This window comes from Polynucleobacter sp. MWH-Braz-FAM2G (assembly GCF_018687635.1).
Lineage (GTDB): Bacteria > Pseudomonadota > Gammaproteobacteria > Burkholderiales > Burkholderiaceae > Polynucleobacter.
Window position 1 is genome coordinate 1,196,402 of record NZ_CP061300.1, and the last position, 57,671, is coordinate 1,254,072.

The 57,671-nt window shown below is 42.9% G+C and carries 53 protein-coding genes and 1 tRNA gene (2 of these 54 running past the window's edge); 9 read left to right on the forward strand and 45 right to left on the reverse strand.

Annotated features, from left to right (window positions below):
* Nucleotides 1-532, reverse strand: the 5' portion of a protein-coding gene (locus tag FD973_RS06265) for an enoyl-CoA hydratase/isomerase family protein (protein ID WP_215322480.1). The gene continues 266 nt to the left of window position 1, outside the view; 532 of the gene's 798 nt are visible here — the first part of the coding sequence; the start codon lies at nucleotides 530-532; its stop codon lies beyond the left edge, outside the window.
* 6 nt (nucleotides 533-538) lie between these two features.
* Nucleotides 539-1,528 carry a tripartite tricarboxylate transporter substrate binding protein gene (locus FD973_RS06270; protein ID WP_215322481.1) on the reverse strand — a complete coding sequence of 330 codons (990 nt, stop codon included), beginning with the start codon at nucleotides 1,526-1,528 and terminating at the stop codon, nucleotides 539-541.
* Nucleotides 1,529-1,603: 75 nt separating this feature from the next.
* Here FD973_RS06270 and FD973_RS06275 point away from each other — a divergent pair, with 75 nt between their 5' ends.
* On the forward strand, nucleotides 1,604-2,854 hold the full coding sequence (locus tag FD973_RS06275; protein ID WP_215322482.1) for a CaiB/BaiF CoA-transferase family protein: 1,251 nt from the start codon (nucleotides 1,604-1,606) through the stop codon (nucleotides 2,852-2,854).
* 84 nt (nucleotides 2,855-2,938) lie between these two features.
* On the opposite strand, the gene FD973_RS06280 is transcribed toward FD973_RS06275, so the two are convergent.
* From FD973_RS06280 to FD973_RS06290, 3 genes are all read right to left on the reverse strand, one after another.
* Nucleotides 2,939-5,047, reverse strand: a complete 2,109-nt coding sequence (locus FD973_RS06280; protein WP_215322483.1) for an alkyl/aryl-sulfatase — start codon at nucleotides 5,045-5,047, stop codon at nucleotides 2,939-2,941.
* A 170-nt stretch (nucleotides 5,048-5,217) separates the two neighbouring features.
* Nucleotides 5,218-6,297, reverse strand: a complete 1,080-nt coding sequence (locus tag FD973_RS06285) for a rhodanese-like domain-containing protein (protein ID WP_215322484.1) — start codon at nucleotides 6,295-6,297, stop codon at nucleotides 5,218-5,220.
* Between the two features lie 60 nt (nucleotides 6,298-6,357).
* Nucleotides 6,358-6,903 carry a YqhA family protein gene (locus FD973_RS06290; protein ID WP_215322485.1) on the reverse strand — a complete coding sequence of 182 codons (546 nt, stop codon included), beginning with the start codon at nucleotides 6,901-6,903 and terminating at the stop codon, nucleotides 6,358-6,360.
* A 160-nt stretch (nucleotides 6,904-7,063) separates the two neighbouring features.
* Here FD973_RS06290 and FD973_RS06295 point away from each other — a divergent pair, with 160 nt between their 5' ends.
* Nucleotides 7,064-7,528 (forward strand): lysozyme inhibitor LprI family protein, encoded by a 465-nt coding sequence (locus FD973_RS06295; RefSeq protein WP_215322486.1) that lies wholly within the window; start codon nucleotides 7,064-7,066, stop codon nucleotides 7,526-7,528.
* An 86-nt stretch (nucleotides 7,529-7,614) separates the two neighbouring features.
* On the opposite strand, the gene FD973_RS06300 is transcribed toward FD973_RS06295, so the two are convergent.
* The 4 genes from FD973_RS06300 to FD973_RS06315 all read right to left on the reverse strand — a co-directional run bounded on the left by FD973_RS06300 (nucleotide 7,615) and on the right by FD973_RS06315 (nucleotide 10,802).
* On the reverse strand, nucleotides 7,615-8,907 hold the full coding sequence (locus FD973_RS06300; RefSeq protein WP_215322487.1) for a lipase family protein: 1,293 nt from the start codon (nucleotides 8,905-8,907) through the stop codon (nucleotides 7,615-7,617).
* Nucleotides 8,908-9,047: 140 nt separating this feature from the next.
* Nucleotides 9,048-9,458, reverse strand: coding sequence for a surface-adhesin E family protein (locus FD973_RS06305; protein ID WP_215322488.1), 411 nt, complete (start codon nucleotides 9,456-9,458; stop codon nucleotides 9,048-9,050).
* 82 nt (nucleotides 9,459-9,540) lie between these two features.
* A tRNA-Ser gene (locus FD973_RS06310) sits at nucleotides 9,541-9,630 on the reverse strand.
* Between the two features lie 35 nt (nucleotides 9,631-9,665).
* Entirely contained in the window at nucleotides 9,666-10,802 is a 1,137-nt protein-coding gene (locus tag FD973_RS06315; RefSeq protein WP_215322489.1) for an NAD(P)/FAD-dependent oxidoreductase, read from the reverse strand.
* 99 nt (nucleotides 10,803-10,901) lie between these two features.
* Here FD973_RS06315 and pgi point away from each other — a divergent pair, with 99 nt between their 5' ends.
* Genes pgi through FD973_RS06330 form a run of 3 tightly spaced genes read left to right on the forward strand, consistent with a single transcriptional unit; the run spans nucleotide 10,902 to nucleotide 15,564 of the window.
* Entirely contained in the window at nucleotides 10,902-12,395 is a 1,494-nt protein-coding gene (gene pgi, locus FD973_RS06320) for a glucose-6-phosphate isomerase (RefSeq protein WP_215322490.1), read from the forward strand.
* A 45-nt stretch (nucleotides 12,396-12,440) separates the two neighbouring features.
* Nucleotides 12,441-13,826, forward strand: coding sequence for a phosphomannomutase/phosphoglucomutase (locus FD973_RS06325; protein WP_215322491.1), 1,386 nt, complete (start codon nucleotides 12,441-12,443; stop codon nucleotides 13,824-13,826).
* Nucleotide 13,827: 1 nt separating this feature from the next.
* Nucleotides 13,828-15,564, forward strand: a complete 1,737-nt coding sequence (locus tag FD973_RS06330; protein ID WP_215322492.1) for an ABC transporter substrate-binding protein — start codon at nucleotides 13,828-13,830, stop codon at nucleotides 15,562-15,564.
* A gap of 20 nt (nucleotides 15,565-15,584) precedes the next feature.
* Here FD973_RS06330 and FD973_RS06335 read toward each other — a convergent pair whose 3' ends face one another.
* The 18 genes from FD973_RS06335 to FD973_RS06420 form a co-directional block, all read right to left on the reverse strand.
* On the reverse strand, nucleotides 15,585-16,997 hold the full coding sequence (locus tag FD973_RS06335; RefSeq protein WP_215322493.1) for a cyclic nucleotide-binding domain-containing protein: 1,413 nt from the start codon (nucleotides 16,995-16,997) through the stop codon (nucleotides 15,585-15,587).
* Nucleotides 16,998-17,023: 26 nt separating this feature from the next.
* Nucleotides 17,024-17,647 carry a lytic transglycosylase domain-containing protein gene (locus FD973_RS06340; protein ID WP_215322494.1) on the reverse strand — a complete coding sequence of 208 codons (624 nt, stop codon included), beginning with the start codon at nucleotides 17,645-17,647 and terminating at the stop codon, nucleotides 17,024-17,026.
* A gap of 4 nt (nucleotides 17,648-17,651) precedes the next feature.
* Nucleotides 17,652-18,899 (reverse strand): type II secretion system F family protein, encoded by a 1,248-nt coding sequence (locus FD973_RS06345; protein ID WP_215322495.1) that lies wholly within the window; start codon nucleotides 18,897-18,899, stop codon nucleotides 17,652-17,654.
* 12 nt (nucleotides 18,900-18,911) lie between these two features.
* Nucleotides 18,912-20,732 carry a GspE/PulE family protein gene (locus tag FD973_RS06350; RefSeq protein WP_215322496.1) on the reverse strand — a complete coding sequence of 607 codons (1,821 nt, stop codon included), beginning with the start codon at nucleotides 20,730-20,732 and terminating at the stop codon, nucleotides 18,912-18,914.
* 2 nt (nucleotides 20,733-20,734) lie between these two features.
* Nucleotides 20,735-22,303 carry a type IV pilus secretin PilQ gene (gene pilQ / locus FD973_RS06355; protein ID WP_215322497.1) on the reverse strand — a complete coding sequence of 523 codons (1,569 nt, stop codon included), beginning with the start codon at nucleotides 22,301-22,303 and terminating at the stop codon, nucleotides 20,735-20,737.
* Nucleotides 22,300-23,535 (reverse strand): hypothetical protein, encoded by a 1,236-nt coding sequence (locus FD973_RS06360; protein ID WP_215322498.1) that lies wholly within the window; start codon nucleotides 23,533-23,535, stop codon nucleotides 22,300-22,302. The genes pilQ and FD973_RS06360 overlap by 4 nt, the downstream gene beginning before the upstream one ends.
* Nucleotide 23,536: 1 nt before the next feature.
* Entirely contained in the window at nucleotides 23,537-25,237 is a 1,701-nt protein-coding gene (gene pilM / locus FD973_RS06365) for a pilus assembly protein PilM (protein WP_215322499.1), read from the reverse strand.
* Between the two features lie 56 nt (nucleotides 25,238-25,293).
* Nucleotides 25,294-28,596, reverse strand: a complete 3,303-nt coding sequence (locus FD973_RS06370) for a pilus assembly protein (RefSeq protein ID WP_215322500.1) — start codon at nucleotides 28,594-28,596, stop codon at nucleotides 25,294-25,296.
* A gap of 3 nt (nucleotides 28,597-28,599) precedes the next feature.
* Nucleotides 28,600-29,208, reverse strand: coding sequence for a PilX N-terminal domain-containing pilus assembly protein (locus FD973_RS06375; RefSeq protein ID WP_215322501.1), 609 nt, complete (start codon nucleotides 29,206-29,208; stop codon nucleotides 28,600-28,602).
* A gap of 1 nt (nucleotide 29,209) precedes the next feature.
* Nucleotides 29,210-29,890: a PilW family protein gene (locus FD973_RS06380; RefSeq protein WP_215322502.1), complete on the reverse strand. Its 681-nt coding sequence runs from the start codon at nucleotides 29,888-29,890 to the stop codon at nucleotides 29,210-29,212.
* The gene (locus FD973_RS06385) at nucleotides 29,887-30,393 is read right to left on the reverse strand and encodes a prepilin-type N-terminal cleavage/methylation domain-containing protein (protein ID WP_215322503.1); all 507 of its coding nucleotides are present in this window, start codon (nucleotides 30,391-30,393) and stop codon (nucleotides 29,887-29,889) included. Before FD973_RS06385 ends, FD973_RS06380 begins: the two co-directional genes overlap by 4 nt.
* Nucleotides 30,354-30,914, reverse strand: coding sequence for a Tfp pilus assembly protein FimT/FimU (locus FD973_RS06390; RefSeq protein ID WP_215322504.1), 561 nt, complete (start codon nucleotides 30,912-30,914; stop codon nucleotides 30,354-30,356). The genes FD973_RS06385 and FD973_RS06390 overlap by 40 nt, the downstream gene beginning before the upstream one ends.
* Nucleotides 30,911-31,912: a type IV pilus twitching motility protein PilT gene (locus FD973_RS06395; RefSeq protein ID WP_251368732.1), complete on the reverse strand. Its 1,002-nt coding sequence runs from the start codon at nucleotides 31,910-31,912 to the stop codon at nucleotides 30,911-30,913. The genes FD973_RS06390 and FD973_RS06395 overlap by 4 nt, the downstream gene beginning before the upstream one ends.
* A 61-nt stretch (nucleotides 31,913-31,973) precedes the next feature.
* The gene (locus FD973_RS06400; protein WP_215322505.1) at nucleotides 31,974-32,849 is read right to left on the reverse strand and encodes an A24 family peptidase; all 876 of its coding nucleotides are present in this window, start codon (nucleotides 32,847-32,849) and stop codon (nucleotides 31,974-31,976) included.
* Nucleotides 32,850-32,870: 21 nt separating this feature from the next.
* Nucleotides 32,871-33,383 carry a prepilin-type N-terminal cleavage/methylation domain-containing protein gene (locus FD973_RS06405; protein WP_215322506.1) on the reverse strand — a complete coding sequence of 171 codons (513 nt, stop codon included), beginning with the start codon at nucleotides 33,381-33,383 and terminating at the stop codon, nucleotides 32,871-32,873.
* 53 nt (nucleotides 33,384-33,436) lie between these two features.
* Complete coding sequence (locus tag FD973_RS06410; RefSeq protein ID WP_215322507.1) at nucleotides 33,437-33,943, reverse strand: prepilin-type N-terminal cleavage/methylation domain-containing protein; 507 nt, start codon at nucleotides 33,941-33,943, stop codon at nucleotides 33,437-33,439.
* Between the two features lie 205 nt (nucleotides 33,944-34,148).
* A complete protein-coding gene (locus FD973_RS06415; protein ID WP_215322508.1) occupies nucleotides 34,149-34,556 on the reverse strand; it encodes a hypothetical protein in 408 nt (135 codons plus the stop codon).
* 97 nt (nucleotides 34,557-34,653) lie between these two features.
* Nucleotides 34,654-34,965, reverse strand: coding sequence for a PilZ domain-containing protein (locus FD973_RS06420; protein ID WP_215322509.1), 312 nt, complete (start codon nucleotides 34,963-34,965; stop codon nucleotides 34,654-34,656).
* 198 nt (nucleotides 34,966-35,163) lie between these two features.
* Between FD973_RS06420 and FD973_RS06425 the strand changes: the two genes are divergently transcribed.
* Together FD973_RS06425 and FD973_RS06430 are read left to right on the forward strand one after the other, a co-directional pair.
* Nucleotides 35,164-35,877, forward strand: a complete 714-nt coding sequence (locus FD973_RS06425) for a response regulator transcription factor (RefSeq protein WP_215322510.1) — start codon at nucleotides 35,164-35,166, stop codon at nucleotides 35,875-35,877.
* A gap of 17 nt (nucleotides 35,878-35,894) precedes the next feature.
* Nucleotides 35,895-36,212, forward strand: coding sequence for a PilZ domain-containing protein (locus FD973_RS06430; RefSeq protein ID WP_215322511.1), 318 nt, complete (start codon nucleotides 35,895-35,897; stop codon nucleotides 36,210-36,212).
* Nucleotides 36,213-36,226: 14 nt separating this feature from the next.
* Here the strand turns inward: FD973_RS06430 and FD973_RS06435 are convergent, their stop codons facing one another.
* The 11 genes from FD973_RS06435 to FD973_RS06485 form a co-directional block, all read right to left on the reverse strand.
* Nucleotides 36,227-36,820: a TadE/TadG family type IV pilus assembly protein gene (locus FD973_RS06435; RefSeq protein WP_215322512.1), complete on the reverse strand. Its 594-nt coding sequence runs from the start codon at nucleotides 36,818-36,820 to the stop codon at nucleotides 36,227-36,229.
* Nucleotides 36,820-37,746 (reverse strand): type II secretion system F family protein, encoded by a 927-nt coding sequence (locus FD973_RS06440; RefSeq protein WP_215322513.1) that lies wholly within the window; start codon nucleotides 37,744-37,746, stop codon nucleotides 36,820-36,822. Before FD973_RS06440 ends, FD973_RS06435 begins: the two co-directional genes overlap by 1 nt.
* An 11-nt stretch (nucleotides 37,747-37,757) precedes the next feature.
* Nucleotides 37,758-38,735 carry a type II secretion system F family protein gene (locus tag FD973_RS06445; protein WP_215322514.1) on the reverse strand — a complete coding sequence of 326 codons (978 nt, stop codon included), beginning with the start codon at nucleotides 38,733-38,735 and terminating at the stop codon, nucleotides 37,758-37,760.
* Nucleotides 38,736-38,744: 9 nt separating this feature from the next.
* Nucleotides 38,745-40,082, reverse strand: a complete 1,338-nt coding sequence (locus FD973_RS06450; RefSeq protein WP_215322515.1) for a CpaF family protein — start codon at nucleotides 40,080-40,082, stop codon at nucleotides 38,745-38,747.
* A 13-nt stretch (nucleotides 40,083-40,095) separates the two neighbouring features.
* The gene (locus FD973_RS06455) at nucleotides 40,096-41,271 is read right to left on the reverse strand and encodes an AAA family ATPase (RefSeq protein WP_215322516.1); all 1,176 of its coding nucleotides are present in this window, start codon (nucleotides 41,269-41,271) and stop codon (nucleotides 40,096-40,098) included.
* A 43-nt stretch (nucleotides 41,272-41,314) separates the two neighbouring features.
* Nucleotides 41,315-41,629 carry a hypothetical protein gene (locus tag FD973_RS06460; protein ID WP_215322517.1) on the reverse strand — a complete coding sequence of 105 codons (315 nt, stop codon included), beginning with the start codon at nucleotides 41,627-41,629 and terminating at the stop codon, nucleotides 41,315-41,317.
* Nucleotides 41,619-43,046: a type II and III secretion system protein family protein gene (locus FD973_RS06465; protein WP_215322518.1), complete on the reverse strand. Its 1,428-nt coding sequence runs from the start codon at nucleotides 43,044-43,046 to the stop codon at nucleotides 41,619-41,621. Before FD973_RS06465 ends, FD973_RS06460 begins: the two co-directional genes overlap by 11 nt.
* 7 nt (nucleotides 43,047-43,053) lie before the next feature.
* Nucleotides 43,054-43,872, reverse strand: a complete 819-nt coding sequence (cpaB, locus tag FD973_RS06470) for a Flp pilus assembly protein CpaB (RefSeq protein WP_215322519.1) — start codon at nucleotides 43,870-43,872, stop codon at nucleotides 43,054-43,056.
* Between the two features lies 1 nt (nucleotide 43,873).
* Entirely contained in the window at nucleotides 43,874-44,347 is a 474-nt protein-coding gene (locus tag FD973_RS06475) for a prepilin peptidase (protein WP_251368733.1), read from the reverse strand.
* Between the two features lie 6 nt (nucleotides 44,348-44,353).
* A complete protein-coding gene (locus FD973_RS06480) occupies nucleotides 44,354-44,536 on the reverse strand; it encodes a Flp family type IVb pilin (RefSeq protein WP_215322521.1) in 183 nt (60 codons plus the stop codon).
* A gap of 389 nt (nucleotides 44,537-44,925) precedes the next feature.
* A complete protein-coding gene (locus FD973_RS06485) occupies nucleotides 44,926-46,404 on the reverse strand; it encodes a hypothetical protein (RefSeq protein ID WP_215322522.1) in 1,479 nt (492 codons plus the stop codon).
* A gap of 108 nt (nucleotides 46,405-46,512) precedes the next feature.
* Between FD973_RS06485 and FD973_RS06490 the strand changes: the two genes are divergently transcribed.
* The gene (locus FD973_RS06490) at nucleotides 46,513-48,696 is read left to right on the forward strand and encodes a hypothetical protein (RefSeq protein WP_215322523.1); all 2,184 of its coding nucleotides are present in this window, start codon (nucleotides 46,513-46,515) and stop codon (nucleotides 48,694-48,696) included.
* Between the two features lie 3 nt (nucleotides 48,697-48,699).
* On the opposite strand, the gene FD973_RS06495 is transcribed toward FD973_RS06490, so the two are convergent.
* The 7 genes from FD973_RS06495 to FD973_RS06525 all read right to left on the reverse strand — a co-directional run bounded on the left by FD973_RS06495 (nucleotide 48,700) and on the right by FD973_RS06525 (nucleotide 57,107).
* On the reverse strand, nucleotides 48,700-49,992 hold the full coding sequence (locus FD973_RS06495; protein WP_215322524.1) for a hypothetical protein: 1,293 nt from the start codon (nucleotides 49,990-49,992) through the stop codon (nucleotides 48,700-48,702).
* 12 nt (nucleotides 49,993-50,004) lie between these two features.
* Nucleotides 50,005-50,463, reverse strand: coding sequence for a hypothetical protein (locus FD973_RS06500; protein WP_215322525.1), 459 nt, complete (start codon nucleotides 50,461-50,463; stop codon nucleotides 50,005-50,007).
* Between the two features lie 42 nt (nucleotides 50,464-50,505).
* Nucleotides 50,506-51,852: a TadG family pilus assembly protein gene (locus FD973_RS06505; protein ID WP_215322526.1), complete on the reverse strand. Its 1,347-nt coding sequence runs from the start codon at nucleotides 51,850-51,852 to the stop codon at nucleotides 50,506-50,508.
* Complete coding sequence (locus FD973_RS06510) at nucleotides 51,852-52,199, reverse strand: PilZ domain-containing protein (RefSeq protein ID WP_215322527.1); 348 nt, start codon at nucleotides 52,197-52,199, stop codon at nucleotides 51,852-51,854. The genes FD973_RS06505 and FD973_RS06510 overlap by 1 nt, the downstream gene beginning before the upstream one ends.
* 565 nt (nucleotides 52,200-52,764) lie before the next feature.
* Nucleotides 52,765-53,961 carry a GGDEF domain-containing protein gene (locus tag FD973_RS06515; RefSeq protein ID WP_215322528.1) on the reverse strand — a complete coding sequence of 399 codons (1,197 nt, stop codon included), beginning with the start codon at nucleotides 53,959-53,961 and terminating at the stop codon, nucleotides 52,765-52,767.
* Complete coding sequence (locus FD973_RS06520; RefSeq protein WP_215322529.1) at nucleotides 53,951-54,766, reverse strand: phosphate/phosphite/phosphonate ABC transporter substrate-binding protein; 816 nt, start codon at nucleotides 54,764-54,766, stop codon at nucleotides 53,951-53,953. Before FD973_RS06520 ends, FD973_RS06515 begins: the two co-directional genes overlap by 11 nt.
* Before the next feature lie 154 nt (nucleotides 54,767-54,920).
* Nucleotides 54,921-57,107, reverse strand: a complete 2,187-nt coding sequence (locus FD973_RS06525; protein WP_215322530.1) for an MBL fold metallo-hydrolase — start codon at nucleotides 57,105-57,107, stop codon at nucleotides 54,921-54,923.
* A 177-nt stretch (nucleotides 57,108-57,284) separates the two neighbouring features.
* Here FD973_RS06525 and FD973_RS06530 point away from each other — a divergent pair, with 177 nt between their 5' ends.
* Nucleotides 57,285-57,671 carry the 5' end (the start) of a CHASE2 domain-containing protein gene (locus tag FD973_RS06530; protein WP_215322531.1) on the forward strand. 1,872 nt of this gene lie beyond the right edge of the window, so 387 of the gene's 2,259 nt are visible here — the first part of the coding sequence; the start codon lies at nucleotides 57,285-57,287; the stop codon falls past the right edge of the window.

Consider the following 57,671-nt stretch of genomic DNA (forward strand, 5'->3'; position numbering starts at 1 on the left):
AAATCATTTCCGCTAGCAGTAACATTCGTTTAACTATATTGATGCCTAGGTGCGCCACCAACCAAGCGACGTTGCTAGCGGATAAACAATTTCCCAAGGTTTTCGCGATCGGCACACCAAATTTTGCCCCTGGTGTGGCCAAGCGAAAATCACAGCAACTGGCAATGGCTAATCCACCACCTACCGCCATACCATCAATGACTGCAATAGTCGGAATGGGCAATGTAGCTAGTGGAGTGAGGTAGCTATCAATTCCCTCTTCATATTTAACCCCATCATTTCCGTCCTGAAAGTTTGCAAATTGAGCAATGTCACTGCCCGATACAAAAGATTTACCTCCTGCACCACGCAAAATAACTACTCGCACCTTTGGGTTGTTGGCTAAACCCCCGCAGATCGACTTTAAGCTCTGATACATGCCAACAGTCATCGCATTGCGTGCAGCCACATGATCAAAGGTGATGCAGGCAACGTTGCCACATATCTCCAAGGAGACTTGAGCAACATGACCTTCTTTGATGTGATCAACCATGAAGGTTTATTCAGCTTTGATATTGAGGCTCTTCACTAAACGCTGGTATTTTGCTAGTTCACCAGCCAAAAATAAACTAAACGCTGCAGGAGTTGCAGGACCCTCAGGTTGCAATCCTTGTGAATCCAAGGTTTTCTTAATTTGTGGATCAGCCATGGCAGCTTTTACTGCTTGGTCGATCTTATTTACCACTGTTGGGTCCATGCCTTTAGGGCCCATCACAGAATACCAATTGGTTACATCAAACCCATTAATACCGACTTCATTAAAAGTTGGGACTGTTGGCAAAATAGATAAGCGTTTAGGGGTTGAGATTGCCAAAGCTTTGAGACTGCCATCCTTGATCTGCTGTAAGTTTGGCGGCAATGTATCAAAGTTCATCGTAATCTGACCACCAAGTAAATCAATAATGGCCTGACCACTTCCCTTATAGGGAACATGGTTTAACTGAATGCCAGCAATCTTGGCAAACAGTGCGCCTGCTAAGTGCTGAGTACTGCCTATACCAGAGGATCCGTATGTCATCTGACCGGGGTTGGCTTTAGCCAATGAGATTAATTGAGCAACCGAGTTCACAGGCAGTGAAGCCTTCACTACCAATACGTTCGGAACGTATCCCAAGTAAGTAATTGGTGTGAAATCCGTTGCGGGATTGTAAGGAACATTTGTTAATACAAACGGTGCAATCGCGTTGGAGTTTGAATGACCAACTAGTAAGGTATATCCGTCTGGATTAGCTTTTGCTATTTGGTCGGCAGCAATTGTTCCAGCAGCACCAGATTTATTTTCGACAATCACACTTTGACCAAGAATCTCACCCATCTTAGGCGCGATTGCGCGAGCGACAATATCAGTACCTCCACCAGGCGCAAAACCCACAACTAAACGAATGGGTTTTGTAGGGAAAGCTTGTTGAGCATTGACCAAAAATGAACTGGTTGCCAAGGCGATTGCAAGCAGGCTACGCTTAACCCACTGGGGTGATTTAACCAACATAATGTCTCCGATATTGTTTTTTTGTGTTTGATACTATTACAGGGTAATTCTAAACATATAAAAATATTCGAGACAATGACGAAAACACCCATAAACAAGCCTTTAGATGGCAGCTCTACTCAACCATCTAGGCCCCTTCCACTTTCTGGAGTCCGCGTTCTTGACGTAAGTCAAGTAATGGCAGGGCCCTACTGCTGCATGCTCTTAGCCGACTTGGGTGCGGATGTCATCAAAATCGAGCCGCCAGGATCTGGCGATCAAACTCGTGGCGCCATGGGGTTCAAGATGAAAGGTTCAGACAGCATGGGCTTTCTGAATATGAACCGAAATAAACGTAGCCTTACCTTAAATCTCAAAACCGAGGCAGGCAAAAAAGTATTTTTTGAGCTTGTGAAGACCGCAGACATCTTAGTGGAAAACTACCGCCCCGGTGTCATGAAAAAATTAGGTATCGATTACGCGTCATTGCAGGCAATTAATCCGGGTTTAGTCTATGCCAGCATCTCAGGGTTTGGCCAAACCGGCCCCTGGGCTGACCGTCCTGGATTTGATCTTATGGCCCAAGCCATGTCAGGAGTCATGAGCGTTACCGGCTATCCCGATGGCCCACCAGTTAAGGCTGGAGTTCCAGTAGCTGATATTGGTTGCGCCTTATTTGCTGCTTATGGCATCTTATCGGCTTATATCGGCAAAACTAAAACTGGCGAAGGTCAATTTATTGATGCCTCTCTTTTTGACTCAGCTCTAGCATTCTCCATCTGGGATACAGCCCAGTACTGGGGTACGGGCGTAGAACCCTATAAGCTCGGTACCGCAAATCATATGAGCGCCCCCTATCAGGCCATGAAGGCCTCAGATGGATATTTTGTAATGGGTGCCACCAATCAAAAACTTTGGAAATTGCTCTGCGACAAGATTGATCGCCCAGAATTATGTGACGATGCCCGCTTTAAAACAAATCCATTGCGCCTCGCCAATAGATTGGAGTTAGCAGAAGAGCTGGAGAAAACCTTTGTTACCAAAACGAGTGATGAATGGGTCAACATATTACTGAATTCAGGCATTCCTGCAGGCCCGATCAATACCTATCCAGAAGCATTTGACAGTGATCATGGACGCCATCGCAAGATGCGCATGGAAATAGATCATCCGATTGAAGGAAAGGTGCCGAATATTGGGTTTGCAGTCAAAATGAATGGCACCCCCCAACAGGTCTATCGCCATCCCCCGCTTTTAGGTGAGCATACCAATGAACTCCTCGCTGAACTTGGCATTGCTGGCGAAGAACTGAAGACTCTAGAAGCTGGGGGCGCTTTTGCGCCTTAACCTGTTCATCAGCAATATTTTGCGGAAACATTCGTATCAAATAAAAGGGGTCATAATGACCCCTTTTCCATAACGCTTATCGCATTACTCCCCTGCAGTAATAGCCATCTCCTGTGCCGCAAATGGATCCTTGGAAGTGTTTGACGTCGACTTTGGAGTGGCCTTTTGTTTGGTTCCTGGCATAAGCTCAAAATCAGGCGTGAAGATTGTAAGTGTGCTGCGGAGTTGATCAAATACTTTGCGATCACCCTCAAACTTAACCTTACCTTCAGCAAGCAACTTATCAAAAGTCGTTTGCGCACCCATCACTTGCTCAAGATCACTCCGGTTAAGGGTGACTGTAAGGTTTGGATTTTTAGCCTGCTGCCCTTTGATATTCGTTAATGCAGAGTTGCTCATTTCGATGACAAACTTCTCCCCGTTGTCAGGCGTCGAGAGATTAATAACGAAGTTCATGCCTGCTGCTTTTTTGCTATCCATACTGATCGCAAGTGCATTTAGCCATAATTCAGTAGTCATGCCTTTGATCATGTCAGGGCCATTTGACTTAGGAGAAGCGCCAGATGGCATACCGTGACGGAGTTCATAGGCTGCACCCAAGAAACTATTGCGCATACTAGGACTCTCTTTTTGATAGCCGATCTGCTCAAAAATATCAGCCAGCAAATCTTTGGCAGCAGTGTTATTTGGCTGCGCATAAACCAGCTTATTCACGATTTCCATAGCCTCACGATATTTGCCCTGCTTGTATAACTCCTTGCCCTTTGCCAATATCTTGGCTGAGCCGCCCATCATCTCTACATACAGTGGTGCCGAGTCTTTTGGAGACAATGGTGCAAGGGTTGCAGGGTTCGCATCCCAATAGCCTAAGTAGCGGTTAATCACAGCACGGCTATTGTGCTCTTCAGATCCATGGTAGCTATGAGCTGCCCACTGCTTTTTCAGACTTTCAGGCTGCTTGTAGACGTTCTGAATTTCATTAATCGTGACACCGTTATTGGCTAAATGAAGGACTTCGTTGTGCAGATGCGCGTAGCTATCGCGCTGTGTTCGCATCACCTCTTGAATGCGTTCATTCCCCCAGCGCGGCCAAGTATGCGAAGCAAACATCACTTCGCTCTCAGCACCGTAGCGATACAAAGCGTTATTAATGTTTTTAGACCAAGCTAAAGAGTCACGCACCAGAGCGCCACGTAGGGTGTAAATGTTATGGATCGTGCCAGTAATATTTTCTGCTGCCCAAAATGCCTTAAATTGCGGAAAATAAGTATTCATCTCAGCCGGCGCTTCGGTTCCTGGAGTATTTTGGAACTCCATCTCAACACCATCTACAGTCATTTTTTCAAAGGGCTGATTGATATAAACATTTGGTTCAATTAAACCCAAATTACCAGCAGCAGTATTTTTGCCAATCGATTGATCCACGTGACCAAATGGGCTACGTGGCAATAAAACGCCGTACTGGAAATACATCCTTCTAGTCATAGCATTACCTGCATAGACGTTTTCGGCAATTGCATGGTCCATAAAACCAGCGGGTGCAATAATTTTCACCTTGCCACTTTTTACATCCGCCTCATCCACAACACCACGCACACCGCCAAAATGGTCACCATGGGAGTGCGAGTAAACCACAGCAACTACAGGACGTTTACCTAATTTCTCATTAACTAATTCAAGGGCTGCGCGGGCAGTTTCTTTGGCGGTTAATGGATCAAACACAATCCAACCAGTGTCCGTCTTTACAAAACTGATATTGGCTAAATCAAAACCCCTGACTTGATAAATTTTTCCTGGTACAACTTCGTACAATCCATAGCCCATATTTAATATGGCCTGACGCTGCAATGATGGATGCACACTATCAAAATTTTTACCTTGCAATAAAAACTCATAGCTGCCCATATCCCAGGCTACATTTCCAGCATCCGCCATGATTGTTTTGTAAGGTGGTGCAGCGATCAAGCCCCTTTTGGATTCTTCGAAGTCCCGCTTATCCTCAAAAGGAAGCGTTTTACGCAACCCATTTTGCAGCTCAACCGTATAACTGGAAGGCATCTTACCTTTGGAGTCAAAATGCTTTCCTTGCATGGCGCCTGGGTCAGCCACTACTCCCCCTGCACCTGCAGCCAACACAGCCTCACTCATCAAGATCAACGCTGCAATCGACAATTTCATTAAATGACTACTCATTTTGAATATCCCAAAAAAAAATGACGCTAATAGTGATTAGTGATTACGGACTAGCTATGACTGGATGGGCTCACATCATGCTAAACATGCGGCTGTTAATACTAAATACAGCTGTAGCTGAAGCAATTATGGATTGCTTAGAGCCCTCTCATCCACCTACCTGAGTATGGTTATCCATTAGCTTGAGCAGATTCAATTGGCAAATTTTCCGCATTCCAGCGCAACATACCACCAGCTAAATTGGCCACCTTCTTAAAGCCAGCTTTATCTAGTTTCATCGCAGCTTGTGCAGAACGTGCACCCGATCGACATACGGTAATAATTGGGGTTGAACTGTCTAGATCTTTGGTTTTTTCAATGAGCTCTCCAAGTGGCACCAAGATAGACCCTTGAATATGTCCTAACACCCCAACATACTCATCAGACTCACGCACATCTACGATTTGAACATCTGCTAGATGCTCCTCCAACCAACGCGGCTGCACCTCATAAAAACCTGCATAAGTAAGCGTTAGCGGTGCCCATTCATGATTTTTAAATTCTTGTAACCCGCCAGGAATCTCACCGCACTTTAAATTTGCTGGAACCGCTATATCAATTTTGTTGGGATGCGCTAAACCGAGGTTATTCATATAGACAGCGAAGTCATTCACGTTCACATCTTTACCAAGCCGAGGATTAAATTCTTTCTCTTCATGCACTGTTGTTACAGTTGCACCCTTGTAGTCATGACCCGGATATAGCAAACAATCTTCAGGAAGAGTAAATATTTTTTCGTGAACAGATTCGAACATTTTTGCAGAACTGCCTTGCTGAAAATCGGTACGCCCACACCCTCGAATTAACAAACAATCTCCTGTAAACGCCATAGATAAATCGTCTAGGACAAAAGTAGAACATCCATTTGTATGACCTGGTGTGGAGAGGATCTTTAAATAGCGATCGCCAAATTTCAGGGTGTCACCATCATCAAATAGAACATCCCCGCCTAGTGCGCCAGATCGTTTTGAGACTGCGATTTTGCACTGAAGGATTTGGCGCAATAATGATGCGCCAGTCACATGATCAGCGTGTACATGTGTATCTATTACCCAGCGTAAATGAAGATCGAGCTCTTTTATTAAAGCAACATCTCTTGAAACTTGTTCAAAAACTGGATCAATTAATATTGCCTCTCGGCTGATTGAGTCGCCCAGCAAATAGGTATAAGTTGAAGATTGAGAGTCAAATAACTGACGAAAAATTAACATGATGCCTTTGTCTATAAGATTGACCTGGCATCCTCACTCATCAGAAATGAATAATTCAGATCAATCTTTGTGATGAACCATTACCCGTTCAGATAGTGCAAATAATACGCCCGTAATCACAAAAACTAAATGGATTCCAATCATCCAACCTAAGTCTTCTTTATTGGTCGTAGTAATCTCTAAAAATGCTGCGAGAAGATTAATGCCCGAAAGCGCAACTATAGAACCGATTAGCTTGAGCTTCAAACCAGCAAAATCAACCTCACCCATCCAACTTGGTCTATCAGCGCTATCCTTGGCGGCACCTATCACCGATACAAAGTTTTCATAACCAGAAAAAATAATCAGTATGAGTAAGTTGGCCAAAAGCGTTTTATCTACAAGACCCAACACACTAGTCACAAACTCTGCTTCGGAGGCATTCCAGAAACTTGCTCCAAAATGCACAAATTCTTGCAGAAACTTAATTGCCAAAATCACAAGCGAGAGCACTAAAAATACATAAAAAATAGCCAAAATCCATCGGCTATTAAATATCAACTTTTCTAAACCTTTTTCTATGGATCCAGAGTGATCAGGTCGATTTGTATTTGGCGCTTGACTCATTGACTATGTCCTTTTATGTGCACGCTTAAATATATCAGTATTTTAGGGTTAATTTTAAAGATGTTCTATTTAGGGGTATCCTAGGATCTGACGGGCTTAAGGTCTTTTGCATTCAATAAATCCAGATAGGCTACACACCCTTTATATTGGCAAATCGACGATGATCACGATCAAAAAAGCAGTTTTTTCCAGCGCCCTGCTCTTGATGTCTTCCTGGGGAGCAGCCCAACCACCTGTTTCTAAGAATGTCCTATCTGAAGATGTATGCCATCAAAATGACTCCACTGTAGAAATTCAGAAGTGTGACACCCAAAGATATCAAGATGCCGATAAGCAACTCAATGCAATCTATTCCGCAGCCATCAAAAACCTTGATCAAAACAAGAAACTAACACTTCAAGAATCGCAAAGAGCGTGGATTAAATATCGTGACACTACATTTTCTCTAGTGCTGTCTTTAAACAATGACGTAGGCACTTACGGTGGAGTTGTGTATGGAAATTTCAAGGCCAGTTTTGTAAGCAATAGAGTCAAAGAGCTTGTCAATATCTTCGTAGAGCCATCTGGTGATATGCCTGAATGGTGGCCCTCTTCAGCACCTACATGGCGAGACCTAAAAAATTAAGCCGTTTTTAACTTTGATAAAAATTCTCCCAGTCATCAATAAAAAACCACCTTCGGGTGGTTTTTTATTAGATCTAATTTACTTGTTTAGCTCTGAGGGCATGCATTAGGCAACGGCTTACCGGCAAAGCGATCTTTAATCCAAGGTAAGAAGAACTGCTGCGAAACAGGAGGCTCATTAAAGTGACCTGTTTTCTCACCAGGCAACTGCAACCTGCCTACGTTTGCACCGCGCTTACACATCTGATCCTGAAAGAATTTCCCCATTGCAGGATTGTTCACGTTATCAGCAACGCCATAATAAATTTGCACTGGTGCTATGAGTTTTTCATAAGCAGGGCTTGTCTTCAGCAAAGCTTGAGCCCATGCCATCGTATTGGTGAACTGTGGTTTTAAAAGGGAGTTATAGCTTGAACCAATGTTGTAGTTCATCGTATCACTCGCTACATGCATACACTTGTTCGCATAGATTTCAGAGAGAACCTTAACGCCTTCGTCAGTAAAGACATCTGTTAACTTGAGATCTGGAAATGCAGCGGGCAAGGAATAAAAAAACATACTTGCATGTGCGAAATCAAAGATATTGTGAACATAAGACTTTAGTGAGTCGGTAATGTATTTATCAGCAGCTGCTTGATCAAGCTTACCGCTAGATGTGCCAAAGTAAGCAGGACCCATAGCGATAAAGCCAAGCATGTCCAAGTTATCAAATGCAGTTCCAGTTTGCTGCATATAGTCTGCTAGACCTGCGCCAGCAAAAGCGGCCAAGCCACCTTGAGACCAACCGATAAACACTGTCTTTTTGTTAGCAGCAGTTTGCTTTATGGAACCCGCTGCACGTGCAGCGTTAATGGTATCCATTGCATTGCTAACGCCATTGGCATATTGATGAATTCCGCCGCCGCCAAGACCTTGATAATCCGTAGCTGCTACTACATAACCTTCATTAATGAACTCTTGAAGCGCAGGCACACCATAATCTGTCCAAGAATTTCCACCAATTAAAAAGTATTCATTAATTGGTACAACAGGATCAATCACTTGTGATGGACCACAATTCTGAGCGGTACCAGTTGTACCATGAGCCCAAGTCACTATGGGACGACCACCTGCTGGAGCAGAACCAGTTGGAGCAACAATCAGTCCAGTTGAAATAGTTTTACGACCAGATACATCCGATGAAATATAAGCAACTCTCCAAGCCTGAGCCCCTTTTACCGAAGTGGCAACCTTTTCTTGCTTAATAATCTGACCCAATTTACCTTCGGGCTTCATCTTCATGACTGATTGGTACCAAGGCTGCATTGGTGGATCAGCAAAAACTGCTGTAGATACCATGCAAAATGCCCATAAAAGTACCACGCGTGAAAACCGCTTCATATCCCACTCCTCTACTGATTCAAGATGATTAATTATTCTGAAAGCCAAAAATAAAACAATAGCTCTTAAGTACCAAAATAAAAGTCATCACAAGCGAATAGATTAGTAAAAACCCTTGACTAACGATGAAACAAAGATTTTTAGTAACGACGTGGAAGGCACCCGAGATTTACAAGGTTAGCTCCCCAGCTTCCACCTACTGGCAAATTTCCAGACGTATCATTTAGTGGATACTTGCCAAGCATTTTTCCTTGAAGATTTTGCTCAGAATAATAAGTTGTTGCCAAAGCAAAAATTAGCTTTGAGGTGCAATCAATTTTGACTGAAGTTGCCTTAGATAAATATGTGGTAGAGCCATAGCTTTGTGGCTGATCAAAGCTGACGACGTAGTTCAAATTGACTGTAGGCGGCGCTCTGACAATCGTATCGGTGTCAATATAGAGACTGGCACCATCTGGATATCCAGAAACGGGTAATAAATAAGCCCAGGCGGATTGAATTTGCCCTAATTGCAATAGCATCAACAGAGCAATTGCCAAAAACTTTTTCATATATCTCTTCATAGAAAAAAATACGTTCTTATTGATTAACGACTTTAACCGTTGTTTGGCAATAAGGATAGAGGGGTGTATTTGGCGGAAGAGGTGAGATTCGAACTCACGGAGGACTTTCATCCTCGCCAGTTTTCAAGACTGGTGCATTCAACCGCTCTGCCACTCTTCCTTATATTTACATTGCGGATGTAACTAGGAGTCAGATTATAAAGAACTTTTGATTTGCCTCTCTAAATGCACGGCAATAGCAAGGCTAGAGGTCAATCCAGGGGATTCAAAACCATAAAGATTGTAGAGGCCATGCAATCCATGGGTTTCAGGTCCACTAAAACAAAAGTCTCCTGCTGGAGCTGTAGATGGAACAATCTTAGCCCTCACGCCAGAGTAATCTGGCTGAAGCGCTCCATCCTTCAATCCTGGCCAATAGCGTCTAACAGCTTCATAAAAGCCTTCCCCTCGCTTGGGATTGACGGTGTAATCAATCTGCCCTTCCCGTTCGATATCCAACCACTCCACATCAGGGCCAAACTTAGCTTGACCCCCCATATCTAGGGTCAAGTGCACACCCAAACCTCCAGGCTCTGGGATTGGGTAAATAAGGTGTGAAAAAGGTGATTTGCCTGCCAGAGAAAAGTAATTACCTTTAGCAAAGTAAGCCCTGGGAATCATTTTTTTAGAAAGTCCCTCGATCTGATTGGCCACAGCTGGCGCACTCATTCCAGCGCAATTAATGAGTAACTTTGTTTCGATTCTCATGGCGTCAGCACCACCAATCTCTAACTCGAAACCCTGTTGAGCATTTGCACCAATTGGCTTTGCGCTAATCAAAGGTGATTGGTATGCCACCATACCTCCAGCGTCTTCAAAACCCCCAAGAAGAGAGAGCATGAAACCGTGGCTATCCACCACTCCTGTGGTAGCTGACAAAATAGCGGCTACACATTTCAACTGTGGTTCCAGTTTCGTAGCCTCATCACCTGACAGTAACTTGATTGCAGGAACGCCATTATTTTGCGCCTTAAACAGGATGGCATTTAGATCTTGAATTTGAGTTTCATCAGCTGCAACGATCAACTTTCCATATGCCTGAGTTGCAACTTGATGGCTTCGACAATATTCATAGAGGAGACGATTGCCCTCAACGCATAGCTTGGCTTTAAGAGAATCCTTGGGGTAATAAATACCAGCGTGTATGACTTCGCTATTGCGCGCACTACTAACTGTGCCAAACGCGTTTTCACGTTCTAACAATATAGTGTCTCGCCCCTGGAGCGCCATTTCTCTGGCAACCGCTAGGCCAATGACGCCAGCACCAACGACCACACAATCAACCCGCTCCATTTATTCGTCCCAAGGCATTATTTATATTCAATTGTCATCAAATCGTAACATTTTCAATGATTTAGTGGGTTTAGAGACAGTTCTTGATAAAATTGATAAATGTCTTCAAAACCCCCTACAGAGAAACTACCTTCCATATTTAGCACTCAGGATATCGTCCTTGATACCGCTTATCAGGGCATCGATAACAAGAACTGGAAATCCCTCTTTCGCCAAGCTAGAGAGGCAAATGTAGAGCAATTTATTGAAGACCTCTTTACTGGTAAGCCAGTCAATAATTCTGAAAACCGTCCCGCCCTACATTCAGCACTTAGAAACTTAGATAAAAAGCCGGTATTGGTTAACGGCAAGGATGTCATGCCAGATGTAGTTGAAGTCTGGCGGCGTATTGAAGGTTTATGTAATAAATGGATAGGCGTCACTGATGTGATTCACATTGGTATTGGAGGGTCAGATTTTGGTCCGCGCCTTGCTATTGAAGCGCTTGCTCATGTGCCCGATATTGATAGTCGTGGCATGCGCATGCACTTTCTTGCAAATATCGATACTGCTGAATTAAATCGGATTTTGCAGCGCGCTCATCCCAATAGCACTCGTGTCATTATCGTTTCAAAATCGTTTACTACCCTTGAAACCACGATGAACGCTAGAGCGGTCGTGAAATGGCTAAAAGATAACAAACGAAATGACGTGCAAATCTCTCAAGCATTGTTTGCAGTAACTGCCAATGTACCTGCCGCTCAAGAATTTGGTGTCGCTAAAGACAACATTTATCCTTTCTGGGATTGGGTGGGAGGACGCTACTCCGTATGGTCAGCCGTCGGACTACCTATTGCCCTGCAATATGGTTTTGATACCTTTAAGGAATTTTTGGCTGGCGCCCAAGCCATAGATCAGCACTTTAAAACCGCACCCTTGGAAGAGAATTTGCCAGTGATCATGGCGCTTTGTCTACTCTACCAACAAAAGAAGCATCAGATAAAGTCCTACGCAGTTATCCCTTATGCGGATGCCTTGGATTGGTTTCCCAAGTGGTTGCAACAATTAGATATGGAGAGCAACGGCAAGAGCGTTGGGCGAGACGGCATGCCTATGAAGTACTCTTGCCCCGTAGTTTTTGGCAGCTCAGGTAGCAATGCTCAACACTCTTATTTTCAGCTTCTACATCAGGGCTTGGAAATTATTCCCATTGATTTCATTGCAATACGTGAACCAATGAGTCATCTTTCTGAAGCTAAAGCGCATCATCGCATTTTGCTTTCAAATTGCTTAGCCCAAGCCCAAGCATTAGCGAATGGCAAGAAAACAGATAACCCTAACAATACCTACCCTGGTAAGCGGCCAAGCAATTTATTGATTCTTCCAAAGCTCAATGCCTTTTATCTTGGCGCTTTACTTGCCTTATATGAAAATCGTACCGCTACTTTAGGCGCGCTGTGGAATATCAATAGCTTTGACCAGCCAGGCGTAGAGTTAGGAAAAGTTCTGGCCAAGCCAATTGAAGCTGCTCTGAATAAAGGCGAAGCTGTGGAAGCCAACGAGAGTATCGATGCCATCACTGCTCAGCGCATTAACCTTTTTATTAATCCATAACTAAGATAGCTAACATTAATTAAGAAGTTAGCCCAAGGAATTCTTATGCAACTGTCTCCCTCAATTTTTAAAGCGTACGATATTCGAGGGATCATTGATGAGACCTTAGATCCATCAATTGCTAAATTGATTGGCCAAGCATTTGGTACAGAAATGCGTGAATTGGGTGAGACCGATATTGTCATTGGACGCGACGGGCGACTCTCTGGTCCAAGCTTAATTGAAGCCTTAACAGAAGGCTTGCTCAGCACTGGCATCAACGTCATTGACTTGGGCATGGTTGCAACACCCATGGTCTACTTTGCTGCAAGCCAAGAACTTGATGGCAAGAAACCTAAGTCCGGCATCATGATTACGGGCAGCCATAACCCCCCTAATTACAATGGGTTCAAGATGGTTCTAGGTGGCGCCGCAATTTACGGCGATCAGATTCAGGCACTACACAAACGTATTGAAGCCAAAAAATTTGCTACGGGTCAAGGCTCTAGAAGCACCTTCGATATCTTCCCAAAGTACTTAGAGCGTATCGTGGGTGATATCAAATTAGCTCGTCCAATCAAGATTGCCGTTGATTGCGGTAATGGTGTGGGTGGAGCATTTGCTGGCAAGTTATTTAGAGCGTTGGGCTGCGAAGTCGAAGAACTCTTTTGTGAGGTGGATGGTAAGTTTCCAAATCACCATCCCGATCCTGCGCATTTAGAAAACCTGCAAGATCTAATCCAGAACCTGCAAACCACCAATAATGAATTAGGTCTTGCTTTTGATGGAGATGCAGACCGTTTAGGCGTAGTAACAAAAGATGGTCAGGTTATTTTTCCAGACCGTCAAATGATGCTGTTTGCTAAAGATGTTCTTGCGCGCAATCCAGGCGGCCAAATTATCTATGACGTGAAATGCACACGCAATTTAGCCACTTGGGTGAAGCAACATGGTGGTGAACCCCTGATGTGGAAGACGGGTCACTCTCTAGTCAAAGCCAAATTAAAGGAAACTGGTGCACCATTGGCCGGAGAGATGAGCGGACACATCTTCTTCAAAGACCGTTGGTTTGGATTTGATGATGGCCTATACACAGGCGCACGTTTATTAGAAATTCTCTCTAGAGAGAAAGATCCCAATCACACTCTCAATCACTTGCCAAACGCTATTTGCACGCCTGAGCTTCAACTTCCATGCGCTGAAGGCGAACCGTTTGCACTGCTTGAAACTATTAAGAAAAACGCAAGCTTCCCTAGCGCTGAGTCTATCAACACGATTGATGGCATCCGCGTGGAATATGAGGATGGCTTTGGTCTTGCACGACCATCGAACACTACTCCAGTGGTAGTCATGCGCTTTGAAGCAGATAGTGAAACTGCTATACAGCGTATTCAGTCAGAATTTAAAACAGCTCTTTTAAACGCAAAGCCAGACGCCAAATTACCTTTTTAATATGAAGATTCCCGCAAAAATTGCCAAGGTCTTTTTATGGCCACTATTGATATTACTGGCATTGTTTCCGCCACTATCTTCTGGCACCCCCGAATCCGCATCCGAACCGCTACGCGTACAACTGGCCTGGGTTCATCAAAGCCAGTTTGCTGGTTTTTACGTAGCTCAAATACGAAAGCACTTTGAAGAAGAAGGTTTACGCGTTACCCTGATTGAGGGCGGCCCCAACATCAATCCTATTATCGAGCTACAAGAAGGTAGAGCGGATATTGCAGTGGCTTGGCTTGGTAATGCATGGAATCTATCAACAAGCGGGAAAAATGTTACCAATGTGGCTCAAATTTTTTCAGGCTCATCATTAGCCGTAGTCTGCAGAATCAGTGCTGGAGTTTTTACTCCTAAAGACATTACTGGCAAGAAGATCGGAGTATGGAACTTGGGTGATCAAACCGTTGTCAAAGAAATGATGGATTTATTAGATATTCCACAGAGTTCTGTACAGATCATCCAACAGGCGCCTAATGGACAAGATTTGATTGATGGGAAAGTTGCCTGCGCAACGGCAATGACCTATAACGAATATTGGCAAATATTAGCCAGTGGCGTCCCCTCCTCGGATTTGATCGTCATTAACCCCGAATTATTTGGCATTCCTCACATTGAGGATGGTCTCTATGTCATGACCGATCGTCTGACTTCGCCTGCGTTCCGAGAGCAATTGGTTAAATTCACACGCGCGTTGCGAACTGGCTGGAAGGAAGCTCGCATTGCCCCTACTCTAGCCGTGGAAACTGTTCAGAGAATTTCGCCGAAATTGAATAAAGAGCATCAGCAACATATGCTTGAATCAGTCTTGGGCGTGATTCCTGCAAATACTGATCAATTCGGCTTATTTGATCTTGGACGATACAAAGCTGAAGTTAACCGCTTGCTGTCGCCTGAAAAAATCACCCCATCACCAGAACGAATCTGGACATACGACATTTGGAACGAGCTTAAAAAGCTAGATAAAAATACCACCCCCCTCACCCAAGCCACAAAATTTTATGTATCAAGTACCACCGGTATGCTGGCATTTAAGATCTTGGTTTACTTTGGCGTATTCACATATGCACTATCAGGCGTATTAGAAGCTATTGATCGTGGGTACGATTTATGGGGTCGACTGATTCTTGCTTTTTTATCTGGAGTTGGCGGGGGAACGCTCAGAGATCTTTTAATCGGTGGAGATAGACTGCCTTTTTACTATGTAAAGGATTTAACCTATCCCCTTGGAATTCTCGTCGTTGTTTTAATAACCTCTTCAATTGTCGCCGTATATCAAGAAGCCCATCACAGCGCTATCTTCAAGAAGACGAAGAAGTATGCAGATATCCTAGGATTTACCGCCTTGGCTATTACAGGCGCCGCTATTTCGATTTCTTCTAACCTACAATGGTTTTGGGCGCCAATCTGTGCAGCATTAACTTGTGCTGGCGGAGGCATGCTCAGAGATATCGTTGTGAACCAAGAACCAAGCACCTTTAAAGGCGTGATTTATGAAGAAGTAGCGCTTGTAGGAGCGTTTTGTTTAGTGATCGGACTCATGATTGCTAATCATTTTGAATACACACCTATACCCGTCTATCTCAGCCTGATATTTAGCATCATTCTTATCATCTGCCTGCGACTGGCAATCTATAAATACCATTGGCGTTACCCTAAATTCCTCGGTGGCACGAATTCAGATCATCACTAAGCGGATGACCAAGAAAATGATTAAACCTTACCGAAGAATTTTAGTATCTTAGAAACCAAAGAAGTCTTCACATGTTCCACTGCGGTTTCTTGTTCTGACTGGGTCAGCGTGTTTTGCTTATGCGCCAATCTTGCGGCAATCAAATTCGAAATACGCTCTACTAATAATGGATTTTTCGAGAGGATTGGAGCCAAATCCTCTTTAGTTATCTCTATTAAATGTGTATTTAAGGTTGCGAAAACATTAGCCGATCTAGGCTCACCTGTCAGCAAAGACATCTCACCAACACAATCGCCAGGCCAGAGATGGGCCAAAGTAATCTTTTCGCCCTTCTCGTTTAGTGCAGTCACCTCTAGGCTGCCCTCCGCAATGATAAACATGCTATCAGCGGTATCACCTTGTTGAATTACTTGCTGGCCAGGATTGAAAAGCAAAGACTTGGTTTTTTTCGCTAAATCCATTACCTCTAATTCATCTAAGACCCGCAATATTCCGAAGGGATAAACGTTTAAGAGCGGTGTGAAGTGGCTGGTATGGAGTGAGTCCACATTTTGCACAACCATTGAAGAATCAAAAGAAATTCCTGAGCTTTGCAGAAAACGTAATGCATTTTTCAAAATGATATGCTTAGGCTCATCTAAATGACTATCAGCGTTACATTCAAAACGAATTTTGTAAGTTACGCTACCAATCTGCACCTGAGAGACGTAGCACCGATGCCAACCATTAAATTGCGGGTGTGCCTTACCAACAAATTGCATGGCAGAATTTAGTACATCCAGCACGCGATCTGAGTTATATTGCGAATCCACAGGTATAGTGACCTCGCGAACTGGCTGGCGCTCTTGTTGGGATAGATTAATAAAATTAATCCCTAAAAAACGATTGTTGGTTATTCTAAATTTGGCACCATCGAGATTTTGCAGGGTCACATAACGCCGATCCATCTCTATAACTCGAGCACATATAACAGTACCATTATCAGAGTATTCAATCATGTCGCCAATGGCTACTAAATGGTCAGTCTGCAATGTAATGCTAGCGACTACGTCAGCAATGATGTCTCTGAGGGCATAGCCCACAGCCAAACCTAGAGCCCCAGATGCTGCTACTAATGTATTGATCGATTGATCAAATAACAAAATAAATGCAAGTAAACCTGACAAGGCATAAATGACAATCGATCCAGCTTCAACTACGATTGCTGGAATTTGTCCTTGCTTCTTACGACTATTAAAACCCTTAATAGACAATCTAAATATCTGATCAAGGGTAAAGCCAAACAATAGGAATTGGCTCGCAGCCAATAAATCCACCGTCTCCGGAAGTTTTTCCATGGATAAGTGCGTCGGAATCCAACCCCAAGGAGTACCTAGGACCTTGTTCACAAATATTGCCAAAGCAATATTTAGAAGCACTAAGACCCAGACCATCGTTTTAGATTTTGATGAAAAAGTTTTCAATGATGTTCCTCGGAATAACGATATTTTGATTGCCAAATAGCAGTGACCATATTGGGATAGAGATCCTCTCCTAGGCTACCGTTATATCTTGCTAGGCCTCTGGTTAAGTTTTGATTTTCTATATCTAGGTAATGTTTGAGGATAATGCATCCATAACGCAGATTTGTACGGACATCAAATAAGGAATCGCGCGCATCCCCAATCAGATCTTTCCAAAATGGCATCACCTGCATTAGCCCACTGGCACCTACATGAGAAATCGCGAAACGATTAAAACCGCTCTCTACTTCAATTAATGCAAGGACGAGATCCGGGTCTAAGCTGTATCTTGTGGCCTCGTAATGAACCATTCGCAACCATTGCCGCCTAGTTTCTTCATTTGGGATTCTTTTAGCCAAATTTTTAGATTGATAGCTAATCCAATCTACAGCCTGCTTGGCTGAACGAAAAGAACTGATAGAGCCCACTTCAGATGCCAAAGACTGTCTTAATTCATAACGATTGGCTAGTGATATTTCTTCGTACTTTTGAGATCCCGCATAGACTGAACAGGAAGCAACCAGCATTTCGAGAACGCAAAAGCCTAAAACAAACTTTTTTAATGATGCGACACCCATCATTGCATCAGCCGGTAACGATTTGACCCATCTTAAAGATGGGCAAATACATGGCAACCAAGATAAAGCCAATCACCCCGCCTAAGAAGCAAATCATGATTGGCTCCATCATCTGAGACATCTTATCAACCGAGGTATCAAATTCTTCTTCATAGTAAGCGCTAATCGTATCTAGCATCTCACCCATGTTACCGGTCTGCTCACCTACAGAAACCAACTGTGAGAAAGCAATTGGGAACACTTTAATTTTCGCAAGTAACTGAGACAATGGCTCGCCGGAGAATACGCCCCGCTTAGCCGCTTGGATACCATCTTTGATGATCTCGTTCTTGCTAGATTCAGCAGTAATGTCTAAGGCCTCAATTACAGGCACACCTGCATTGGTCAAGTTTCCATAGACCATTGCAACTTGCGCTACGTTTGAGTGCAGAGCCATATCGCCAATCAAAGGCAATCGCAAAATCAGAGCATGCCATTTTCGACGTATTGCTATATTACGTTTTAAGACCATCCTAAATGCAATAAAACTACCGATGAGCGTAGCAGCAAGTAAGCCGCCACCTAGAGGATCACGCAAGAAGTTACTCATATTGACAATCATGAGTGTTGGCGCCGGTAATTGCGAACCCATGCTGCCAAACATCTTAGCGAATACAGGAACCACAAAAATCATCATGATGGATAAAACAATCGTAGCTACTGCCAACAGAATACATGGGTAAAGCAAGGCAGATTGAATGCTTTTGCGTATTTTGATCGTCTTGCGAATGCTCAAGACCAGCTTGTCCAAAAAGATATCTAGACTACCGCTAGACTCACCCGCACGAACCAAGTTGATGTAAATAGAATCAAAAACATCAGGGTGCTTACCAAAAGCCTTAGATAGGCTCGATCCAGACTCGACATCCTGATAGATCTCGCTAATTGTTTTCTTAAGTAATGGGTCATCCACCTGATCGCGGACCATTTCCAATGAAGGCAAGATCGCCAGACCAGAACGCAACATGGTTGCCATTTTTTTGGTGGCAATCATTATTTTGTCGAGCTTAACCTTCCTTGGAATGCTGAATTTGAAGCTGATCTTCTTTGGCTGAACAGCCTCTTTCTTCTCAGTCTCCCACCCTTTCTTATCCAGGTGGGTAATGATGATACCGTCTTCTTTTAATTTGAAAGCTGCCTCATCACGCGTCAATGCGGTGATGGTCCCATTTAAATATTGGGTATTTTTAATGCCCTTCCAAACAAAATCTGGCATATATCAGCGCTTTTAATGGAAAACAAGATTACGACGATACTCGTCGAGCGTTAAACGTCCATCACGCATCATGTCACGTCCAATTTCTTGGATGTTACGGAAGCCTTCTTCAGCAGCAATCCTCTGTAATTCAGTTGCCGCAGCATTATCAATAATGGCGGCTCGCAGCTTATCGCTGATTTTTAACACCTCATAAATGCCCTGACGCCCTTTATAACCAGTGTTATTACACTTCTCGCAGCCTTTGCCATGGTAGAGCTTCATTGAAGCAGCCTCCTCCGAACTAAATCCGATATCCATTAAGCTGGCTTGATGATCGCCTTGATGTTCTTCTTTGCAATGAGGGCAAATCTTTCTAGCTAAACGCTGCGCAATGACTAATGTCAGGGCTGCGCCAATCAAATAACCCGGAATACCCATATTCACTAGACGAACGATGGTACTAATTGCATCATTTGCATGTAATGTGGATAGAACTAAGTGTCCAGTTAGTGATGCTTTGATTGAGATATCAGCAGTATCTTTATCACGAATCTCACCGACCAAAATCACTTCAGGGTCTTGACGCAAAAAGGATCGCAATGCTTGAGAAAATGTTAGTCCAATATCATCCCGAATTTGAACCTGACCAATACCCTCAACAGTAAATTCCACCGGATCCTCAGCGGTCAGAATATTGATATCGGGTTTATTGAGTCTACGCAATGCGCCATAAAGCGTGGTTGATTTACCTGAACCAGTTGGGCCAGTTACCAGCACCATGCCTTGTGAAGCATCTATAGCAGAGGTCACATCCTTGAATTCTTTCTCTGGAAAACCTAATTTATCCAAATCAAATGAAACGCCCTCTCGGTCTAAGATACGCATAACAATACGCTCACCATAGACCGTAGGAAGCACTGACACACGCAGGTCGATATCGCGATTATTGGGAAGCGAAGTGACTATGGCGCCATCTTGAGGCAAGCGTCTCTCCGAAATATCCAAAGAGGCCATAATCTTGATGCGAGTGGTAATGGCTGAATAATTGGCATACAAAAAATCTTTGTACTGCAGCATTTCTTGCAGAACACCGTCAATACGAAGTCGTAAAGTGGCGTTATCTTTATAAAGCTCAATATGAATATCACTGGCACCTTTATTAACCGCATCAAATATCAGCGCATTAACAAACAGGATGATTTGTCCACCTTGATCATCGCTTGGCGCGACTGGGGCTACAGCCTTATTCTTCGCCACAACCGCTTCAGGCGTAGCAGCCTTTTCGGCGAACAATAAGCCAGACTTCTTCTTAGGTTTTAGGCCATCTTTCAACTCAATAGCTGTAGAGTTTTGACTTCCACTGACTGGTGAACTCAAGCGAAAATCCGCCGTATCTTTAGCGGGGATTTTAGCCTTTACTGTTTGCAGAAGATTCTCCATTTCGATTGGAGACACCACTGTTGCAACAATCTTTTTTCCAGTGATGAGCTTTGCACTAGAAATCCCTCTTAAAGCACTAGGCTCAGAAATCGCCACCTTAATTTCAGAGTCACTCATGGCGAAAGGAATAAGACGATTATCTAGGACATAATTTCGCGGGATAACATCTACAAAGTGAGCTGTAATATTTTCAACAACAGGCTCTGGCGTTAAGTCCAAATCCAAATAGTTGGACAGACTTTCCTTAACACCATGATCGTTTACAAAGTTGGATTTAACTAGGATTTCATATAGGTGACGCCCGCTTTGACGACTCTCGAGCTCGGCTTGTTTGTAATCGAGCGGGTTCACTAGACCGCGGTCTAATGTGAACCGAGCCATTTCTTGCGATACATCTACCGTAGCAATCATTACTAGTTAAGAACCTTAGGCGCAATAAATACCAATAATTGAGTCTTATTGTCCACCTTCTTGTTATATCTAAATAAAGCACCTAAGTATGGGATATCTCCAAGCAAAGGTACTTTAATAGTTTTGTTTTCTTGGGTGTTGTCATAGATACCACCAATAACAGCGATGGTGCCATCTTTGATTAGCAACTTACTTCTCACCTCTCGCTTATTAATAGAAGGCGGTGTAGTGGTGTAATTTGGCGAGTCCTTATTGACGACCATATTCAAGTAGAGGTTGCCATCACCCACCACACTTGGCGTAACTGTCAACTTAAGCGCAGCATCCTTAAATTCATAAGTAATCTGATTGGTACCAACTCCTGGCACTGGATACGGAATTTGCACACCATCAATGACTACCGCCTCCTCGTTATCCATCGTAAATACATGAGGATTGGAAATAATCTTAAGTAGGTCCAATTGTTCTAGGGCAGTAAGTTCAACCTTCAATGCATTTGAGGTGGTTTGATACAGGTAGCCTAAACCAAATGGATTCGCTAAGCCTGTGACTGGCTGATTAAAGATAGAGCCAGTATCGGTTCCCAAGCTGAGGGCACCAGGGTTATTGTTAATACCGTTTACACCACCAGTGGAACTACGGCCCGTATTGCCTGATGCACTATTGGTGTAAGCTCCCAAACGCACACCGAGCTCACGCTGCCAATCGTCAGTTGCCTCAACAATAAAGGCCTCAATTAGAACTTCTTGGGTACGAATATCTAACTTAGAGATGAGTCTTGCTGCCAACTCCATCTCACTCTTAGTGCCTTTAATAATCACCGAGTTAATACGTTCATCGGTTGTAATTTCAATAATGCCGCCAGGTGGACGGGCTGCAATTGCCCCACCTGGTGCTGTACCACCAAATATTGCCTCCAACTGCGCTTTTACACGAGCGGGCTTGGTGTAATACAAGCGGAATATTTCGGTGTACTGTGTACTAACAATACGTCTAGCAGCAATCTGCTTGCTAACTTCTTCTAAGCGCTTGCGCTCAAATTCATCACGAGCTAAAACGGTTTCTGGTTTTTGAATACGGATAATTCCCGCATCACTATCTACACTCTTAGATAAACCCTTAATGCGGAGAATATTGTCTAATGCCTTGTCCCAAGGGACGTTGGCAATCTTCACGGTAACCGTACCCTCGACCTCATCACCCACCAAGATATTGACGCCAGATATCTGGGTCATCGCTTGCGCTAATTCTCGAATATCAACATCCACAAAATTTAAGGTGACATTAAAAGATTTCCACCTGCCATCTTCTGATCGCTGTGACTCATTGATGAAATTACGTCTCTGAGAATCTAACTCTGCGTTCGGTTTCTTATCAATCTTGGGACCTATTTCCAAAGTTTTCTGCGTCTTTGGAGCAAGATCATTCATGATCTGCTGTGGATCCAGACCCATTTTTTCGCGCATCTGATCGTTAGAAGGTGGCGGCATGGAGCCGTCAGACATACAAGCGGAGAGACCTAAAAGCGCGAATAAAGCCAAATAACTTGCAACTGATCTCAGTGCAATCATCTTGCACCCCCAGACTTAGCACCCTCTGCAGGGAATTGTCCAGATTGCGACTGTAAATATAGTCGAATCTTGCCATTAGGCTGTCGCAAAATAATTCCATCCATATCTATATCGGCGATAACTCCGCCCTGATTCCCCAAACGATCACCAACCCTCACCACAAAACTCTCTCTAAAATCCGTGCGTATCATGGCTGCTTTGGACGCATTGGAAACTACTACACCCATAATTACATAAGACTGAGGATCGGCCATCAATAAAGGTGAATAACGAGGATCACGACCCCCCTCAATCATTCCGCTAGACGATTTTGAGAATGGATCACGATCATTTACACGACCACCCTCGGCTGGCGGTGGATCAACAACAACGACTTGTTCATTCTTTAATAGCCCCTTGCCAGTATCCGATTTTGTAGCAGCCTGAGCGCTACCAACGAATTGACTCAAGGCTAAATCCAAACTGCGCTGAAACAGAGGAGTGTTTGCTGCTTTGGTTTGCAACTTTTGAGGCAAACGATAAGTTGATAACTGAGATTTGACCTGAACTAAGCCGTGCGTATTTCCACTGACCAAGATAATTTGCTCTCTGTCGATATTCACCGTTTTCTCAAAACCAGCCAATAGTTTGCGGTAGCGCATGTAACGGTTGTAGTTCCCTGTTAATTCCACCTTAAGTTTGATGCGATAAAACAACGGGGTTGCATTAGCGGCGGCATTAGCATTTGCATTTGGGGAAGCGTTTGGCGCTACAGGGGGTGCATTCGGTGCACCAGGAGCAGCAGGTTGACCTGGTGGCGTTGTTCGTCCACCAGCATAAATAGCCTCCTCTCCATCGGTGGAGAGAGCGCTAATAACTAAACCTTGGGAGCTAGCCATTTGACTGAGGCGCTGATACATATCCTCCAACTCAGACTCAACACTAAATAAGCGATTGAGCTCCAAATAATTCATTTCCGCTTGCAGCAACTCTTCTTGAGCGCGCTTATTAGCAACATCTAAATACTTAATTTTGGCTTCCATTTCAGGAATGGCGGCAATTTTTTGCGCAATCTGCTCACGTTCAGCTAGATAAGGAAGGAAGACAAAGACAATGTAAGCAACAAATAATAGTGAGGCTAAACCACCCCACAAAATCATTTTGCCTTGAGGCCCTTTGAGGGATGAATTTTTGTTTAGCGCGCCCTTGATTAGCGCGCCTAGATCGAGATTTTTAAGTTCAGAAAGGTTCATTTTATGGTCGCTGAGTAGGTGCAGGTGCCTTTGCTGAATTTGTAGCTGTAGCGTCCAATTTCAGCACACACTTAATCTGAAACTGTTTATAACCGCCAACTGAATTTCGACTACTACCTTGTTGATTATTTTGCGGATTATTATTAATCGCCATCGTACTTAAAGACGCATGAGAAATCATCGGCAATCCTTGTAAACGATCTACCAAATTCACAATCACTTGATCGCTAACCGCGTCCCCTTTGATATTGAGCGTAGATGGATTTTCAAAGGTCAACTCAGTAAACCAAACGCCACCTGGTACCACTCCATTAACTGCATTTAACAATGCATAGGTAGTTGCTTGATTCGATTTCAGCTCACTACTTGCTTGCAGCATTTGGCTATAGCGTGATTTTTGCGCTGTCAGTTTGGTGAGAATCGATTCTTTTAATTTCACATCCTCCTCTAGACGAATTGCCCTTTGAAACTGTGGATCGGCTGTACCAGACGAGAACAATTGGTTGAGAAGTGTAAAGATGATGAATAGAACTAGAGCTGCGCCTGTTGCTCTAATACCCAACTTAGATAATATTTTTTTCTTTTCCGCTTGCTTAACGCGATCTTTATTAGGCAATAAGTTAACGTTATTAACACCAGTAACGTATTTGTAATAGCCAAAGATATCCACTTTCCTAGTTGCTAAACCAATAGCCGAACTAAAAACGGAAGTATTCTTTTCAGACGCAGCTTTATCTTGCAGATTGGCTGGAATAATTAAATCCAATAGAGGGTTGAAAAGCTCAACGCGATAGCCATCAAGGCAATTTCTCAATTGAATCAGTAATTCAGCTGTATCAGATATCGGCGACACCAGCAATACTTTTTCGATGAGGTTGGAACCCACCTTGGTTTCATATGCGCGAAACGCTTGACGAATTTGCCCAGACAAGCGGTCATATAAGCGATCGCCAGCCTCCCCAGGAGGCACTCCGTTCTCTATCAGCGCCCTATCCGTTTCGGAAACATAAACATCATAGATAAACGGAGCATCGTCAGTAATAATCAATACATAGTTCTCATGTGGACCAACCTCAATCAATGCGGTAGTTTTTTGAGAACGTAACTGTTGAGTCTTTAAGGCATTTCGAATCGCAAAGCAGCGCACATCGACAACAACTGGATTAAGGCCTGCTTTAGTGGCAATTTGTACGTAATGATTAATCTCTGAAAGCTTGGATGCGACAAACAATAACTCCATCGTATTTTCAGAAGCATTACGACGAATTACTTGCCAAAAGATGGAATATTCTTCAAGCTTTTCAGCAAGCTGAATGATGTTGCTCCACAAGCTGTCGTATTCAATTGCACTTTCAATTTCTTCGTCACTCATCAATGGCAAAGTGACCGTACGAATGATTGCGCTAGTAATTGGAATTGAAATAGCCACATTCGGCGCTTCTAATTTAGCGCCAATAATGAGCTCTTTTAACTTATTGACATACAACTCTTGATTCGTTTGAATGTCAGACGGACCGGCATTTTCACCAATGTACTTGGAACCAATCTTTTCTAGCATCCATTTGCCGTTATCTTCAGATAACTGAGCAACACGAATGAAGTTTGGTGTGATATCCACCCCAATGACGTCCTCCTGCTTTACGGAGTACTTACTCAGCAGATCAATAAAGTACCGTAGCAGGGGTTGGAGGGGGTTATTCATTCAGCAGGTAAATATTCTCAAAATATGTCAAAAGTATATATAAAACGTCATAGTACTTAATATACCTTTTTTTCACGCCAGGACTTATATTTGACGCGCCCCGTTGAGGTCTGATTGCTCGAGCTGATTTTGGCAATATTGTCTCGCCCGCTAGGTAAAGTTGTGCCAGGTGCAATATTGCTCATGCCCACATAAATATTTCCCTTGCTATCAGCTATCGGTGCGGTGGCAAGCCCCTGCCCTATAACCGTTCCAGCACTTCCGGTTGCACAGCTATCTGTTACCTCGATAATCCGGCTAGTGCCGTACAGCGGGCAAGAAAGATCCTCAGGTCTATAGGCGGTGAAGTACACATATTTATTGAAAACTGCCGCCCTTCCAATCACTTTTTGATAGTCAGCAGCGGGGTTAACCCCAGTCTTAGCGTATACGTCGGCATACCATGAGTTATTCACCGAGCACTGTTGGGTATTTACATTAGTGAAAGTACTTACTGTCTGGTTGGTCTGAGTCAATGTTTTTGCTGGGAAATCTGGATCCATCACCCCAAATATTCGGTTATTAATTGTTGAAACTCTGCGCTGAAGTCGAATTTGGTCACCAGAGCCAAAATAATTAAATAGTCGATTCACGGTAGCTCCAGAGACATTCGTTCCAGAAACGATTGTGGAGCCCAACTGGTTATAAGCCAATCGATCGTTAGCTAAGCTAGCCTGATCTAAAAAGGACTCATACAAGGAAAATAAGCCGCTGTTAGAATCAGATAAGCTCTGCTTACTTAGGTTGTATTTCCATAACTTGCCTTGTAGGTCGGTAAAGTAAACCATGCCACCGTAGTAATTTGCCAATGAAGTACCGTCACCTGTAATCACCGTCAAGTCAGCAGTCACCCCGTTCGGAATATTCGAGGTGTTATCACTTGGAACGGGGGTCACAGCCAAAACATGTCCACCAGTTGACGTCACCACCGATGAGCCTGTAGCGCCACAAGATGCGGTAGATTGTGTGCTGTCAGGCTCTAGCTCCAAAACATAAACATAGGAGCCATAGGAGCTTGCAGAAGTAGCCCCCGTCGAAGAGGCGCCACCTGCAAAACCACCCCCAAATGTAGCTACCCACCGCTGATTATTGCTGCCTTCAATGTATGGCAGAAGCATGATGACTGGCCTAGACCATGCGCCACCCAATTTTGAATAGTCAAAACTTGTGCAGCTCGCATTGTAGGCAAAAGTAGATTTTTTTCCGCTTGCATCCCAATAATTGATGACTTTATTGGCGGTGTCATTATTTACCGTAAATAAATGCGCTGGTGCATCTGGGTTTGTAATATCTAGAGCGTAGTAGCCATTTCCACCCCAGCCTAAACCGCCCATCAATACTGTTTTCCAAACGCCCTGGCCAGAGAAATAGACATCTTTCACGGTAATTGGACCATCCACGCTAAAAATACTATTACTGGTTCCAGAGCCCGCATTGAGACCCTTATTACCAGTCTCATTTCTGAGCATCGGTATGACGGATGGTGGAATAAATGCCCAGCGTTCATTTAGGTCAGTATCAAAAGCATGGAGCATGCCGTCATTGGCACCCACATACAGTTGAGAACGACGGGAAGAATTATTGCTAATAAAAGTTGGATATCCGTTTTGATAACGGTAATACGCCTCAGACTTTCCAAAGATGCTGACATCTGAACTCCATGGAGCGTTTGGAATCCCAACCATGACCATCTCTGAGTGGTAGGTATCCCCCAAGACTGAAGTTCGAACCGCATTGGTTGCGGAGTTATCTTCCCAGGAAGAATTTAGACCTCTAGTGAAGTTAATTAAATCCTGAGTAGTGGTGGCATTTGAAGTGGACGGGCAATTGAACATCAGACTTTCTAATTTGGTGCTATTAGCCAGCGTCACGTTGTTATAAGAAGCATCAAGAGGTAAGGCGCCTGACATGCAAACAGGGTCATAGCCTACTGTCCAAATCGACCTGCCACCTCCAGAGTAAGAATTTGCACTTGCTGCTCTAGCTAGTAATTTTGATTGGGCTGTAATCGGAGGATTGGCCGAGATAGCACCAGTCGCATCTAGGTCATAACGCTTGATTTCACCTATCCATTGTTTGTCCTTTTGATACTTAAACAATGCTTGGTAGATAGTGCCATCACCGAGAACAGGTGGAGCATACGTTTGCCAAACGTCTTGACGTGTACTGCTACCCGCAGGCAGTGAGGCTGTCTTGGTGGGCAAAGTTGGTGCAACAGCGGAGCCACTAACACCTTTAAAGCCAAATCCATAAAAGAGGCTGGGGTAATTGGGGTCATACCCTAATGAATACACCCCAGCCCCAACAGTTGTCAGAGCATTCGTAATCTCCGCTTTTGTAGCCCCAGCACCATAGTAAATATAAAAAATGGCGGACTCATTACAGAGCAAATCTCCAAATTGGAAGGTAAAAGATGCGCCTAAGTTGGTTTGCTGATTGTTTACTGTTCCACCTATGCCGGTGTAATCCATGTGCGTATTAGCCAGGACAGGTAGTGGAGCGGCCTGACATGCAACCGAAGGGTCTGGGGTAATGGAGTAGTGAGAACCGCCGTTATCGCACGCATCAAATACTTTTGGTGTGTAGGTGCTCGCATAGGAAGCAGCGACACCAACCATATCAGTAAAGTTAGTAGTTAAGTTATTGAGAATGTCCCAGTCCATAATCCGGCGGTAACGCACATCAGTCAGAGTGCCGCCAGAAATATTAGTAATCGTCACCAATGCCTGAAATAAATTTGCATTGGTCGCGCCACTAGTCGGCCCATAAATATGGGTCACTTCTAAGAGTGGGGTTTTAGTAGGATCTGCAGGATCACTAATCCAAACGGTCGATTTAATACTAGTGGAGTCCACCACAAAACTTTTGACAGTGATGTTGCTAGAAATGCCGCCCGCATCCACGGATGCATATCCAGAGATTACTTTATTACTGATTGGCAACACACCGCTCGCACCCCACCCTTCCCACTTTCTACCGGGCGATGTTCCGTCATACCAGCCTGCTGGGTAAGTTGTGCCGGTTCCAGATACTGGTTTGCCGCCACCCCACTTATAAGCAGTACCAACTGAACCTGGAGGGCTTGAATTTAATGTATTTGCATTATTGGCTACTGTTCCTGATCCAGTTGGCGTATTAAGGTGGCCGGCGGGATTCACGCCCAAGGCTATGGTTTGATTGGCAGTTATAGTGCTGTTATGAATAATGCCGAACGATGGAAATCCTTGCGCACCTACTAGTGGACTAAACGTCAGAGCGCATAAGAAAAATGCAAGCGCCAGAGAAGATAGAGATTGAAGTTTTGAAAAAGTAGTATTCATAATTTACGGGGTGTATTGCACCACCGCCTCCAATGCTGACCGACTTGAATTCGATTGCCAAAACTGGGTGTTAATCGCGCCACCCGTTAATGGAACGTTGTAGTTTCCTAATGCTGTAATTTTGACGGTGTAGGTAAAGGTAGAGACACCATAACCATTACTAGTGCCAACTTCAGTTCCAATGCCCAGAGAAGATGTACTAGCCAGCTTTTGGACAATGCATGATGAATAACTGGCACGCCCTGCCCTGTCTTTAAATTTAGCGCTTCGAGAATCAATCTGACCCTGTGGAATCGTATCGGCCAAAACCGTTTTACCACTCAGTGGCCCACCAGTGGATGCAAGGTCATATGCAGCACCAGCACCATTAATCCAAGACTTTCCTGCGGAGGTGGCAAACCATTCAATCGCATTATCAAAACAGGTTTCCCCCGCTTCAATTGAAATCGGTTTATTAGCAACTGCAGACACTAGGTCAGATTGCATGGAAGCCAAATAAGAAATACCAGCCCCCATGACCATGAGAACCAATAGCAGAATAAGCGTCACCACCAGTGCGATGCCTGATTGCTCTGGCAATGAGCCAGAGAGTTTTACTTGAGAACGAATCACTTTATGGCACCAGGGAGACATTTTTTGCCCTCGTGATCACAGTAAATGTTTTGCTGACAATGCGGGTCGTACCTTCTATCTTGCGCGGCGACTGCACCAATAAGTTAGCTTGTATAGTCTGAAACTGGCCGCTATAGGTTCCACTCGATTTGGCATTAAGGCCTTGCACTGTAAAGCTACTCACCCAATCTAGGATTGGCTCACCTGAAGATCCGCCATAAACAGGAGTCGAGCTTGCCAAGTCACAAAAAGAAGATGGATTGGTGCATCTGCGCCACTCTCGCGTCAAACGATTTCTGGTAGTTCCACCCGCAGGTGTATAGGGATTCAGATAATAACGAATCAATGCTCTATATAGAGTGCCTGAGCTATCGTAATCGTCGTAGACAAAAATAATATTGCCCGGATTTGATGCAATGATATTAATTGCTTGATTGCCTGGCATTGCATTGGTATCGTTGTAATCAAGATAGCCAGCCATGCGCACATCAGATTTGAATAAATCGATGGCTCTTAAAGCATTCCGATCTACTTCAGTCTGCGCAGTCAAGACTTGATGCTGTTGCGAAAAAAAGGAATAACCAGCATAAGTTCCCGCAATCACAATAGATGAGACTGCCAATGCTACTAGTAATTCGACTAAGGTATAGCCTGATTCAGGAAATGGATGAGAGCGCTTCATAGCTGTCTCAACTTCCGCGTGAAATAACTACTGATCGTGCCACCATTGGTAACTAAACTCACATTGACGATCAGACCAGTACCATCATTACTAACATCTACCTGCCTGATTTCCAATCCTGATGTGGTATTGAGTGGACCGATATTAGCGTTTAAATCGTTGCACCAGAGTTGTCGAGTATCGCTAGCAGGATAGGTACAGGTGGCCAGACTTCCTGAATACAAAGATGGCGTAACAAAAGGGTTTAAAGAATCCGTACCAGAACGCATACCCTCGGCAGCAATCGTTTCAATGATTCGGTCGGCCATCAGGTTGAGATACATTCTTTTTTCTGACTCAGCGATCACCTGCTGCGCAACGCCGAAAAAGAAATACAAACCACTAAAACCCAAAGTAAAAATTACCATAGCAACCATGGCTTCTACCAAGGTAAAGCCTCTCGATTGACTATGAGAGATTGGCTTTAGTCTTGCTCTATCCATAAGCCTGTAGACTGCTGCCATTTAAATTTCTGAACAAAGCCAGTGGTTTGGTTCACCAGTACTCGGTATGCCCCATAAGTTGCACGGTCACCATTGCGGTTGATTTCGATGTCAATAGCACTTCCGCTACCTTCCACACCAGCTAAACCATTCGTCGTAAATATTCCTCTGCCAGCTGAACAAATAGTGCTTACCATCGAAGAGCTACCCGACAGAATGTTGAAGTTAGGATCTTTACTGAGTGGATTTTCTACAATGTTGCTAGAGAAGCTGGCCGTTACTGCTGAGGTAGAGGATTGAGGAAACGAAGAAATTTGGTAGGTCAAATTAGTGGGTGAATTACAGATCAATAACCCAGTGCCATTAATGGTACGCACGCGAGTTTTCAAGAAATCAATGTTCGACAGTAAAGCAGCGTAATCAGACTCCAATGCTCGCTTTCCGCGCCAATCTGTAATTGAAGGAGTTACAAAGGCACCTACGATCATCAAAATCGCTACAACAACAATAATTTCTAGAAAACTGACACCGCGCTCGTTCATGTGGCTTCGATTTCTCCAGACTGCTCCAACTGTTGTAAGGATGATTCCATCGTCATCATGCCCTCCCCTCGTGCCATTTGCATCACGCTAGGAATTTGGAATACCTTATTTTCACGAATCAAATTACGCACCGCTGGATTGCAGGTCATTACCTCAAAAGCACCAATACGACCTGGAGCTCCCTTACGCTTGAGAAGACGCTGGGTCATAACCAAGCGCAGCGATTGTGAAAGTTGAGCTCTAACTTGATCTTGCTGCTGTGGTGGAAAGACGTCAATGATCCGGTTAATCGTATTTGGCGCGCCACTGGTATGCAAAGTGCCAAATACCAAATGCCCTGTTTCAGCAGCGGTAAGCGCTAATTGAATGGTCTCTAAATCACGTAACTCCCCCACCAAAATGACATCAGGGTCTTCACGCAATGAGGCGCGCAACGCAGAGGCAAATGAAACTGTATCTCTCTTGACTTCACGTTGAGATACCACGCAGTTCTGATTTTGATGAATGAACTCAATCGGATCTTCAATGGTGATGATATGTTCATAACGAGTGCGATTAATACGGTCAATCATCGCCGCCAATGTGGTGGACTTACCAGAACCCGTTGGACCAGTCACCAGAATCAGGCCGTTCTCTTGCTCAATCACATCCCTTGCTACAGGCGGCAAACCCAAAACATCAAAGGCCGGAATTTGGGTTTCAATCTTCCTCATCACTGCCGCCAAACCTCGCGAGGTTTTAAAAAGATTCACCCTGAAACGCACATCGCCAGACTCGACCGCCAAGTCAGCATCTAGGTGTTGCATAAAATCTATTTGTTGCTCTTTGGTCAGTTGCTGTTCGATAAATTCCTTCATCTCAGCCTGAGTCAATATATCCTCAGGGAAGGTTTGAATGACGCCGTCCACTCGTATAGACACGGGCTCGTTCTCATGAAAATGCAAGTCCGACAACTTATGTGAGGCAACATATTTCAACGCCTTTTCTAGCATTCCCATGTTCTGATCCTTGTCCTTTTAATTTTCTTAAATGTTTTTAAATAACGCTTATTTTTTATTGTTAGTAAGTAAACCAATTAGGAGTGCCACACAACAAAATATAGCCACCCGCCAAAATTAAGAATGGTCCAAAAGGCAGCATTCTTTCTAAAGTGAGCCTTTCTTTTCTCGATAGCATCACTACAGTAATCGTCAGCAAAGCAACAACGCTGGCAATAGCAAGTATTGGCATGATTGCAGCGAAACCAAACCATGCCCCGAACACGGCCAGCAATTTAAAGTCACCCCCACCAAAGCCATCTCTTTTACGTATCAAGCGATAAAGATAATTGACTGTCCATGGCAATAAATACCCGCCACAAGCCCCCAGTAGAGATTGCATTGGGCTAACAGAAGTGAGGCCCACTAGACTTCCCAATAGACCCAGAGCGAGCGCACTATAGGTCAAATAGTTTGGCAAGTAATAAGTCTCTAAATCGATAAAAAAGAGTGCAACCAACAAAGCAAGAAAGACGCAATACAAAGGGGTTGCCCAGCTAAATCCAAGTTGGGTATAAATCCATGCAAAGCCGAAGCCAGTAAATAGCTCTACCAAAAAATAACGCATCGAAATTGGTGTCGAACAATACCGGCATCTCCCCTTTAAACGTAACCAAGAAATTAAAGGAATATTGTCTGACCAAGGAATAGCTTGATTACAACATGGCGTCATTGAGCCAGGATGAATTAGGCAGTGAAGATTTTCTGAAATACTCCGGTGCTTACCTTGGTCATGATCACCGCTCTCATCCGTATCCTCTCCAAATAATGCTTTAGGTAGACGGTGAATGACCACATTCAAAAAACTTCCGACAATTAATCCGAATAGCAATGCATACCAAAAGCCAATCTGCCCTAGTGCCAATAGGTGCTGAGGTGTGTTGACGGTATCAGCCATTTTAATTAAGCACTGTAAAAACTAAAATCCAGTTTTTACATTCAATTGATTGATGGAGTAAATGATGGTGGAATCAGTGCGCGACTGAGCATAGGCAACATAATCATTAGAATTTGAGCCTGTACAACTACCACCTGACCCCACCGTGCCCGCAGTAATATAAAAATAAAAATCATTGTCCGTGCCGACCGTAATCGGGCCCGTTGTAGGCGTAGTGGAACCCATTACATATTGATTAATACTAGCAGTCTGGTTTCCCGTGCCAGGAGTAATGTAATAACAATAATTCTCCGCAAAATAATTCTTTTCCATTAGATAGATACTCTTAAGAGTATTTTGCGCATCTGCATTTTTTGCTGCACGAATATTGCCGGAATACATGGGCACACCTACGGCTGCCAAAATCGCAATGATGGCAATCGTAATCAATAACTCCATGAGCGTAATACCTAACTGCTCTTGATATTTGAATGGCTTTTTGCCCAGCATGTTTTTCTTAAATCCCCAAAAAAATGGCCCGTCTAAGCGGGCCATTTAGTCTCTAAAAGCTAAACTAACTTGTTAGCCCTTAATGATATTGCTTCACCTTACTGAACGTTAATACACTCAGCAGCTACAGGGTAGTTTTGATTAGCACCAGATGAATCCAACACCAAAGTTTGGATGGAAATACCAGTTGCACAACTTGCAGTAGCAGTACCACTGATGCCAAGCTCACCAGGATTAGCAGGAGGAATTGTTCCGCTAACGTTGGTTGTTGAAGAAGTGTTGTATGGGTTTTTAATAGTTGCTAAAGCGTAGGCTGTGAAATAGGTTGCGCCTGTGCTTGCATTTAATCCAGATGGGCAAGTAATAGTTGCGCCACCTGCTTTTGGATCAGCAAGAGTAGGAACTAAACCTGCAGAGCACTTAGTTGTTTCACCAGCAATAAACGTTTTAATTGAGTCGAAGTTTTGTTTTGTCGCACTAACTTTAGCGGATGCTTGATAGCCGTTGTACATTGGCACGCCAATTGCAGTCAAAATACCAATAATGGCGATCACCACCAGTAATTCAACGAGAGTAAAGCCGGATTGTTGAGTTTTAGATTTCACTTGGAGCCTCCATGGATCACATAAATTTAAGGTTTAACTGCATTTAATGCGGTAAATCAAACACTGTTTAGTATTTATAAACTATTCATTATCAAAACATATAGTAGATTAGTACTATTTTTATCAAAAATTTAAATAATGTCTTTTTTAACAACAGTTCTTCAGATTTTAGCCAAAATTTTTAAGCCAAACGCTGTTTTAGGATCTACTTATTCAATTCTTTTTGAAGTAAAGCGATATTGGATTTATAAAGACCCTGCTTTTGCTGTAATGAACTCAGTTCTTTCTCCTGGGCAGCGCTCTTTTTCTTAATAGCCATAAGAGTGGCTATTTTTTCATTGGCCTTATTAAGCCTATCTTGTTCCAGATCTATCTCTTCTTGAATAATCCGCTTTCTTTCCAACACGGCTGTTTCATAAGTGGATTTATTTTTAGCCTGCTTAGGCTCAGCCGCAGGACTTGCTGGTGCGGGGGCTGAAGCATCAGATGTAGAAGGCTTTACGGGCCTCTTCTCGGGGGGAGGCAAAACCATCTTCTTGCAATTCTTACCCTTCTCCACATTAGATAGCGTAATGACACCTGCCTGCTTATCGCAACGATATATGTCTGCCATTGATATGCTCGGGCAGACAATAAATCCAAATGCAAGTAAGGTGAAAATATTAGAAATAGAAATCTTCATTGGTAATACAAGCCACTGAATAACAACATCAAGATTTTTTATCCTTGAGTAAGGGTAGCAACTCGAGAGACAAAATTTTTGTGGCAATGCCGTAAGACTTCTCAAACTCTTCGAGACGGACCACTTCGCCCTGACATGACATTGTCAAATCCCCGCCCGGGGAGTCCAAAGTAACCAAAAACTCCACAATCTTCCCTGGTTCAATGGGAGACTCTACCTCCAAAAAAATACCGCTTGAGCTGATATCGCGAGTAATCCCCTTAATGCCATCAATATTGACCGGCAAAATAGTAACTACCCTATCGGAACCCCTAAATGGGTTTGTTTTGTCACTTGTCATGACTGATTCCCATAAAATAAATGGGCTTTAGTGGGTTTCTCATACTTTGGATTGTATTGAAGAAGTAAAAATTATCAAATAAACAACAAAAATACAGCGGTTGTTTTGAAAATGCACCAAATTAGTTCAATTATTCTAAAAAATGCTTATAAATATTTGTTACAACTAGTACAGAGATACTACAATTAATGAATGCTTATGAGTACATCTTCTAGCTCCCCTTCTGGCACTGCACCCACTGAAAAGTCGTCCAAAGCAAAAACCATTGAGGTAATGGTGGTTGACAATCATGCAATGGTTGCCGCTGGGCTTAAGTTGTTGCTTGAAAACACTAAGTTGTTCAAGGTACCTCATATTGCAACTAGCGCCAAAGACGCCTTAGCAGCCCTGGATACCCTTAAGCCAGATTTAATTATTTTGGAACCTGACTTATTGGATGCGAATGGATTTGACTTGATACCACTATTGCTCAAGAAATCCAATAGCAAAGTAATGGTGCTTACAGCATTAAATAATCTTGATGCGCACGATCAAGCCATTGTCAAAGGTGCACGCGGTGTTTTGAAAAAAACAGACTCTCCAGAACTCCTCATAAAAGCGGCAGGAAAAATTCATGAAGGCGAGCTATGGGTTAATCGTGAAGCAACCTCTCGTATCTTGTTGCAGATTGCTCAAGCCACTGCGAATAAAGAACTCAGTCCAGAAGAGATTAAGTTGAATTCATTGACAGCCAAAGAGACCAAGGTTTCCAAGCTATTACATGCAAATAGTGAACTCACCTTAAAAGAAATCTCAGGCCTGCTCCATATCAGTGAACATACCCTAAGAAATCACCTATCATCGATTTATCAAAAACTAGAGGTTAAAAATAGACTTGAATTTTATGTATTTGCTAGCAAGTACCTTAAATAAAATTTCGATCTAACGATATGGCGCGTGCAGACAAGAAAACTACTGACGCAGCTTCAACGATTCGAAAACGCGCAGAACGTTTTCAGACCAAACTCCCCCTCTCTATTGGTGATAAGCAAGGCACCATTCACAACATTAGCGCTACAGGTGCCTATTTTGAAATTGATGCCCATCACAACCCAGGGAGCCAAGTGAGTTTTGTAGTTGACCTTGAAACTCCAGGTGGAAAAATACAAGTGCAATGCCTAGGAGAAATCGTGCGCGTTCAAGAACACGATGGCAAACTTGGGGTGGCAGTAAAGATTGTTAGTTCAGACTTGCTAGGCGCAGGCTAATAGGTCCTAAGACTCTACTCACACATCATTTGTGCGGTGTAAGAAAGATTATTAGTGGATCCTGGGATGTTTTTCCAGAAGCCCACAAATTGATAAGACACGTTTACCTTCAGCAAGGCACCATTGGGATAGTTGGTGGCACGATTTGCATCATTTAAGGGGCACTTTACCGTAGTTGAAGCGGTTAATTTTGCATCCTCCCCTGTTGTACAAGCCGCAGAGGTATCCGCAGTAGTAGAAAACACATTATTTGTAATGGTGGCTTTGCAAACATATACCCTTGCGGTCCAAAGATTGCTTGCTGTACCACCGAAAGTAATTAGCGGAGAGTTAGTTAGATAACTATTAACAATAGTCCCCATTGTGTATGCAGTCATGGTAGATGTGGTTGAGCTTAACATCCCCTGTCTAGCAGCCTCAGTTGCCGCACTACTGATCAACATGTAGTCGTAATACATGCCAGTCATCTGAATCCCACCAAAAACCATTAAAAGTAATACTGGGAGCAATAAGGCCGTTTCAATGGCAATAGTTGCCTTCTCACAAATTATCAGAGCATATTTATTCGATGCAATATTTTTTTTAAGGCGAGAAACGAGCGTCAACATTATTTCATTATAGATGCGACTGAGCTGAGGGGCGGTGCCAACATGACTACAAATATTGCTGGAAAAATACAAGCCATAATTGGCAAGGATAGTTTTACCGGGATTTTTGCAGCAACCTCTTGTGCGTAAAGCTTCCGTTTGGCTCGTAAATCCTCTGAAAAAATAACAAGCGCTTGGCTCACACTAGTACCATGTCGTTCAGCCTGAATAATCATGGCAACAAAGGCCTTGACCTCATCCAAATCACACCGAATCGCAAAATTCTGAAGCGCTGAAGAGCGGGTAGCGCCTGCCCTCAACTCCAAGTTAAGTTGACTTAATTCTTCAGCAGTAGCTTGGCTAGAAACCTTAATCTCATTACTGACGCGATGCATTGCGGCATCTAAACCCATGCCCGCAGATACGCAAACCCGAATTAAATCCAACAGATCAGGGAAAGAATCAAAAATTTCTTGTTTTCTGTTTTTAACTTTTGAGTTTAAGTAGGCATTTGGCAAATAATAACCTGCTGCAGCTAGAGTAAGAGCCACAATTAACATGTCTGATCCAGACACATCCTTCATAAAGAGCGCAGCAAACAATACATACAAAATTGGCACAATGAATGTGAAAAAAGTTTTTAGGCCAAAGAATCGGGTTGTCCATAAAGGATTTTTAATTCCGGCGGAAACAAATTTCTTTTTGTATCCCTCTTGCTCGTGCTGTTTAGTTGGTGAAGAAAACTCATTCAGTCTTTCAAGCAACTGATGAAACATGATGACAAAAGGGTGCTCTCTTTTCCTTTTTTCACTGGCATTAACTTGCACTTTTGAAAGCCTAGTTTTGACCTTCTTTTGATTTGTAAAAAAAGTAATCAAAATGAAAGTGAGCATGAAAGCAAAAATGAAAATTGCTAACAGAGCCAAGGATTGAAAAAAAATCGTCATTTTTGCAATCTTTATAAACGGATATTAGAAATTTTTCGCATCCAAATCATTCCCACGATTGCCCACACGGCTGTGAAGGCAAACAGTCGAACGCCACTATCGCTCTTTAAGATGGGATCAAAATAATGCGGGTCAATAAGCTTTAAAAGGATTACCGCAACTATCGGCAACACACCCAAAAACTTTGCAGTTGAGCGCCCTTCTGCCGTCAAAGTATTAATCATCAGTCGTGTTGTTAAGCGACCACGAATCAATGCGGCTACGTCGGAGAGTAATTCAGCCAGATTACCACCCACCTCGCGATTAAGTACTACTGCAATTGCAAAGAAGCGAATATCCGAAGTATCAATCCGCTTTACTAGGCCAGCCATCACGTCTCTAATAGGCATACCCACGTTTAGTTGGTCAAAACAAATCTTAAATTCAGATGAGATCGGCTCTGGAGATTGCGCAGCAGCATTTTGCAATGAGCTATTAAAGGAGTGGCCAGCACTCAGCGAGCGCGACATAAACTCAAGCAAATCTGGTAATTGTTTTTCTAAAATAATTTTGCGTTTGCGGTTTTCTGACATCAACCAAACAATCGGTGCAACACCAAATAACAAAGAACCCCAAAATGCAGAAACCGCAGATCCCAAGAGCATCCAGAGACCAACAAATGAGACGGCAATAATGCCTATCTTCCACATCAGAAACTCGTGGACTGAAAACTCACTACCAGCCTTCAAAATGAGATCGTTTAAGGCATGACTTAACTTAAAGCGATCCAATATGTCATGAATTACTGGGTTTTCACTAAATAGTGTTTCTTTGAAAATTGGATCGGTCGTAATCACGACTTGATTCTTTTCAGAGAGAATCTGTATCCGTTCCTTCAATAGATTGCTGCGTGGGCCATGGTTAATAATCCACCATCTCACTCCCAGCCAACCCAATATGGAAAAAACTACCGCGCCCAGACCGAAGGCAATGTATATCAAATAATCCATAGCTTCAAATCAAGGCTCGAAAATTTTATCTGGCAAATTAACGCCATGGGCACTCAACTTATCGGCAATACGCGGCCTGATACCAGTTGGAGCCATCTTGCCTACCACGGCACCATCCATACCAACGCCAGTTTGCTTGAAAGTAAAAATATCCTGCATAGTAATGACATCACCTTCCATGCCAATTACCTCGCTAATGCTCATAATTTTGCGCTTACCATCACTAAGCCGCGACGCCTGTACCACAATAGAAATAGCAGAAGCAATTTGCTGTCTAAGAGATTTTTGAACGACCTGTAAACCAGCCATGCCCACCATATTTTCCAAACGCACTAACGCATCGCGTGCTGTATTGGCGTGGCAAGTACTCATCGAGCCTTCATGACCAGTGTTCATGGCCTGGAGCATATCAAGCACCTCAATACCACGAATCTCACCGATCACAACGCGGTCAGGTCGCATCCGCAGACTATTCTTCACTAACAGACGCTGATCGATTTCACCCTTACCCTCAATGTTGGCTGGACGGGTTTCTAAGCGGACCACATGAGGTTGCTGTAAACGCAATTCCGCAGCATCTTCAATCGTAATGATGCGTTCGTGATCAGGTATATAACCAGACAATATGTTTAGCAGGGTTGTTTTTCCGCTACCCGTACCACCTGAAATAATTAGATTAGTCTTAGCCTTTACTATGCCAGCCAAAAACAAAGCCATTTGCTCAGTTAATGACCCGTTTCTAATTAAATCAGCCATTCCGAATGGAATTTCTGAGAATCGACGAATCGACATGGAGGGACCATCTAAGGCCAAAGGCGGAATAATGGCATTCACGCGGGAGCCATCCGGCAAACGCGCATCTACTAAAGGGCTGGATTCATCAATACGCCGACCAACGCGAGTAACAATCTTTTCAATAATCTTTAATAAGTGATCATCGTTATCGAAAACGGTATTTGTTCTTTCAAGCCGTCCACGTCTTTCTACGTAAACGCTCCTAGCATTGTTGATCAAAATATCAGAGACGGTTGGGTCTGCCATCAAAGGCTCTAGAGGACCCAAGCCAATCACTTCATTCTGAATGTCTGAAACCAAACGTGCTAAATCGTATTCATTGATTAGCATGTTATCTTCGCGAACGATTTTTTCAACGCCCAATTTGAGATGGGACTTTAGCTCATTCCCAGAGAGCTTTTCTAGCAAAGCTAAATCCATTTGCTCCAGCAATTTGCCATGAACAAAACTTTTAACGCTAATAGCCTCAGCAGCAGCTTTTTTTGTATTTTTATCAGCCTTGTACTCTACCGATGCAAGCGCACCTTCTGTATAAACCTCTCTGAGTGACATGGCGTTCTACCTTTTACTGACCAAGAATTTTTTGGAAAAATGTCTTTTGTTGCGGCTCCTCAACAGCCTCGCCAACTAACTCGCCCAGAATTCCTCGCAACGCCGTGGAAATTGGACTCTTTGGAGAATTCTTGATGATAGAAACACCAATATTGACTGCCTCTACTGCGTTCATAAAATCATTTGGGACAGTCAAGCTAATGTTTTTCTGAATTGAGTCTTCAACCCGTGCAACAGACAACATCCCCACTTTATCCATGCGATTTAAAACCATGCGTACTTTGCTTGGGTCATACTCGAGACGAGTAAATAGATGCAACATATGAGCAACAGCACGTAAGTAAGTCATGATAGGCTGTGTCACTACAAAAATAAGATCGGAGCGATCTAATGCTTTAATAGTTAACGCATCCAATATATGCGGCAAATCAATAATAATAAAGTCGTAATCCTGCATAGCTACACTGATTAAATTATCAATATTGCTGGCAGTCAAACCTGCTGCTTTTTCAGGACTATCAGGAGATGGTAATAATGAATAGTTAGTCTCAATTGGAATGGTCGCAGCTGCAATCATCATCGAATCGAGTTCAGCACTTTTCACAATATCTGCAATGGTGGTAGTAGCAACTGTATTAGTTAAATAGAAAGAGGCATCACCACCCTGCATGTGCAAGTCGATATATAAAACTTTTTTACTTGCTTCTGTTGCAAGTAAATACCCAAGATTTGTAGCCAAAAAAGTAGCGCCAGCGCCACCCTTCCCAGAAACAAATGAAAGCACCTTGCATTTTGAGGTTCTGCCAATATGCAATCGCTTTGAGCGAATACGATCAATTGCATCACGAATTTCTGCTGGTTGAATGGGGCGATGCAAAACATCGGAAACGCCGCCTCTAATTAGGCGCAATAATTCTTCATGACTAGTTGTTGATGCTAAATAAATGAATGAGGGTGGATGAGGAGCATCACCATGCGCAACTGCAGAAATAGCACGCACATCAGCATCATGAACTTCATCAGAATCTACGATGATGATGTCAGTAGACGGAAGGTCGATTCGATCTAAATGAAGGGCATCATCAATGCGGGCTAAATGCTGAAGTTGATCGGAGCCATAAAAAGATGAGATCACCTTTTGAAGTATCAGGGCCTCATCTTCCGTATTCGAAATTATTACTATTTTCATTTTTTATTAATTTTCTAGAATAATCGATGACTATTCAAATTACTTACTGAGTAGGCGTAGGAGCAGGAGAAGGAGTGCTGGGAGCAGCCGCTCCACCTACCCCACCTGTTGGCAATAAAAATGAACGCTGATAAGCTTCGATAGAACTGCGAGCTGTTACACCATCTCTACCACCGCCATAGGTTGGTACATCAGGACGGCCATCAGGATAGACGGACTGTGCACGAATTGCACCTTTAACAGCCGCACCTTCAGCAGGATCTTGCCAATCAGTTTGACATGCTGTTAACAAGATTGCAGAAATGGCCGCAACAGATAGACGTGCAGAAAGCGACATAAGCAGAGTGTTATTTGCCATCAGATGAACCTACGCTTGGAGTAATAGAAGTTGGAGGTTGAGTCTCAACAGGTTTTGCACCCTCTAATTTTCCACCCAAGAAGAACTCAGCTTGAGATGGTTGAACATAAGAGTCGGTTGGCAATACAGGCTTGCCTGACATTGGCTTCACAATACGTGGTGTTACCAAAATCATTAACTCACTGCGGTTGCTTTGAAATGAACTACTTCTGAATAAAGCACCAATAACTGGCAAAGAGGCAAGCCATGGAAATGCGCTAATCACTTCATTCACATTATTAGAAATTAACCCGCCAATAGCAAAGCTCTGTCCGTCATAAAGCTGGACTGTAGTTGAGGCGCTTCTGCTGAGAATTTGCGGAATTACCTGAGTTTGACCACCAGCAGTAACGGTAACGCCAGTTGAGCTAACTTGAGAAACCTGAGGAGCTACTTTTAAATTAATCTTGCCATCAGCAAGAACAGTTGGAGTGAACTTCACACCCACACCATATGGGACGGCTTGAAGGGTAATAACAGTACCGCCAGCTGAACCAGTTTGCGGAACAGGTAAGTAAACGGTACCGCCTGATAAAAATTCACCTTGTTGCCCACTAATAGCCATGATGTTTGGCTCAGCCAAAATCTTGACCAAACCAGACTGCATGTTCGCTTGAAACCATGTCTGAGTAAAACCAGATCCAGCACCAACAGCAGCTGAGGCAGTCGCACTAAAACCTAATGCAGCCGCGCCAAGAGGATTAAAAGAGAAATTGGTCCCTTGCGCCTGAATACCTAAAGCATCAGCAATTGAGCGATCGATCTCAGCAACCTTTACCTCAAGAAGCACTTGCTCTAAATCGTTAGTAGAAAGCATGTTCAGTACTTTCTTGCCCGTCGCATGTTCAGTTAGGCTCATTGCCTTTTGAACTGTTTCGGCATCGGCAACTCTTCCGCTCAGAACAATTGATTCGCCCGCGGCAGTTGCCTTAATATTTTTTGCATTTGGCAATAGACCGGAAATTAAATCGATGATGTAGTCCGTATCGCCACCAACAAATAAATCCAAGTTAGTAGTTTGGTTATTGGTATGCCACAAAGTTACGTTAGTTGAACCAGTTTTCTTACCCAAAAAATATACTTCACGTGGATTAACCAACATGACATCAGCAACTGCAGGGTTACCAACCGAGATTCGCGCTACTGGGTTCTTAAATTTATAGGCTTTGGACTTGCCAACAGCCAGGCTCAGAGCATCGCGTGAAGATGGGCCCGAAGGTGCCCCTGAAGCAGTAATAACTTCTTTGGTTGCAGAGCCAACTTCCTGAGCCGCCAATGGAAAAGCAACGAGTTGCATTCCCAGAAAACAGACAGTTAAATAAGCGACACCAGTTTCCTTGAGATGCTTTAGCGAACGATTCAACGTGGTTAAGTTCATATTCATATTATCGATTAATTAATCCACCAATAGCTGACGCTGCTCCACCCATAACGCTAGTGTCCGCACTTGAACCTGGAGCAATATTGCCCCTGATAATTTCAATTGAGGCACTATCGTTATAAACATTAGGCGTGAGCGCTAAATCATTTTTGCTAGCAGCTGCACCAGCATAACTAGTCTTGTCTGCCCGATTGCGTAAAGTTAAAGACAGTGTTCCTAAGGAGCGAGCAACATCCAGCTTTTGGGCCTGCTCAGGAGTAACCTCCAAGGTTACGGTAGTTCCAACTTTGGGAGACAAATCTGTTATGGATCTAGATTGAGCAACCGCCATAACTCTCACGTTCTCAACCACAGTCTTGGATATCGGCAACGCCGCCCCATCTTTAACACTAACAATTACGTCGACATAGTTGCCTGGAGAAGCAAAACCACCTACACCAGAAATTTCATTAATCCCAATGGTAAAAGCCCTTTTTCCAAGCGGAATGTCGTTTGATAAATCTTCACTGCTGGTAATTGGCACTAACATATTTTCAAGAATATTTTCGCCCTTGACGATTCTTACTTTGGTCAAGCGATTAACTACGGTGCCGGCATTGAAGATTGCGCCTTGAGGAATTGGAGAGCCTGGAGGCAAGGCGATCGCTGTTAGCTGCTCTGGAGCCAACTTTGTTCCAGCCTCAATATCAACAGCAGACTGGACAATCGTAATCACCTGCTTTTCTTCGGTCTTACTACTTAGCCATATCGCAGCTGTAATCACGGCAATAATACCTACTATTGCAGCACCAACTAATGCCAAGAGCATCGGATTCTTATTCATTTCAAATTTCGCCAGCAGAGAAAAATAAAGCCATTAAGGTCCCACCAAAAATAGCAACTCCATACGGTAATGTGGGTTTATTCGCAGGATCATTAGAAGAAATACCTCTAATTTTTGATACTTTTGTAATAACAATATAAAGCATTGCCAAGACACCACCGCAGATTGCCGTATAAACAGCGGCATCGAGGATATTGTCTGGGCCTAAAAATAAGCCGACTACGGCAAACAACTTCACATCCCCAGCGCCCAACCAGCCAAAAATGTAAGGAAGAAGCATTAAGCCGAATCCAATCAAAAACCCGTAAAAACCAAATGAAAAACGCCCCGGGGAACCGCCCAGGGCATTTTGCATTACCCCCAAAAGAATCCCCAGCAAAATTAACTGGTTGGGTATTCTTCTAGATCGTATATCGAACCATGAAGCCACTACTAATAAGCTAACTAAGCTTAAGTAGCCCCATGGCGACAGCATTCAGGCTTAAACGGCTGCGTTGATAGAGCTAAATGTTGCGCTAGTGCTTGTACCAATCTTTTGTACCAACAGATAAATTGCAACAACAACTGCGCCAGCGATAAGAGCGTACTCAATTGCTGTTACGCCATCTTCACGCTTGGCTAAGCGTGACAGGAAGTTTGAAGCCTTAACGTAAAGAGATAACATGAAATTTCCTTTTAATTTGGTAAAAATTTAAAACTTGCAACGTCGCAAGGTTAACTCACTGTAATTTATCTTACTAATATTAGTAATCACACCTTACAACTAATCTTAATAATATATAAATACTAGATATATTTGGGACTTTAGTACTACTCCAACTACTATATTTTTTGAGTCTCAAGCGCCCTTAATTTCCACATCAACCTCATCAATCGTCGATTAAGGCATATCATTTAGTAGAATAAATTATAAGCCATTGTTTTTATTGATTTTATTATTTACACAGACTCATCATCTACAGAACATACCCCACACCCAAGCCAAATCCAATGCATTTAGAGCTAATTTGAAAGAGAAATTTGTCAGAAAATTAGTTGCAAATATACAACTAATTAGTCGCGATTGCCCTCTACTTTGCGATGAACAACTGCAACTTTATCCTCATATACCCTCTTCCAATCTTTTTGAGTGTCTAGATAAAGAACAATTTTTTGGTTAGGCGGGAAGATCGTCCAACTGATACCCTCATCTACGAACTTTCTGGATAAGAAATCTACATCAGATGAATGTATCCATTCAAAATAATCATTAACCACTTTATTTCCATACAAGTCAGCTCGGCCATCTATAAAGACTGGCACCCCCTGAGAAATCAAAAACCCGCCAAAATTATAAAAATTAAGGACTTTGCCCTTAATTCCATTTTCTCTAGCAGCATTTAAAGCCTTGTAGGGTGCACTAATTTCAGGGGTTAAGCTAACAACAAATCGGCTGGATAAGAATGTGACGGCAAAAATTATCCCTATACAACCAAGCCAATGCTTCCAAGCTATAAATTGTCCCGATCGCTTAAAACTCGAATTACCCAAAGAACTGGGCTTGTCATGAGAGCGGGCGGAACAAAACTCTCCTATTGGTGTTGCCAATAACAAAGGAGCCAGCAAACCAAAAATTGAGACATAACGCACGTGTTGTATAGCCTCGTACAAAAGTCCAATAATTAACACTAGACGACCCACAGAGAGAGCTAGCCCCCCTCTTGTACCCAAAACCAAAATCAAAACGATCCAAAAGAAAATTGGTAAAAGTTGAGCGCCAGAAGTAGGAGCCCACTCTACGATCCATGCAATATATTCAGAACTTAATAAATCAGCACCAAATTTAAGGCCGTCAATTCCATGAGGGGTAAAGAAACTGAATAAAGCAGTAAGCAGGAAGAAAGGAATCCAGGGTTTAATTAAATGGGGTCTTTCTTGTTTTGGTGAATTGTAATAAGCCTGCAACAGAAATAATGGGGTAAGGGCCAAGCCCAAGATAAAACTGCCATGCAGGTTAGCCCACGGAATCATGAGCAAGGACAGCCAATACGGCAACTTTCTCTTGCCTTCCAGCACATCCGTTAAAACCGAGAACCAAATTACTATCAGAGGCCATGTGAATAAATGTGGCCTTACCAATATATGGTTTGCTAATGAAACAACACAGAAAACCAAAAGCAAGATGGCATAAATAGCGGGGACTCGTTTAAGCAAAAAACGCGCCTCTAGGGCAATAGTCAATGCAAACAAAAAGGCTGCTAGGATTCTCAAACCAAAAAGGCCGCCCCATTGATCCACCAATGCCATCAAACATTGCGATAACCATTCATGGTCTATCCAAATCTTACCGGCAGTATTAAAAGAAAATGGGTCAACTTGTGGCACTAGGTGGTGCTGTAGAATCCACTTACCCGCCGCAATATGCATCAAAGTATCGGGATCAAGAAATAAATTGTTGCTAGGCATAAACAGCACAAATGCATAGCTCGCTATCCATGCCACAAAAATAAGTGCAGGTATAGAAGTTGTGGGTTTAATGGCTTTAGAAGTCAATGTAACATTCAATCATGGCGTAGCGGTACAAGACAACAAGAATACTGACAAAGTTAAGTCAATTTTACATTTATTTATAGCCATCATTTCTTCCAAGAAGCACACCAAATGATTAACCAAAATAGCAATCATATTAATCCGAGCAATCCAGACTCAACTCATTCAAAACAATTGAATCAGAACGCTGGAGATTATGGACTGCTGGTTCTGATGATTACCGTTGCTTGGCTAGCAATATGGTATCTCTATGGCTCTCTTAAAAATATTGCTTCAGAGCCTTTTCAAAATTGGTTTTTTTATGACATGCCTTACGTGATGGCGTGGATTAAATCGTTTGGAGATGGCGGACTCATCCACCCTACCCTGAGTATCAATCAATTTTTGAATGCGCCTTTTGTCGCAAACTGGAATGACTTCCCTGGAGAAGATCTTGCCTTTACGATTCCTGGACAATTATCTAAGGTGTTTGGGCTGTTTTTGGGCACCAACCTGTATTTACTTTTGATGCAAATACTATGCGGTGTCTGTTTTTATTTTGTTGGGCGCAGCTTCAACTACCAACGCATATGGAGTATGGTTGGTGCACTTATTTATGCTTTTGCGCCAACTATCTTTTATCGCGGCATTGGCCATATTAGTCTTGCCAGTATTTGGTATGTACCTCTGATGATTTTTACCTTTGTCTGGTTAAATTATCCGGAAAAAATAAAGCTTTCCGATAAAAACGCATGGAGATTGTGTATTGCGACCTCTATTATTGGCGGGTGTTTTAACGTCTACTATGCCGCTCTTTATCTCTTTATCCTAGGAATTAATTGGATAACGCGATTTATTTCTAAAGATCGCTCTTCACAAAAGATCGCACTTTTAATAGTGATCGTTTTTGCTACTGAGTTTGTGCAACATTTCAATCACTTTCTCTTTATCTGGCAAGAAGGTCGCAATCCTGCAGCGATGATTAGAGACATCGGAACATTTTTAATTGCTAGCTTAACCCTTCCTGACTTATTACTTTCACCCGCTCATCAGGGAACGGCCTTAAATGGCTTATTTCCGTTTGCCGCAAATTACTATAGCGGCTTCCCCAACTATCTCACTACTGAGAGCAGACTTTCATTTATAGGCAGCGTAGCAGCATGCGGTTTAATCGCCCTCCTGCTTCAATCAACCTACTATATTTTTAAAAATAAATTTTCACAAATTAATCATTGGTTTTGGCTATCGCTTGGAATCTTTGCGTACAGCATTACTGGTGGCCTCAATTTCATTTTGGGGGCATTTGGATATTTATTGATCCGCTCCAATAATCGCTTTTCTATTTTCCTCATGATCATTGGCCTATTCTTTCTTTGCGAGGTTTTAAGCAAGAAAACGCATATACGGTATCGTGGGTTAATCGCAGTTTTTGCAGTCATTTTTGCCCTATGGGATCAAGTTCCAAGCCAAGACACTGCGCTTAAACATGCTCTTGGAGCAAGATCACTTGACAATATTGCCCCAACAAAAGAATTAATGCGGGATCTAAATTCCAAGTTAGAACCCACAGCCATGGTCTTTCAATACCCCGTACATCCATTTCCGGAGATGGGTTCTCAGGAAGGAATGGGCGACTATGAGCAGTTTACTCCCTATTTATTTTCGAATCATTTGCGCTTTAGCTATGGCAGCAATAAGGGAAGGGATGATGCCCGCTGGCAGGTCAACTTAGCAAAACTGCCAATATTAGAAGCCATCTCAAAACTACAGTCTTATGGATTCTCTGCAATTTTGATTCATAAATACGGTTATGAAGATCAGGCAAAAGAGATTATTAAGGATATTAAGAAAGCAAAGTACGAATTAATTAGCGAGACTCCATCTTTAATAGCCTTCAAAATTAACCCCGCAAAAACACCAGTTTCACCCGCACCCGAGTGGCAGATAGTCAATTCAAACTCACTTGAGCGAATTGATGATGGGGTTGGATACCAATGGATCATTAATCAAGAGAGTCAGACGCTAACTTTCAAGCGCCCTTGGTATTTGCGCTTGGACCCCCAAAGCCCTTACCCAGAAAATCCACCAATCGCCCTTTCACTTGAAAGCCAAAAGGATTGCTCAGTTTGGTATCAATTTAACCAGGGGCCAGAAACTGAGATTAGCTTGAAAGCAAAACATGAAAACAATATCCAACTTGCACCCAAACTAAATCAAGAGAACATGTTGTCTCTCAAAAATAACTGTCTAACAAAAGATACATCAACTTCATCGAAGGATTTGGGTGGTCTGATTATTCGACAACCAGTCAACTAAATGCTAATTTGAAAAAATCAATCCGTATGGAAACCAAATCAAATTAGAGCTTACGCAACACTCTGGCAACTTCAGAGTGAATGCATAAAGCAATATGGCTACTAATACATATGATGATGTAAGCGCAAACGCTACTTTGCTTAAAACCGATTTATTTGCACTTATATTTACTGATAATGGCTTACGCGCAGATGGTGAGGCGGTGAGAGTAAAGGCAAGTAAGATTGAAGCATTCGATACAAATGCAATCCATCGACCCCAATCGGCTGCTATCACAAACATGGCAAGTGAAATCACAAAGCCCAGCATGAGGATACGTAGATACCAAACTGGCGCCACTATCCCATAGCGATTCTTGATAACCACCTCTAAATTAAGCCCTAGGTATATCAGAATTAGTGAATTACCAACAAAAAATAAAAGCCAATAAATCCAGCCACCCGCTTCATAGACACCATATATAGTGAGTAAATGTTGTGTCATACCCCAGCCCAACGAGGCAATTGGCCCAAATGCAGTGTAAGGAGCAGCTTTTGAAAGAGCAACTCGATCCGATAAGCTCAAAGAATCCCATATGATCTGCGCACTACTGGCATCACCCTTATGCTGCGCGCAGTAAATAAAAAGAATGGGGATAACAACAATATAAATAAACGACATGGCTGCTATCAGAAATTTTTGCGAGTTTTCTCTATAAACAAGCCACATCAAAAGCACGGTTAAAGGGTAGCCCATAAAGAGATAACCCTCATGAATTAACATCATTGAGATGCCACCGCAGATTGCAAACGCATACATTGAGCAAATCCAAAAAGTGCGCCATTTAGGACTTGCTCTTTGAAGCCACAAGTAATGCAAACACAAGATACCAAACAAAATTAAAAAGAGAATTTCTTTACGGTTAAAAAATTGCATCGTCATGCCCATGGGTAGAATACCCCCAGGAATCAACAAGGCAATCAGAAGAACTTTGGGACTCTCTATTTTTGCCAAAAAATAAATAGCCAAAAAAATGGTGCAATACAGCGCGTAACAAAGGAATGTAAACCAATACAAAAGATAGAGAAGATTTTGTCCATCCCCATAGGAATATAGAAGCTGCCCTATTAACCCCCTTCGGATAAAACCGCTTTGATAGTTAATGAGCCATTCGGCAATTTGCCAGCTGCCAAACTTGAGTCCCGAGTAGGATCCAGTTAACCATCCACCAACAATGGTGACCATAATCAAAACCAAAATAACGGGAATGATCTTTTTAAATAGGATCACTCTAGGCTTAATAATGGTTTCTAGCATTTCCTAAAGAATCTATTCAAAAATGGTGGCGGGAATATGGTGACCTAACAACTTGCACTCAAAGACCCCCTTATCCTGAATTTTGCCTTGTAAATGACTGCGTGCACCTGACATTATTAGTTCTCCAGAGCCCTTATTTAATAGCCCCTCGGAAAAGTGCGCATCAGAGGCCTTGAATTCCGAGCAATCCCTTAAGCGAAAGGAGAGTACCTGCTCAGTATTGACACATTCTTGATACACCCCTGTGAATGCTTTTGAAACGTACTGTGTAACCGTGCCCTTATAAAGCTCTAATAAGAGCTTGCCACTGCCTGAATACGCTTCCGTTACTGAACCTGTAGAGCTCCTTACTAGCTGTTCTGAATTGCCCTCGCATAGCCAGTACTCAGGAAGGTTAGCTTTATCACAACCCTGAAGGAAAAGTGACAACACAAATGCAAAAAAGCAATAAAAGAAGGGTTTAGTCTTCAAACTAAACCCTTCTTACATACTTTTCTGATTGCAACAAATGAATTACTGATATGAATGCTTTTCTTCTACCCTGTTAGATCCACCAATCATACCCATCATATAACCATTGTCACTATTGCCTTTGGATTGACCTCTGTGTTTATTCTTATCCGAAGGTTTCCAAGAATCGCTATCAGCAACACGATCTTCACCGATATGGTACTTAATCGTAATATCAACTCGGTCGGTATTGCCGTTGTCATATGTGCAGTTAGGCTCATTAGTAACGCCATCTGGTTTCTTGGCAGTAAATTTACCACCTGAATAAGTGCGCTTGCCATCACAGACCGTATCAATATGCACTGGATGTGCTCCAACCACTTTCACAGTACCATTGCCAAGGTCCTTCACCACCAAAGCTAGGCAATTTGAACCTTCTTTCATCTTAAGGTTTTTGAGCATTTGAGGAGCACCTGAATCTGAGGTTGGCACTAAGCCGTATCTAGAATCATTGACTTGTTTACCAAAGTAAGATGGAGATGCAGAAAAATTCTGGTTGTAACTAATTACAGTGTATGTCTTAGATGCACCCAAATCAAAATCGGTTGCGGTAGGCGCGCTGATTGGTGTGATTGGGCTTGTTGATGTCGATGATGTGGTCTCCCTAGAGGCCCAAGTTGTACGACCGCCGCCACCTGTATCAATCAAATAATAGGGATTTGACAGCGAGATTGTTCCAGTTTCAGAGTTAAGCGACTGAGACTTGCCAATACCATCACTCAAGCTCACTTGAGTTAATTGACGAGCAGAATTGGTTTTGTCGTCCCAAGTTACTCTTCCTGCTGTGGGATGAACAAGAACACGATCATCCAAAGCAAAAGCTGGACAAATGTCAGCACCGGCAATAGAGGTAATCTTGTCATCGACCATTGTCATCAAGATACCTTTATTAATGGTTGCAGCACCAAATAATCTCAAAAATTTTGTATCGACAGACAAAGTACCCTGAACTTGAACTGCAGGCACGCTGGTTTGATTGCTAGAACAAGCGGTTGTAGAGTAAGTGGTACCGTTACACCAATAGCCAGTAGTAACCCCAACACTCAGCTGTCCGCTCTGTCCAATGCTAGTCAAATACGAATTAACTGAATTTTGCAAGTTTGTTGCACAAGTTTGAAGATCAGTGCCCGTCTTGCCCGTACAAGTATTAAGTGCAGAAGCAAATGCACCAATTGAATTCATCGTTGCAGTCGCTGCATTCTCTTTCATCTGCACGTTGAGCATATCTAACCCAACACCACCAGTCACAATGACAACTGGCGCAGCAGCACCAAATATCATCACCATACTCGCAGTAGTATCACTAGCGAAGCGCTTAACCTTAGCAAGGAATTGATTGGCAAATTTCATTACTTATCTCCGTGCAATTCTTTATTCAAAAATTCACTATCTTTTAGTACTTCAATGGATTGATTCAAAATCTTGACGCCTACCATCACTTTTTCGCCATTCTTTTCAGCTCTGGCTACTACAGCTTCACAACTTAATTTCAATGGACCGCCTGGTGTTTCAAGTGATACCCAAAAATTAATTACTGAGCCCACTTCGTGATGCTCATCAAATTCAAAACCGATACCCGTTGCGCTAATATCTGTCGACATACCAGTTTTGTTACCAATCACAATCGGCAGACGCGAATTAATTCTTGGCGCGCCACGTCTTTGTGGTTGGGAACTAGATTGGCGACCTGTTTTCATGCCTCAATACTATTGATGGATGTGCCGCTTCGAATGTGAGTGCCCTACTGTTTTAAGTAGTAGATAAATTCTCTTTTTTTGACATTTTTTTTAATACATAACTACCAGAAAATTTAGTAGAAAAGTACTATAACTATTTTTTGGATAATCTATATATAACTAATGTTATATTCTTAAGTTGAATAGTCGAATACAAAATGCCTGAAAATTAAAAATTTTATTATTTATAAACAATGACTTATAACTTTTTAGCAACATAGTCAAGGGTCAAGAAATATCGAGTTGATAGAGGTGATGTTTCTAGGTGGATCTGACGTAATTGCAAGATTCAGCAAGATTTACAGCTACGTTTGAAATGTCATCTTGAGATCAAGACAGACCACAGTCAAAAAAGAGGTAGTAGCAGTGAAAATTGGGAAACTATTTTGGCGTGAATTCGCCCACTGGCGCCAGCATTGCATACTGAATGAGGAATTGCGGAAGAAGCCAATCTTCTAATGCCGAGATCAGACGCAACTGAGCAACAAAATTAATGAATAAACAACAAGACCAATAGAGCTAGGCTTCAATCGCGCTCTGTAGGCGCAACTTCCTCAAATAAATCTTTTTGAGTGCTTTGGTAAAAATACCATTGATTCTTACCATTTCTTTTAGCAGCGTACATGGCTTGGTCAGCATGCTCTAGAAGCTGTTCGGGTGTGCCATTATCAAAGGGGTAAAAGGTCACCCCTAAACTCGCTGAAATCTCTACCCGATTGCCATTGAGCAAATACACTTTTGATAGCGCCTTAATGATTCGCTTCAGTGAAACCTTTGATTTATCGGGAGTAACTTGAGCCCCCAGAAGTAATACAAATTCATCACCACCCAGGCGAATAACAGAATCTTGCTCTCGAACCATGGCGCGTAAGCGCTTTGCTACTTCAATCAACAAAAGATCGCCAGTGTGATGGCCTAAGGTATCGTTTACCTCTTTAAAGCCATCCAAATCCAAGAAACAGACAGCAAGAATGCCACCCTCCTCCACGCAATCATTCATGGCCGCCAATATGCGTTGATTTAAGGATAGGCGATTCGGCAATCCGGTGAGTGCATCAATTTGCGCAACCTCCTCCAGGGTTTTATTAGTCTGAATCAACTCAATTTCATGCTGCTCGATACCTTTAAAGAAATGTCGAATCGTGTAAATGAGAATGGAAATCACCGCTAGAAATAAACCGACCACACTCAACACAATATTTCTTCGCAAGGTATTTAGAATGCGATCGGAGATATTTGTTGAAATGGACATCCTTACCCAACCAATACGAACTCCAGCGGTAATGGGCGACCAAACGTAAGGTATGTCATTTTCTGTGATGATTTGAGAGGCTTCTTGCGATGGTATGGGAGTCTGAATAGCTGTCTGATCAAAAATAATTGCGGGCTCGCTGTTGATATCTGGTCGCTTTAAGTACATCAACGGAGTGCCGCTAGGATCGGCGACCAATATTGAAAGAATATTTTGATTGAGCATGACCTGACGCAGCTTGGATTCCATTTCGGAATAATCACGCCGAATAATTGAGTCGCTTACCGCTATTCCAACCCCTTTACTTAACGCAATATCTCGACGCTCTAAGGAAATCGTGAGAATTTGATTAATGCTGTAGTACGTCCACACACTTGAGATCAGCATGATCAACAGTACCACGCCTGAAATCGTATAGACCGCCTTAGTTAAGGCTGAATTGGCAATGCTTTGACGTCGATCAATTCGCATCTAGCACCACAAACTTACCAAGCCCTAGGGACTCTAACTCTTTATAGTCTTTTTGATAGCTCACTCTAACTGGATCTGAGATCTGAATCGCTTCTAGCAGGTGGCGTCCTGCAGGATCTTTCTTCAAGCCCAATACGGCATTGGTAAATGCATCAACCGCAGTTACTGAAACCCGTGGATTAACAGCTATAGGATGCGATCTATATGCTCCGGTGGTATACAACACGCGTAAATTCTCTTTTATCTCAGGGCGTTCACGTTGGAGGGTTGCCTGTATACCGCCACCTGCTTGATAGTCGCCAAAAATCACCGCCCTATACACATTGGAATGGGACTTAATATACTCAGCGCGAAAGGGAATCCCCGCCTTTGTCAGTGAAGCACGAATCAGCAATGAGGCTCCGAAGGCATTGGGGGCAGGAAATGCAATGGTGGCGTTACGTAAATCTGCCAATGTTTTGATATTGCTGTCTGACTTTACAACTACTATTCCAGAGAGCATCCTGCCACCATCCGCCAAAATAGGATTGTATTTTTTAGCGTGATATGCGATCACTTCATGATAAGGGTTCATGTAAGCATAGTCTGCCTTACCAGTAATCACAACCCTTTCAAATTCAGGAATCGTACTTGGAATGATTAAGTCAAAACATTGCTTTGTCTCCAAACCAATCTTTTCCAAAAAAGGTGCCCATGCAGTATAAATTTCAGTTGCAGAAAACTGTGGAACTACATAGACAGAGTAAGTTTGTTTAGCGCTTACGTCTCCCAAACAGGTAGCGCCAATCAGTGGTGAAAAAATCAAACACAGCAAGCCCACCCATAGATAGAGTCTATTGACCTTGGGTCGTAAAAACGGAGTTAATGTGAAAGTAATGGAGAATCCCTATGAATAATGTTGATATTCATAACGATTATCTCAGACTATTGTTGAATGTGCTGATATTTCCGTTAAACATTCAAGAACTGGAAATTGCTCTTCGCAGACTTTGCAATAACTTCCATCTACAGACTGGAATGCTAGATAAGACTGAAGAATCAATGCGATAGCAGACCATATTTTCTTTTGGGATGATTTGTTCAACATTTGCCTGATTACCAAAGATTGTCTCAGCGCCAAATAGATCACTAGGTCCAACAGACTTTATCAACTGAGTGCCGTGATAAATATCCGCCTCACCCGTCTTAATAAAATAGATCCAATGATGATCTGTTAAATTTATCTGAATTGCTTTTGCAAATTCAACCTTTTGTAAAGACTGAACCAAGCGATTGAGTGTCACATAAGAAATTCCATCTTCAAACAACCAATTCGATAACAGAAATAAACGCCTCTCTCGTGTTTCAGCAATGTCTGAGTACCAATGGTTCTTAGAAGCAATTTCACGATAAAGCTCTGCGGGTATTTTTAGTGCATACACATAGGATGTAGCAATGTGATCATAGAAAGCCGGCTCATTTAATAAAGTAGCCAACTCACCAGCCACCGTTCCAGCTGAGAAGGTAATTTTCGTTTGGCCATACTCATCCCTAAGATCAATATACCCGCGCAAAACAAGATAAATAAAATCTTGCGCTACACCCTTCGGCAAAAGATTGTGGTCGGGACTGAGGCGCACGATAGGACTATCCAGCAGTCTTTGGAGATCATGCAACGAAATATCTGGATACAACTCCAATAGATATTGTTTTGCAGAGGCAAGCTCATAATCTTTGTGAGCAGGAATTAATACGTCCATTGATGCAAAAGGCACATTGACACCAATCCTCTTCTCGTCAGAGGTAAGCGGCAAAGAGGTATGTGCCAGTATCAACTTGCTGGACTCATCCTCGCTAAAATCTTTCGCAACCCCATGAATTAAGCCGCCACCGATATCAATTTTTTTGACATCGACTGTCTCCAAATAAGCAATTTTTGCTTCTCTACACAGCGGAAAACTGGAGAGATCTGATTTTTCTTCAGTCAACCCGTCTATGAATTCAAAGGAGGCAATATCAGCTAAATGAGAATAGCTTTTATACCCTGATGAGGTACTAGTTCTAAATTGAAATATTGTTGTTTCTACCGGATGAGGAGAAATGATAGGCCTTACCTCCAACCCATCTATGTCGTTCCATTCATTAGTTTCCAAATCCAGAAAATCTAAATAATGATTTAGCTCTGATTGATCGATCGCCATCAATGCGCAAAGCTTTTTCATGACAGATGCTCTTACTAAGGGGGTAGCGTAGTACTTAAGACGTCTATCACTGCGAATTATGTCAGGTAAACCAGCAAAATGATCATCATGAGAATGCGTATGAAATAAACCAGCAATCTCATTCAAGCCAATTCCGAGGGCACGCAATACACTCATGACTGAAGGGCCTGCATCAATTAAGTAAATTTTTCCTTGATAAAGAATCACCGAAGACATTGCTGTACGGTGTATATCCCAGCCATCCCCTTCCCCGCTATGAATCACTGCAAAGTCAGCCAAATCAATCGCCTGACTCTCTAGGGAAATTGGTGCAAGATACTTTTCATGATCTTTGAGATTGAGATCGACTTGAAGAGCTTCACCTTGGTATTGAAATTCAAAAATGTTCGGGGCGAGTCGTTCAATCGTCACACCATTACGAATGGTTTTCCGACCCTGCTCTACTACAACCGTATCTAAGAATTTTTTACTATCACTGATTTGTCCAAAAGCAAACTTAAGCTTAATGCGCATTAGCTCTGCCACATCTTCGGGTCTGGCTCCTGCATCAAGCATTTCTTCGGGCGAGATTAAGCCGTAGTTACCACGATAGATGTAATTAAGCTGTGCGTTAATTTGCTGCTCGTTTCCAATCAACAAAGGTTTGATACCCGTGTTATTGGGGTGATTCGGTATCAACATCCCTTGGCGGTAGAGCATTTGCAACACTGGGAACTCTGCCATATTGGCAAAGCTCTCGTTCTGCAAAATGAAATCCGATAACAAAATCGCATTTGGCCCTGTTTCGTGAGCCACGCCATTTGTTTCAACAGATTGAATAACGCCAGCCTTAATCAAGTGCTTCACACAGTCCGGCGGACAGCCGCAGAGGACGTGCAAATTTGCAGCGGGTATATCCACCATAAATACCCCAGGGGATATATCAGCTTTGCAAATTAATGGCATTTATCACTCTTTAAGATTGACCAAAAAGGCTCGGTAAGACTGATTAACGAGGCTTCTGAACCACTTTATTATCGACTAACTCCAGAATTATTATCAAAATCATCAATGTTAAGATTCTAGGAAGCTTTTGAGCCTCAGAAGAGCGTTTTTACCGCCTAGATTAAGAAAAGCCTCACTATGCAAAATCTCTTGAAAAAATTCTCATTTACTAAGGGACGTGCCATTCGCACCCTGGCGGGTCTATTCATTGCCCTGATTTTTGTGGGCCAAGCTGGCCATTGGCTAGAAATTCCCTTTGTTGAGCGCTTGGACGGCATCATTTACGACGTGCGCTTACGATTAACTGCGCCAGGTGGTGTTGACCCTCGCATTGTGATTGTCGACATTGATGAACAAAGCCTACGAGAGCGTGAAGCTGGTGGCGAAGGTCGCTGGCCTTGGCCTAGAGATCGTTTGGCGCTACTTACCAATCGCTTGTTTGATGACTATAACGTCAATCTCATGGGCTTTGACGTCATCTTCTCCGAACGCGATGAGTCTTCTGGTATTAAAACCATTGAAAAA

What these genes read in the sequence shown, in the direction of transcription:
- FD973_RS06270 (WP_215322481.1), bottom strand. Translation starts at nt 1,528, where the DNA reads ATGTTGGTTAAATCACCCCAGTGGGTTAAGCGTAGCCTGCTTGCAATC.
- FD973_RS06275 (WP_215322482.1), top strand. Translation starts at nt 1,604, where the DNA reads ATGACGAAAACACCCATAAACAAGCCTTTAGATGGCAGCTCTACTCAA.
- FD973_RS06280 (WP_215322483.1), bottom strand. Translation starts at nt 5,047, where the DNA reads ATGAGTAGTCATTTAATGAAATTGTCGATTGCAGCGTTGATCTTGATG.
- FD973_RS06285 (WP_215322484.1), bottom strand. Translation starts at nt 6,297, where the DNA reads ATGTTAATTTTTCGTCAGTTATTTGACTCTCAATCTTCAACTTATACC.
- FD973_RS06290 (WP_215322485.1), bottom strand. Translation starts at nt 6,903, where the DNA reads ATGAGTCAAGCGCCAAATACAAATCGACCTGATCACTCTGGATCCATA.
- FD973_RS06295 (WP_215322486.1), top strand. Translation starts at nt 7,064, where the DNA reads ATGATCACGATCAAAAAAGCAGTTTTTTCCAGCGCCCTGCTCTTGATG.
- FD973_RS06300 (WP_215322487.1), bottom strand. Translation starts at nt 8,907, where the DNA reads ATGAAGCGGTTTTCACGCGTGGTACTTTTATGGGCATTTTGCATGGTA.
- FD973_RS06305 (WP_215322488.1), bottom strand. Translation starts at nt 9,458, where the DNA reads ATGAAAAAGTTTTTGGCAATTGCTCTGTTGATGCTATTGCAATTAGGG.
- FD973_RS06315 (WP_215322489.1), bottom strand. Translation starts at nt 10,802, where the DNA reads ATGGAGCGGGTTGATTGTGTGGTCGTTGGTGCTGGCGTCATTGGCCTA.
- pgi (WP_215322490.1), top strand. Translation starts at nt 10,902, where the DNA reads ATGTCTTCAAAACCCCCTACAGAGAAACTACCTTCCATATTTAGCACT.
- FD973_RS06325 (WP_215322491.1), top strand. Translation starts at nt 12,441, where the DNA reads ATGCAACTGTCTCCCTCAATTTTTAAAGCGTACGATATTCGAGGGATC.
- FD973_RS06330 (WP_215322492.1), top strand. Translation starts at nt 13,828, where the DNA reads ATGAAGATTCCCGCAAAAATTGCCAAGGTCTTTTTATGGCCACTATTG.
- FD973_RS06335 (WP_215322493.1), bottom strand. Translation starts at nt 16,997, where the DNA reads ATGGTCTGGGTCTTAGTGCTTCTAAATATTGCTTTGGCAATATTTGTG.
- FD973_RS06340 (WP_215322494.1), bottom strand. Translation starts at nt 17,647, where the DNA reads ATGATGGGTGTCGCATCATTAAAAAAGTTTGTTTTAGGCTTTTGCGTT.
- FD973_RS06345 (WP_215322495.1), bottom strand. Translation starts at nt 18,899, where the DNA reads ATGCCAGATTTTGTTTGGAAGGGCATTAAAAATACCCAATATTTAAAT.
- FD973_RS06350 (WP_215322496.1), bottom strand. Translation starts at nt 20,732, where the DNA reads ATGATTGCTACGGTAGATGTATCGCAAGAAATGGCTCGGTTCACATTA.
- pilQ (WP_215322497.1), bottom strand. Translation starts at nt 22,303, where the DNA reads ATGATTGCACTGAGATCAGTTGCAAGTTATTTGGCTTTATTCGCGCTT.
- FD973_RS06360 (WP_215322498.1), bottom strand. Translation starts at nt 23,535, where the DNA reads ATGAACCTTTCTGAACTTAAAAATCTCGATCTAGGCGCGCTAATCAAG.
- pilM (WP_215322499.1), bottom strand. Translation starts at nt 25,237, where the DNA reads ATGAATAACCCCCTCCAACCCCTGCTACGGTACTTTATTGATCTGCTG.
- FD973_RS06370 (WP_215322500.1), bottom strand. Translation starts at nt 28,596, where the DNA reads ATGAATACTACTTTTTCAAAACTTCAATCTCTATCTTCTCTGGCGCTT.
- FD973_RS06380 (WP_215322502.1), bottom strand. Translation starts at nt 29,890, where the DNA reads ATGAAGCGCTCTCATCCATTTCCTGAATCAGGCTATACCTTAGTCGAA.
- FD973_RS06385 (WP_215322503.1), bottom strand. Translation starts at nt 30,393, where the DNA reads ATGGCAGCAGTCTACAGGCTTATGGATAGAGCAAGACTAAAGCCAATC.
- FD973_RS06390 (WP_215322504.1), bottom strand. Translation starts at nt 30,914, where the DNA reads ATGAACGAGCGCGGTGTCAGTTTTCTAGAAATTATTGTTGTTGTAGCG.
- FD973_RS06395 (WP_251368732.1), bottom strand. Translation starts at nt 31,912, where the DNA reads ATGGGAATGCTAGAAAAGGCGTTGAAATATGTTGCCTCACATAAGTTG.
- FD973_RS06400 (WP_215322505.1), bottom strand. Translation starts at nt 32,849, where the DNA reads ATGGCTGATACCGTCAACACACCTCAGCACCTATTGGCACTAGGGCAG.
- FD973_RS06405 (WP_215322506.1), bottom strand. Translation starts at nt 33,383, where the DNA reads ATGGCCCGCTTAGACGGGCCATTTTTTTGGGGATTTAAGAAAAACATG.
- FD973_RS06415 (WP_215322508.1), bottom strand. Translation starts at nt 34,556, where the DNA reads ATGGCAGACATATATCGTTGCGATAAGCAGGCAGGTGTCATTACGCTA.
- FD973_RS06420 (WP_215322509.1), bottom strand. Translation starts at nt 34,965, where the DNA reads ATGACAAGTGACAAAACAAACCCATTTAGGGGTTCCGATAGGGTAGTT.
- FD973_RS06425 (WP_215322510.1), top strand. Translation starts at nt 35,164, where the DNA reads ATGAGTACATCTTCTAGCTCCCCTTCTGGCACTGCACCCACTGAAAAG.
- FD973_RS06430 (WP_215322511.1), top strand. Translation starts at nt 35,895, where the DNA reads ATGGCGCGTGCAGACAAGAAAACTACTGACGCAGCTTCAACGATTCGA.
- FD973_RS06435 (WP_215322512.1), bottom strand. Translation starts at nt 36,820, where the DNA reads ATGTTGACGCTCGTTTCTCGCCTTAAAAAAAATATTGCATCGAATAAA.
- FD973_RS06440 (WP_215322513.1), bottom strand. Translation starts at nt 37,746, where the DNA reads ATGACGATTTTTTTTCAATCCTTGGCTCTGTTAGCAATTTTCATTTTT.
- FD973_RS06445 (WP_215322514.1), bottom strand. Translation starts at nt 38,735, where the DNA reads ATGGATTATTTGATATACATTGCCTTCGGTCTGGGCGCGGTAGTTTTT.
- FD973_RS06450 (WP_215322515.1), bottom strand. Translation starts at nt 40,082, where the DNA reads ATGTCACTCAGAGAGGTTTATACAGAAGGTGCGCTTGCATCGGTAGAG.
- FD973_RS06455 (WP_215322516.1), bottom strand. Translation starts at nt 41,271, where the DNA reads ATGAAAATAGTAATAATTTCGAATACGGAAGATGAGGCCCTGATACTT.
- FD973_RS06460 (WP_215322517.1), bottom strand. Translation starts at nt 41,629, where the DNA reads ATGGCAAATAACACTCTGCTTATGTCGCTTTCTGCACGTCTATCTGTT.
- FD973_RS06465 (WP_215322518.1), bottom strand. Translation starts at nt 43,046, where the DNA reads ATGAACTTAACCACGTTGAATCGTTCGCTAAAGCATCTCAAGGAAACT.
- cpaB (WP_215322519.1), bottom strand. Translation starts at nt 43,872, where the DNA reads ATGAATAAGAATCCGATGCTCTTGGCATTAGTTGGTGCTGCAATAGTA.
- FD973_RS06475 (WP_251368733.1), bottom strand. Translation starts at nt 44,347, where the DNA reads ATGCTGTCGCCATGGGGCTACTTAAGCTTAGTTAGCTTATTAGTAGTG.
- FD973_RS06480 (WP_215322521.1), bottom strand. Translation starts at nt 44,536, where the DNA reads ATGTTATCTCTTTACGTTAAGGCTTCAAACTTCCTGTCACGCTTAGCC.
- FD973_RS06490 (WP_215322523.1), top strand. Translation starts at nt 46,513, where the DNA reads ATGATTAACCAAAATAGCAATCATATTAATCCGAGCAATCCAGACTCA.
- FD973_RS06495 (WP_215322524.1), bottom strand. Translation starts at nt 49,992, where the DNA reads ATGCTAGAAACCATTATTAAGCCTAGAGTGATCCTATTTAAAAAGATC.
- FD973_RS06505 (WP_215322526.1), bottom strand. Translation starts at nt 51,852, where the DNA reads ATGAAATTTGCCAATCAATTCCTTGCTAAGGTTAAGCGCTTCGCTAGT.
- FD973_RS06510 (WP_215322527.1), bottom strand. Translation starts at nt 52,199, where the DNA reads ATGAAAACAGGTCGCCAATCTAGTTCCCAACCACAAAGACGTGGCGCG.
- FD973_RS06515 (WP_215322528.1), bottom strand. Translation starts at nt 53,961, where the DNA reads ATGCGAATTGATCGACGTCAAAGCATTGCCAATTCAGCCTTAACTAAG.
- FD973_RS06525 (WP_215322530.1), bottom strand. Translation starts at nt 57,107, where the DNA reads ATGCCATTAATTTGCAAAGCTGATATATCCCCTGGGGTATTTATGGTG.